We start from the raw sequence: 56,266 nt of genomic DNA, 5'->3' as shown, positions 1-56,266 counted from the left end.
GGGCGTGTGGGGGGAAGTCATGGCGCGACCGCCCTTGCAATGGCGTCGATGCGTTCGGCCATGGCGAGGTGGAGCCGCTCCACCATGCGGCCATCCACGGTAATCACGCCCTTCGCTGCGTTCTCCGGCAGGGCGAAGGCCTCCATGATCTTGCGGGCCCAGGCCGTTTCCGATTCGGCGGGCGAGAAGACGCGGTTGCTGATGTCGATCTGCGTGGGATGGATCAGCGTCTTGCCATCCATGCCGAGGCGCACGCCCTGCTCGCATTCGGCGGTGAAGCCCGTCTCGTCCTTGAAATCATTGTAGACACCGTCGATGCAGTCGAGGCCGAAGGCGCGGGCTGCAAGAACGGCCTGCGACAGGGCGGGAACGAGGGCGGCGCGGGTATCGCTGCCCTTCATGCGCGTCTCTTTCAGGAGATCGTTGGTGCCGAGCACGAGGCAGGTCAGACGTGCGGCGCGGGCGGCCTCACCGATTTCCTTCAAATTGAGGATCGCAAGCGGCGTCTCGATCATCACCCAAAGGGGGTGTCCGCCGCTCAGGGCTGCGGCGTGAATGACGTCGGTCGCGCTGGAGACCTTTGGAACCAGAATGGCATCGGGCCGTACAGCTGTTGCGGCAGCCATGTCTTGCTTGCCCCATGGCGTATCGAGACCATTCACGCGCAACACCACCTCGCGGTGACCATAGCCCCCCGCCGTTATGGCCGTGCAGGCGGTGGCGCGGGCGTCGGCCTTGGCCTCGGGTGCCACGGAATCCTCAAGGTCGAGAATCACGGCATCGGCGGCCAGCGTCTTTGCCTTTTCCAGGGCGCGGGCGTTGGCACCGGGCATGTAGAGCACGCTGCGGCGGGGGCGAAAAGTGGAGGCGGTCATGGTGGAAAGGCTAGCTTTTGCAGTGCAGCATGGAAAGCAGACTTTTGTCACAGCCCGGTTTGGGGGCTGGTCCACCGCTGCGGCGGCTCTGCCGCTTGAGTGCGGCGCGGTCGTGAGGCAATAGGAGGCCATGACCCATGTTGATGTTGCCATTGCCGGCGGCGGGATCGTCGGCAGCTCCACCGCCTATTATCTCCGCAAGAACGGATTCACCGGCTCGATCGCCATCTTCGAGCAGGACATGAGCTTCAAACATGCCTGCACGGCGCTCTCCTGGGGCGGTATCCGCCAGCAGTTCTCGACGCCGGAAAACATCCGCCTTTCGCAATTCGGATTGAAGCTCATCCGCAACCTGAAGGATGAATTCGGCAGCGATGCCGAGATCGGCTTCAAGGAGAGCGGCTATCTTGTGCTGGCCACCGAGAAGGGCGTTGACGTGCTGGAGGAAAACCAGCGCCTGCAAACGTCGATGGGTGCTGACACCATCATCTACAAGGGTGAGGAGCTTGCCCGGAAATTCCCCTGGATCAACTTCGAGGGCGTTGCCGCAGGTTCCTTCGGCCCGAAGAACGAGGGCTATTTCGATCCCTATTCGCTGATGTCGCTGGTGCGGCGGGCTGCGTTGGCCCGGGATGTCACCCTTGTGCACCAGCGGGTCACGGGCGTGCAGCAGAACGGCAAGGTGACGGGGATCACCCTGGCGAACGGCGACAGCCTGACGGTCGGTGCTCTGGTCAATGCTGCGGGTGCAGGCGCCGGTGATCTCGCCGCCATGGCGGGCGTTGATCTGCCTGTGGGGCCCGCCAAGCGCTACGTCTATGTCATCGATTGCCCAGATGCGCCGGAAGGCTTGCGCAAGGGACCGCTCACCTTCGACGTGTCGGGCGATTACTTCCGTCCCGAAGGCCGCAACTTCATCTGGAGCTTCACGCCGACGGATGAGGAAGAGCCGCAGGTGAAAGACTGGGAGATGGACGAAAGCTGGTTCGAGGCGAAAGTCTGGCCCGGCCTTGCGCACCGTGTGCCAGTATTCGAGGCGGTGAAGATGGTGGGTGGCTGGGTCGGCCATTACGACTACAACTGGTTCGACCAGAACGGCATCATCGGGCGGCATCCGGACCTGCCGAACTTCTACCTGGGCAACGGCTTCTCGGGCCACGGCATCCAGCAGGGGCCAGCCACGGGCAACGCCATTTCCGAACTCATCATCCACGGCGGCTTCAAGACCATCGATCTCACGCGCATGGGCGTCGAGCGGGTCCACCGCAAGGAACCGCTGTTCGAGAAGAACATCTTCTGATGGCCAAGGTCCTCTGCCTGTCGTCGCAGGTGGTGTGGGGGCCGGTCGGCAATACGGCGGCCGTTCCCGTGCTGCAGGCGGCGGGACACGAGGTCCTGCAAGTGCCGACCATCCTGCTCTCGCATCATCCCGGGCACGGGATGCCCGTTGTGCAGAAGACCGATGCGGCGCTCTTCGCGGGCCTCATCGAATCAGTGGAGAGCCGGGGCGGACTTGCAGACTGCGCGGCAGTGATGACCGGCTATTTCGCCTTTCCGCAACAGGTTGAAGCGGCTGCGGGCGTGATCCGCCGCCTCAAGGCGCAAAACCCGGCGCTGATGGTGCTGACGGATCCCGTGCTGGGCGACGATGGGCGGCTCTACGTGCCGGATGCGGTGGCCTTCGCCATCCGCGAACTGCTGGTGCCGCTCGCCAGTGCCGTCACGCCCAATTGTTTCGAACTGTCGTGGCTGACGGGTGTCGCCGTGACGGATCGGGCCTCGGCGGAGGCCGCTGCCCTTGCGCTGCCCTGTGGCGAGGCGGTTGTAACATCGGTTCCCGTGGATGATCAGCATCTCGGCACGCTTCTCTGCACGGCGCAGGCGAAGCACTTCATCGCGTCCGTGAAGCGGGCCCGCGTGCCCAATGGAACGGGGGACTTCCTCGCTGGCGCCTACCTCGCCGCGCGTCTCGCCCATCCACCCGTCGCGGCGCTTGACAGGGCCATGCAGCAACTTGAAACCGTGATTGCAAAAAGCGTCGCTGGCGTGCTGCAAAACACTTGATTGCGGTGGCATGGTTTGGCACGTGCACGCCACGTGCATTGGCACGCAAGGACCTTCCATGACCATTCCGCACCGTCACAATGCCCTGCTCGGCAAGCCTGTCGCCGATGAAATCATCACCAGCGTCAAATCGGGTGTCGCTGAACTTTCGGCACGGGGCTGGCCCACGAAGCTCGTGTCAATCACCATCGGCGATGTGCCCGCGATCAATCTTTATGTCCGCAACCAGGCGCGCGGTGCCGAGCGAGCGGGCATCCTGTTCGAGGAACGGAACCTACCGGAGAGTGTGTCGCGTGTGGAAATGCTGGGCATCCTGCAGGCGCTCAATACCGATCCACGTGTCACCGGCATCATCATCCAAAGGCCCGTGCCCAAGCATCTCAACATCAAGGAACTGCAGTCGGCGATCCATCCGCTGAAGGATGTGGAGGGCATGCATCCCGCCTCCATCGGCAACATCGTCTACCGCGACGTGGCGTTGGCGCCATGCACGGCGGCGGCTTCGGTGGAATTGCTGAAGCGGACAGGATTGCAGCTCGAAGGCCTCAACGCCGTGGTGATCGGGCATTCGGAAATCGTCGGCAAGCCCATCGCCTTCCTGCTGATGGCGGAGGGGGCCACGGTGACCGTGTGCCACCACATGACGCGCAACCTCGCCATTCATTCGCGCGCCGCCGATGCTGTGTTCATTGCGGTGGGCAAGCCCCGCTTCATCACGGCAGCGATGATCAAGCCCGGTGCGGCAGTGATCGACATCGGTATCAACCAGTTCGAAGAAGACGGCAAGATGATCACGGTGGGCGACGTGGACTACGAGCCCTGCGCCGACGTGGCGGGCTGGATCACGCCGGTTCCCGGCGGTGTCGGTCCCGTCACCGTTTCAATCCTGATGCGCAATGCGCTGACGGCGGCGCGGACGCAGGCGGAACATTATGCTGCCGAGTTTGGCGGCGGGGGCCGCATCGTGGGAATTGCGCCGGCGAATTGAGGCGGGACCCAGGAATGAAAAAGGCCGGCGCAAGCGCCGGCCTTTTCGTCATGGAATGGGTTGGGCCTCAGGCCTTCTTGGCCGCGGCAGCATTGTCGGCGAAAGCCTGGCGCTGGTCTTCGGCGATACGCGCCGACTTGCCGGTGCGACCCTTGAGGTAATAGAGCTTGGCGCGACGCACCTTGCCGCGGCGAACGACTTTCACCGAGTCGATCATCGGCGAATAGACCGGGAAAATACGTTCCACGCCTTCGCCGTAGGACAACTTGCGAACCGTGAAGTTCTCGTTCAGTCCGCCACCCGAACGGGCGATGACGACGCCTTCATAGGCCTGCACGCGGGTGCGGTCGCCTTCGACCACCTTCACGTTGACGATCACCGTATCGCCGGAGGAAAAATCCGGGAGCTGGCGCTTGGTGGCAACAGCGGCCATCTGCTCGGCTTCGAGCTGCGCGATAATGTTCATGTCAGAATACCTTTCCGGGCGCCCACGAGAGGTGGAAGCCGTTTCGGGGGGCTTCTAGGGCGGACTCTGTGGAAAAGTCAACCTTCCCCGTTCCGGAATTTGCGCCACAGGTCCGGCCGCCGCGCGGCGGTGAGGGCCTCGCGCTGTTCGGCCTTCCAGCGGGCGATGGCCTTGTGGTCGCCGGAGAGGAGAACGGCGGGGATTTCCGCGTCTTCCCAGCGGTTTGGCTTGGTGAAATGGGGGTGTTCGAGGAGGCCGCCGGAGAAGCTCTCCTCAGCCGCACTTTCGAGCTTGCCCATGACGCCGGGGAGGAGCCGGACGATCGCGTCCAGCAGGACCAGTGCGGCGGGCTCTCCGCCCGAAAGAATGTAGTCTCCGATGGAAATCTCCCGGAGATGGCGCCGGTCGATGACGCGCTGGTCGACGCCTTCGAATCGGCCGCAGACAATGAGGGCGCCTGGTCCGGCGGCAAGTTCCGCCACCAGGGCCTGCGTCAGCGGTTCGCCCCGTGGCGACATGAGGAGGCGCGGTCCCTCATGGGGCGTGCCGTCGATCGCTGCGGCGAGGATGTCCGGCTTCAGGATCATGCCGACGCCCCCACCTGCCGGGTGATTATCCACCGTGCGGTGGCGGTCTTTGGCGAAGCTGCGGATGTCGTGGGGGGAGAGCGACCACAGTCCTTCCTTCAGCGCCCGCCCCGCCAGGGAAAGCCCCAGCGGACCCGGAAACATCTCCGGGAAAAGGGTGAGGATGGTTGCTGCGAAGCTCACGGCCTGCCGTTCTGGCCGCGCTGGCTTTCGTCCGCGGCGTCAAGATAACCCTCCGGCAGATCTACGGTGATGACCGCATCGGTTGTGATGATGAAGGCCACCGGGATGAGTTCGCCCGAATCGAGTTCGAGGAGGTCGCCTGCGCCATAGTTCTGGATGCCGGTCACGATACCCAAGGTCCGGTCGGCGGTGGCAACAGGCTTGCCCACGAGGTCGGCGAGATAGATTTCACCGGATGGAGGAGGGGGCAGGTGGTCGCGGGCGATGAAGAGGTCCGTGCCCTTGAGGGCTTCCGCCGCGTTGCGGTCGCGCACCTCCTTCAAGTCGGCGATGAATTCGTCCCGGGCGGGCTTGAGATGGACGATCTCGAAGACGCGGCCATCGCCTGCGGTCAGCGGCTTGTAGGCTGCGATGTCGGCGGGATTGGCGGCAAAACTCTTGAGCTTCACGGCACCGCGGATGCCGTGGGCCCCGAGGATGCGGCCGATGAGGATGGAGGTGGTCATTTCTGGTTCAGCGTTCCGGATGAAAGTGCAAGGGATACCGTTGGATTTGGGGGCCCTTTCCCCATATAAGGCGCGCAATGTCCAGCGTCATGTCCAGTCCCGCCGCCACGCACGCCATTCCGTTCCGCAAGATGAACGGCCTCGGCAACGATTTTGTCGTGCTGGACGCGCGGCAACGGCCCCTTGCCATCAGCGAAGAGCAGGCCCGCGCCATCGCCGACCGGACATCCGGCGTGGGGTGTGACCAGTTGATCGTCATGGAACGTTCACCGACGGCGGATGTGCGGATGCGGATCTGGAATGCCGAGGGCGGCGAAGTGCAGTCCTGCGGCAACGCCTCGCGCTGCATTGCCGACATCGTGATGAGCGAGACGGGAAACTCCACCGCCACCATCGACACCAAGGGCGGTTTCCTGACAGCCAGGAAAGCCGGACCGCTCATGGTCACCATCGATCAGGGCCGTCCGCACTTCGACTGGAAGGACATTCCCCTGTCGGAAGCCTTTGCCGACACGCGCCACATCGAATTGCAGGTGGGCCCCATCGACAAGCCGCTGTTGCATTCGCCGTCGGTGGTCAATGTCGGCAACCCGCATTGCATCTTCTGGGTCCATGACCTCAATGTGGTCGACTTCGCCAAGGTGGGTCCGATGATCGAGCATCATCCGCTGTTTCCCGAGCGCACCAACGTGGAGCTGGCGAAGGTGGTGGCGCGTGACCATGTGGTGCTCAAGGTGTGGGAACGTGGCGCGGGATTGACGAAGGCTTGCGGCACGGCGGCCTGTGCCGTCATGGCGGCGGGCTTCCGCCTCAAGATGATCGATGCCAAGTGCAGGGTCACGCTGCCGGGTGGCGATCTCTTCATGGCTGTCAACGAAAGCAATGGCCATGTGCTGATGACCGGCCCCCTGGCCTATGAATACGAGGGCGTGCTGCCGGCGGGGTTGCTGGGATGAGCGAACTGCGCATCGAGACCTTCGGCTGCCGTCTCAACACGTTCGAATCCGAGATCATGCGCGGCCATGCCGAAAAGGCGGGGCTCGGCAACGCCATCGTCTTCAACACTTGCGCGGTGACGGCGGAAGCAACCCGCCAGGTGCGCCAGGCCATCCGCAAGGCGCACAAGGAAAACCCGGAGGCGCAGATCATCGTCACCGGCTGCGCGGCGCAGACGGAGGCCGACAGCTTCGCTGCCATGCCCGAGGTGACACGTATCCTCGGCAACGAGGAAAAGCTTCAGGCCGAAAGCTGGCGGAACGGTAGCACGGCGCCGCGTGTCACGGTTTCCGACATCATGCAGGTGAAGGAAGCGCATGTGCCGGTGATCGAGCGCCTGACCGGGCGTACACGGGCCTTTGCCCAGGTGCAGAACGGCTGCGACCATCGCTGCACCTTCTGCATCATTCCCTTTGGCCGAGGCAATTCACGCTCCGTGCCGCTCGATGCCGCCGTGGAACAGGTGCGCCGCCTCGTGGCGGAGGGGCACAATGAAGTGGTGCTGTCGGGTGTCGACCTCACGAGTTGGGGTGCCGACCTTGACGGTGCGCCGAAACTCGGGCGCCTGCTGGCGCGCATCCTGCGCGGCGTTCCCGATTTGAAGCGGCTGCGGCTTTCCTCCATTGATTCGATCGAGGCCGATCCGGAACTGATCGACCTCCTGGGCGGCGAGGAGCGGGTGATGCCGCATCTGCACCTGTCGCTGCAATCCGGCGACAACATGATCCTCAAGCGCATGAAGCGCCGCCATGCCCGCGAAGATTCAATCCGCTTCTGCGAAGACCTGCGGGCGCGGCGCAAGGACATGGTGTTCGGCGCCGACATCATCGCGGGCTTTCCCACCGAGACGGACGGGATGTTCGAAAATTCGCGCCGCATCATCGATGAGTGCGGCCTCACCTTCCTCCATGTTTTCCCGTTCTCGCCACGTCCCGGCACGCCCGCGGCGCGCATGCCGCTCCTCGACAAGGCTGTGGTGAAGGAGCGCGCGGCCCTGTTGCGGAACAAGGGTGCGGAGCGTCTGGCCGCTTTCCTCACCACGCAGGTGGGCAGCACACAGGACGTGCTGGTGGAGACACCGCAGACCGGACGCACACCGCATTTCGCACTGGCGCGGTTCAGCCAGCAGATGACACCGGGCGCCATCGTGCGCACACGCGTCACCGCAGCAAGCGGCGATGGGCTCAATGTTGTTCCCGGTCCTGCGGCCGTTGCAGGAGTTGCGGCATGAGCGGCTTCTTCAAGAAACTCTTCAACCGCATCACCGGACGTGGCGAAGATGCGCCCGCGCCTGTGGAGCAGGCCGCACTGCCGCCGCCCGAGGACACGCCCGGGGACACGCCCGTAGCCGCAGATGTCGTGGCGGAGGATGTGGCAACGCCGGCGCTTGAAGAGGTGGTGACACCGCCTCCCGTTCCGGTCATTCCCGAGGCACCGGCCGAGAAGGCACCGGCCCTGCCGAAGAGTGCACCGAAGCCCGCCGCAAAGGCGAAGGAGCCGCCGCCGCCCTTCAAGAAGCCTGCTCCCGTCAAGACGCCAGCGAAGGCTGCGACACCGCCCGCCAAGGCCAGGGCGGGCAAGGCCCCTGCTGCAAAGGCGGCACCCATTGCAAAGGCCGAACCGGAAAAGCCGGTGGCAAAGAAGCGGGTGGCAGCGCCGGCGCCTGCTGCCAAGCCGAAGGCCAGGGCCGCGCCGCCGCCCCGTGCCGAGCGCCTGTCGCCGGAGCCGCAACCGACTCCACCGCCGCCGCCCGAAATTCCGCCGCCCGCACCCGCACCCATTCCCGTGCCCTTGCCGGAACCCATCACCCCGCCGCCACCGCCGTTGCCGCCTGTGCCGGAGCCTGTTCCGTCACCGCCCTCCCCGCCCGCGCCGCCAGAACTCCGCAGCGGTTTCTTCTCGCGGCTCAAAAGCGGGTTGTCGAAATCCTCGAAGTCGCTGACGGGGTCGATCACCGCGATCTTCACCAAGCGCAAGCTCGATGCCGACACGCTGCAGGACCTGGAAGACACGCTGATCCAGGCGGACCTCGGGGTCACCGTGGCCGAGCGCATCATCAAGGCCGTTTCGCACGGGCGCTACGACAAGGAAATTGATCCCGAGGAGGTGAAGCAGATTCTCGCCTCGGAGGTGAGCAAGGTTCTGAAGCCCGTCGAGGTGCCGTTCAACTTCGGGGCGGAGAAGCCCTTCGTCATCCTCGTTGTCGGGGTGAACGGATCCGGCAAGACCACGACCATCGGCAAACTCGGCGCCATCGCGGCGCGCGAGGGTTTCAAGGTGAAGTTCGCGGCCTGCGACACGTTCCGTGCCGCGGCCATTGAACAACTCACCGTGTGGGGCAAGCGCATCGGGGCGGAGACCGTGTCACGCCCGCCCGGTTCGGATGCCGCGGGCCTCGCCTTCGATGCCATGAAGGCGGCCAGGGAGGACGGCACCGACATCGTGTTCATCGACACGGCAGGGCGCCTGCACAACAAGACCTACCTGATGGACGAACTCGACAAGGTGGTGCGCGTCATCAAGAAGTATGATGCGGCGGCGCCCCATGCCGTGCTGCTGGTGCTGGACGCGACGACGGGTCAGAATGCCCTGGCGCAGGCCGACGCCTTCACCAAGGTTGCAGGTGTCACGGGCCTGATCATGACGAAGCTCGACGGCACGGCGCGGGGCGGCATTCTTGTCGCCATTGCCGAACGCTTCCGCCTGCCCATTCATGCGATCGGCGTGGGCGAATCGATTGACGACTTGCAGCCCTTCGAGGCAGACGCCTTCTCCCGCGCCATTGCCGGGCTGAACGAGAAATAGGGACAGGAATGTCATCATGAAACAGGGCAGGAAGCAGCTGCTGGAGTTCGGCCCGCTGCTGGTGTTTTTCCTGGTCAACTGGAAAGCCGGCATCTTCTGGGCGACCGGCATCTTCATGGTCACGATTCTGGCCGTGCTGCTCTATACGTTCGTCACCACCGGCAAGGTGGCGAAGGTGCCGCTGGCGACGGCGATTCTCGTTGGCGTCTTCGGCGGACTGACGCTCTACCTTCACGATGAAACCTTCATCAAGGTGAAGCTCACGCTGGTGAATGCCATCTTCGCGGTGCTGCTGCTGGGTGGCGTGGCGTATGGCCGCTTCTTCATCAAGGACGTGATGGGCGAAGCGCTGTCGCTTCCCGATTCGGCATGGCGCACCTTGAGCTTGCGCTGGGGCATTTTCTTCGGCGCTCTTGCGCTTCTCAACGAAGCCGTGTGGCGCAATTTCACAACCGACCAGTGGGTGACATTCAAGGTTTTCGGGCAATTGGGGTTAACACTGGTGTTCGCGCTCGCCAATGCGCCGTTCATGGCGCGTCACATGCATGAAGAGCCCGCACCCGCCCCGGAGAAACCATCCGTTGACGGATGATCGGCTGCACACCTTTCCAATCAAGAGTCAAGACTTGTAATTCACGCTGCATCGGCGCGAATGTCATCGCGAGCGAAGGTACAATTTCATCTTCTTTCCGCTTGCGGGCTGACGAGCGGAAAGCTAGGAAACGCGCCGGATTGAAATTCTATTTTCTGTGACGGCTTCCGCCGCGCAGGCATGAGACAACACAGTCGGGCTGGCTGGAGGCTTCAAGACAGCAGGCTGGGGCGGGATAAAGGGTTACCGATGTCGGGCAGCAGAGACGCAAAAACATTTGCGCGATCTTTCTCTCATCTGTTGAAACGCGCCGTGCAATATTCGGTGCACTGCTACATGGACCAGGCTGGCAAGTCCGGGCTGACGCATCGTCAGTTCACGGTGCTTTCTGCAGTCGATCACCATGAAGGCAAGAGCCAGACGGAGCTTGTGAAGATCACCGGGATCGACCGGTCGACGCTTGCCGACCTCGTGGCCCGACTCATGGCGCAGGGCTATGTGCAGCGCCGCCGCACCAAGGAAGACGCGCGCACCAATTCCATCAAGCTGACGCCGCTCGGCAAGAAGTCGCTGAAGGCCGCGCAGTCGGGTGCGGAAGACGTGGACAAGAAACTCCTGTCGCTGTTCCCGGTCGCCGAACGCAAGTCGCTGATCGACAACCTGTCAATGCTGGCCATGGAAATGGACCGGCTGGATGATGCCGAAGTCGAGAAGCCCGTTCCGGCCCGCGTCAAGCTGAAGCGCCGCCCGCAGTAGGCGGCCGATCTCCTTCATTCTTTCCTGTGCTGACCGTCAGGGCGCCGGTGTCTGGGCGGCGTCAATCTTGGCGGCCTCGATCTGTGCGGCGAAGCTGCCCTTGATCTCGTCCAGCGTCAGCGGCCCCACGTGCTTGTGGCGGATGATGCCCTTGCCGTCGACCACAAAGGTCTCGGGGACGCCATAGCCGCCCCAGTCGATGGTGACGCGGCCGTCGCGGTCCGATCCCACGGCGGCGAAGGGCTGGCCCAGCGCCCCCAGGAAGCGGCGGGCGTTGGCGGGATCATCCTTGTTGTTGATGCCGACCAAGCGGATGTCCGTGCGCTTGGACAATTCCACCAGCACGGGATGCTCCTCGCGGCAGGGTACGCACCAGGAGGCCCAGATGTTGACCACGGTCACCGTGCCGGCCTTCAGTTCCGCGTCGGCAAGGCCCGGCACGCCAAGCTCCTCGACGGCTGGAAGGGTGAAGGGAGGCACGGGCTTGTTGATGAGTGCCGAGGGCAACGTCGAAGGATCTCCCGACAGTCCCCTGTAGAACAGCAGCGCCAGCGCACCGAAGAGAAGAACCGGCAGGAGGGCGATGAGTGTGCGGCGGTTCATGTCACTCTCCGCCCTTGAGGAGGCGTTTGGCTTCCGCCTCGAGTTTGCGCTTGCGCCACAGCGTCCACACCAGAAGGCCAGCCAGCACGGCGGCCGAAAGCAGATAGGACGCGAGCACGAAGCCGAAATGCGGGGAGGCGGTATCCATCAGTGGTCTCCGATGGCCCGCAGGCGCGCGGCGCGGATCTTGCGGGCGGTGATTTCATTGGCGATGGCCATGAGGTGAAGCGCGACGAAAAAGAAGGTGTAGCCCAGCGCCATGAGCAGCAGCGGCCACAGCATGGCGGGATCGATGGCGGGTCCGCCCATCTTCACCACGCTGGCGGGCTGGTGCAGCGTGTTCCACCATTCGACCGAGAACTTGACGATGGGGATGTTGATGACGCCGACCAGTGCCACCACGCGGGCAAGGCCTGCGGCGCGATGTGGGTCTTCGAAGGCGCGCCACACCGCGAGATAGCCGAGGTAGAGCAGCATGAGCACGAACATGGAGGTGAGGCGGGCATCCCAGACCCACCACGTACCCCACATGGGCTTGCCCCAGATCGAACCGGTGGCCAGCGAGAGGAAGCAGAAGGCCGCACCCAGCGGAGCGGCTGCCTTTGCGGCGGAGTCGGCGAGCGGGTGGCGGAAGATCAGGGCGATGGCGCTGGCCACGGCCATGAGCACATAGACAAAGAGCGCCATCCACGCGGCGGGCACGTGCACATACATGATGCGCACCGTCTCACCTTGCTGGTAGTCGGCGGGACTGGTGAACAGCCCGAGATAGAGACCCGCGGCAAGGCACAGGATAGCGGCACACCAGGCCCAGGGCATGATGATGCGGGCGAGGCGCATGAAGACATTGGGGTTGGCGAGAAATTCGATGGTTCGCATGGGGGCTCTTTAGCGCCTTGGGTCTAGCGAAAATAGGCCCTCAGCGCCGCAGCCGCGGCCCAGGGCTGGATGACCAGCGCCACCAGCGCAATGGCCACGAGAACGAGGAGGGACGGCGTACTGCCCGAGGGTCCGAGATCGCCCGTCGAGGCGGCAATGCCGAAAATCAGCACGGGCACGTAGAGCGGCAGCACGAGAAGGGGCACCACAAGGCCGCCACGGCGCAATCCGGCCGTCACCGCACCCGCCACGGAGGCGAGCAGCGAGAGCGCGAAGGAACCCGTCACCATGGCCAGCATGACCGGCAGGATGCGCCCCGTCTGCAAATTGAGAAGAATGCCGACGGGAGCCGCCAGCACGGCGAGCGGCAGGCTGACCGAGAGCCAGTGCGCCAAGGCCTTGGCCAGGCAGGTGAGTTCCAGCGGAAGTTCACCCGTTGCGAGAAGATCGAGCGAGCCGTCCTCATGGTCTTGCTGGAACATGCGCTCGGTCGTCAGCAGCACGGCGAGCAGCAGGGCCAGCCACATGAGGCCGGGTGCGAGACGCCCGAGCGTCACCTGGTCGGGGCCGATCGCCAGCGGGATCATCACCACGAAAGCCAGCATGAAGGACAACGCCGCGCCGAGGCTGCCGCCCTGCCTGAACATGAGCAGGAGGTCGCGGCGGAGCAGGGTGAAAAAGCCCGTCATGCGGCACCCTTCAGGGTGATGACGTGATCGGGCTTGCGCAGTCCCTCGCCGTGGATCGCCGCAAGGGCGATGCCGCCTTCCGCAAGATGCCGATCAACGATGCCTGCGAGTGTCTTCTGTGACTCGACGTCGAGTGCCGTCATCGGTTCATCCAGCAGCCAGATGGGGCGGGGAGCGGCAAGGAGGCGGGAGAGAGACAGGCGGCGGCGCTGGCCTGCAGAGAGGAGTTGTACCGGATCATCCGCGAGGCGCTGCATCTTGAAAGCCGCAAGGCAGTCGCCATCGCCCTTGCCGCCGAGCATGCAGGACCAGAAGGCGATGTTCTCGCGCACCGTCATGGCATTCTTCAGGGCATCGTGGTGACCGACGTAGTGGCAGAACTGCGGCAGGGTCTTCCCGTCTGCGGGTTCGGCGGCAACCGCTCCCGCAGCAGCCGGCACCAGCCCTGCGAGGAGGCGCAGCAGCGATGACTTGCCGGAGCCGTTGGGGCCGCGCAGTTCGGCATATTGTCCCGCAGCCACCGCGAAGGACAGGCCGGAAAAGACAACGCGCCCGTTCCGTTCGCAGGCGAGCGCGTTGGCAACGAGTTTCATGGCCGCGCTTTAGCGCCTCACGTCATGTATTGTCCACCGTTCACCGACAGCGTGGCGCCTGTGATGAAGCCAGCATCATCGGCGGCAAGGAAGGCGACGGCGCGGGCGATCTCCTCCGGTTCGCCGACGCGGCCCACGGGGATAAAAGGCAGGATGCGCTCGTTCATCACCTTCTCCGGCACGGCCTTCACCATGTCGGTGCCGATGTAGCCGGGGCAGATGGCGTTCACGGTGATGTTCTTTGCCGCACCTTCCTGGGCCAGTGCCTTGACGAAGCCGATTTCACCGGCCTTGGCGGCGGAATAGTTCGTCTGCCCCATTTGGCCCTTCTGGCCGTTGATTGAGGAGATGCAGATGATGCGGCCAAAGCCCCGGTCGCGCATGCCGCCCCACACAGGGTGCGTCATGTTGAAGAGGGAATTCAGGTTGGTATTGATCACTGCCTGCCACTGCTCCAGCGTCATCTTGTGGAACATGGCGTCCTTGGTGATGCCGGCGTTGTTGACGAGGATGTCGATGGGGCCAAGCTCTGCTTCCACCTGCTTGATGCCGGCGGCGCAGGCTTCGGCGCTGGAGACGTCCCACTTGAAGACGGGAATGCCGGTTTGCGCCTTGAAGGCCTGGGCGGCTTCATCGTTGCCGGCATAGCTTGCCGCGACCTTGCAGCCCGTCGCCTTCAACGCCTTGGAGACGGCGGCCCCGATGCCGCGCGATCCGCCTGTAACAAGTGCCACTCGTGCCATGTCGTTCCTCCTGTTGTGGCGAAAGACTAGCCACGGAACGGGTGGCAGACAATCCCACTTAGGGAGCGGGACGCGGCCTCAGGCTCCGCAGGCCGGAGGGAAGGGCGCTGTCGAACCAGGCTTTCAGGCGCGGGCGATTCTTGTGGGTGAAAAGCCCCACCGCAATCACTGCAATGCCGATGGCCGAGAGGGCAAAGGAAAAGATGATCGTGTCCTGGAACACATCAGATGCGAGGTAGCCCAGATAACCGGCGATGCCGAGCGCGCCAAACACGGCGTAGATGCGCCGGTCGATGAAGAGGCTGTAGGCGAGGAGTGCAACATTGACGAGGCAGTAGAGGAATTTGTCGAGTTGCGTGCCGCCGTCATGAAGACTCAGTCCGCCCCAGAAGGCCGCAGCGGCGGCGATGTGAATCCAGAAGGTCATGTCCGGGCCGTCCTTGCGGCGGAGATCGGCGATCCAGGCGGCCAGCATCAGGGCGAGGCCGAACCACATCGAGACCGCGCGGCGCGTGTCGAAATCGCCATAGGCGAGCGGTGAACGGGTGAACCACAGGGCGAGGTCCATGGACATGAACCACAGCGCCACGGCAGCCATCATCAGGATGAAGGGAAAGCGGTAGCGGGCCACGGCCATGATGCCCACGAGCACCGTCGCCAGTTCCATGTAGAGCCAGCTGCCGTTCACATAGGGATAGAAGTCGTTGTAGTCTCCCGGATTGCCCTGGGCGTAGTCCCAGAGCTGCAGCCAGTCCTGCAGGCCGTAGACGATGAGCGGCACCATGGCCACGGCGACGGCGATCAGCAGGCCGCCGGGCGTGCGCAGCCCCGGCCTGTTCCACAGGACATGTCCCGCGATGGCGAAGGCGAGGGCATAAGCGATGCCGCAGAGCATGAGGGCCATGCCGCCCATGCGGTTGAAGGCCTCATTGGTGAAGATGCCCATCGCCGCGATGACGATCAAGGCACCGGCATACCAGAGGAGATGGGTGAGATCGAAACGCGGTGCTTGCACCGCAGCAGGCTGATGGTGCAAAAATGCCGCGATGGCGTCGAACTGTTTCTGGTCGATCAACCCGGCCTGGCGAATGGCGACGAGATCGCGGTCGTTCATGTATGATGTCTCCCCGGCTGCATTCTAGACAGCTGTGCTGCCATCGCAAGTCCGGGTGCAGGCGTGACGGGGCGCATGTGCTGCGCCCCGGCCCGTTTCAACAGGTCCCGCGCCTCAGCGCTCGACGCACATGGCGATTCCCATACCACCGCCGATGCAGAGCGTGGTCAGGCCCTTCTTGGCGTTGCGGCGCTTCATCTCGTGGAGAAGGGTGATGAGGACACGCGCGCCAGAGGCACCGATCGGATGACCGAGCGCGATGGCGCCGCCGTTGACGTTCACCTTGGCGGTGTCCCAGCCCATCTCCTTGTTCACGGCGCAGGCCTGGGCGGCGAAGGCTTCGTTGGCTTCCACGAGATCGAGATCGGCAGCCTTCCAGCCCGCCCTCTGCAGGGCGAGCTTCGAAGCAGGAATGGGACCCGATCCCATGAGGGCAGGATCGACGCCCGCGGTGGCAGACGAGGCGATGCGGGCGAGGGGGGTCAGACCGCGCTTGGCCGCCTCCGCCGCCGACATGAGCATGAGCACTGCCGCACCATCATTGATGCCGGAGGCATTGGCGGCCGTCACCGTGCCATCCTTGGCGAAGGCGGGGCGGAGCTTCGTCACCGAATCCAGCGTCACGCCCTTCTTGATGTATTCGTCGGCATCCACCACCACGTCGCCCTTGCGGCCCGAGATGGTGACAGGCGTGATCTCGTCCTTGAACTTGCCTGCGGCCTGCGCTGCTTCCGCCTTGTTCTGCGAGGCGACGGCGAAGGCGTCCTGGTCCTCGCGGGTGATCTGCCATTGCCGGGCCACGTTCTCGGCGGTCGTCCCCATGTGGTAGCCGTTGAAGGCATCCCACAGGCCGTCCCTGATCATGGTGTCGACGAGGTTCCAGTCGCCCATCTTCACGCCATCGCGGAGATGCGCGGCGTGAGCGGACTTCGACATGCTCTCCTGGCCACCTGCCGCGACGATTTTGGCGGAACCATCGGCGATCTGCTGGGCGGCCAGGGCCACAGCCCGGAGGCCCGAGCCGCACACCTGGTTCAGGCCCCAGGCGGTGGCACTGTTGGGAATGCCCGCGTGGATGGCGGCCTGGCGGGCGGGGTTCTGGCCCTGCGCGGCGGTGAGGACCTGACCCAGGATCACCTCGTTCACGTCGTCAGGGGCAATGCTGGCGCGCTCCATGGCGGACTTGAGGGCGATGGTGCCCAATTGTGCGCCGGTGAGCGAGGCAAGCGCCCCGTTGAAGGAGCCGATGGGCGTGCGGGCGGCGGAGACGATGACGACGTCAGACATGGAAAACTCCTGGGGATAGACCGGTTAGGCACATGACCACGGCAAGGGAATTGCCGCAATGCGACATAGGACTTGTATACGTAAGCCGAAGTTTTTTGCACTTGCAAATGTGCGGTGCAAAGAGCAGATTTTTCGCAGTGCACGGCCCTTCCGGGCCGGGAAATTGCGTTCTGGAGACGAGCCCCCGTGACCGACGAAAACCCGACCTCCGCCAACCAGTCCAAGTCCGAACAGCCCCGCAACGCCACCGTCATCAAGAAATACGCCAACCGCCGCCTCTACAACACGGCGACGTCGACCTACGTGACTCTGGAGGACCTGGCGCGGATGGTGAAGGACGGTTCGGACTTCATCGTCTATGATGCAAAGTCCGGCGAGGACATCACCCGCACCGTGCTCACCCAGATCATCTTCGAGGAAGAGAACAAGGGCGATAACAATCTGCTTCCCATCAACTTCCTGCGCCAGCTCATCCGCTTCTACGGCGATTCCATGCAGGGCATGGTGCCCGGCTACCTCGAATTCTCGCTCGGCAACCTGATGAAGGAACAGGACAAGGTCCGCAAGCAGATGATGGACAGCTTTGGCGGTGACACCTTCAAGACGATGGAAGACGCGGCCAAGCGCAACATGCAGCTGTTCCAGGACTCGCTCAAGATGTTCACGCCGTTCGGCGCCGCGATGCCGGGAATGGGGACGGGGTTCCAGAATCCCTTCACGCCACCGTCACGCCCGGCGGAAAAGCCGGCGGCCAGCAGCGGCCCGAGCAAGGACGAGTTGCAGTCATTGAAAGACCAGCTCGCCGCCATGCAGCAGAAGATCGACCAGCTGAACCGCTAGACCGGCTCGCGTTCTCTCAGCCGGCGAGACGCACGTCCGCGCCGCCGTCGGCTTGCGGTTCCACGTCAGACGACAATTCACGGGTGAGCAGGTCCAGCGCATCGCGCAGGCGTGCGAGGCTCTGATCCACTTCGTCGTTCAGGGACACGGTGGCCGTCTCGTCGACATCGCCAGAAACAGCGTGTGTCTCTTCGCTGGCGGTTTCGGGGAACGGAAGCTGCGGCTCTTCGTCAGCAACGATTACTTCCATCAGAGCAGGTTCCGCCATGGCGGGCGCAGCGGCTTCCTCGTGCGTTTCGAACTCAGGCGTCAGGAAATCGTTCGCGACATCATCTGCCAGGGGGTCGTCGGCGACGGTTTCGGCGCCGTCGTCCATCAGGGCAGCGCTCATGTCTGTTTCCACGCCGGCCGGTGACGCCTCGGAGGCCGGTTCGGCGACAATGGCAACATCAACTTCAAGAGCGGCCGCGGCGTCCGGCGCTTCATTCTCGAAGGTGAAGACGGATGGCGCGGTGACGGCCCAGGGCGCCTGCATGTCGGGTATGCCCATGTGGTTGCCTTGCAGGAAGTCAACGCCGAGGCTGCGCAGGATTTGCGCATCCGCCTCGGTCTCCACCCATTCGGCGACCGTGCGGATGCCGAAATGGTGCGCCATCTCGATGAGGGTGCGCGCGAAGTAGAGGTTCTCTGTGTCCTTGGCGAGGTTGCGGCAATAACTGCCATCGAGCTTGATGATGTCGACGGGCAGGTCACGCAGGTTGCGGAAGGATGTGAAGCCTGCGCCGAAGTCATCAATCGCGACACAGCAGCCGGTGCCGCGCAGCTTCTCCAGGAAGGTGAGCGCGGCGGTGAGGTCGGTCAGAGCGGTCGTCTCGGTGATTTCGACGGTGAGGCGCGATGCGACATCGCCCGCCATCTGGATCATGTCGATGATCTGCGCGTTCCAGCGCGGGTCATTGGACGTCGTGGCGGAGAGGTTGATGGAGAGGAAGGCATCACTGTGACGGTGCAGCGTCTCCAGAGCAAGCTGCACGACGGCGCGGTCGACAAGGCGGATGAGGCCCAGGCGTTCCGCCACGGGCACAAGATGTCCGGCCGTCACCACTTCGCCTGACGCGTCGCGCATGCGCAGGAGGGCCTCATGGCATGCGACCTCGCCCGTCTTGGCGTTGACAAGGGGCTGGAAAGCGAGCTGGAAGCGGTGGGTCTTTAGGCACTCGACGATCTCGGCGGCACAGCGCGTGTTCAACATGCGCGCCGCGTTGACGGTTTCCGACGGCATGTGCACGACGAAGCTGTCGCTCGACAGGCGCAGGGCGGCAGAGAGGGCCTCCTCCGCCAGGGCACGCGCGGACACGCTCGTGTCGGCATGGATGGGCAGAAGAACCGCACCCACGGAGAGAAGCGCCCAGACGGGCCCGTGCGACGTCTCGATCACGCTGTCACGGGCGACGTTGAGGAAACGCTCAATCGCCACCGGCAACTCGGCGCCCGAACAGTTGTTGAGGATGAAGCCGAACTTGCTGCCGGAATAGCGGGCGATGCCATCGCCGGTCCGCATCACGGCGCGCAGGCGTTCGGCGAGTGCCGCGATCACTTCGTCGGCGACCTCGAAACCATAGGCCTCGTTTACCACCGAGAGGTTGCGGATGGTGGCGACAGCAAAGGCGCAGGTGACTTCGTTGCTGCGAGCTTCGCCGATCGCTTCTTCCAGCGCCTCGTCGAGGCGGGCGCGGTTCATCATGCCTGTGAGGGGATCGGTGTGTGACAGTTCGCTCAGTTTCTGGTCACGGGTATGACGGTCCGTCACCGGGCGCAGGACGCCCACGGCGCGGCAGGGCCGGCCGTTACGGTCGGCAAACCACCGGCCACGGTCTTCGATCCACATGGGCGGAAGGTTCGCCGCCGGGTCGCCCTTCAACTGATATTCGATGTGAAAGGGAACGCCATCGCCGTGGTCTTCGCCGGTGCTGTTGATCACTGCGTCGTATCGGCTGATGAGATTTTCGGAATGGAGAAGCCCGGCAAACTGCTTGCCCGTGCTCAAGGTTTGTGCCGGGCGGTGGAGGATGGCAGGAGCCGATACACCCCACGACAGGGCATCGCTGTGGATGTCCCAAGCATAAGTGGTTTCGCCGGCGGCAACAACAGCCTCGCCGATGCTCAACGCATCTTGCAGGGAAAGACCACTCGCCGGACCGCCGTCCGCATTTGCCAAGACGCTCGCCGTTCCTGTTGCCTCAGTCATGTGTCCGTATCGCCGTTCGTTGTGCGCGCCCGATGAAGCGGCGCGCCTGTGAGGAGGCGGCTTTGCGTGCAGCCTCCAATTGCGCGTTGACGCTAGATGTGTCGCGTAAATATTTGCAGAAGGATCATGGCTAACAGGCGTTAAGGAATGGCGCGCGCGGGGGTTCAAAGGCCCAGCGCGAAGCCGTCCTTGCGGGGGTCGGAGCCGCCGATGAGGAGGCCGCGGCCGTGGTCGATGGCGATGATCTGCCCGCCGCCCAGTGGCTCTTCCGTGGTCACAACGCGGTGGCCCATGGCGGTGAGGTCATTCTGCACGGTAACGGGCATTGCCGTCTCCACCTCGACGAGGCCATCGGTGGGAACGCAGCGCGGCAGGTCCAGTGCGGCTTGCGGGTCCATGCCGTAGGTGTAGCGGTTCACCACCATGTTGACGTGGCCCATGGGCTGGAAGTCGCCGCCCATGACGCCAAACACCATGTCGGGCCGGCCGTCGCGGGTGGCCAGTGCGGGAATGATGGTGTGGAGCGGACGCTTGGCGGGGGCAATGACATTGGGATGGCCGGGATCGCAGGAGAATCCGGCGCCGCGGTTCTGCAAGGTGATGCCCGTCCTCTCCGTGATGATCCCGGAGCCGAAGCCCCAATAGATCGAGTTGATGAAGGAGACGCAGAGGCGTTTCTTGTCCACGACCGAGAGGTAGACAGTATCGGAGGGAGGCAGCGTGACCCGGATGTCACTCGCCTTGTTCTGATCAATGGTGGCCGCGAGGCGCCGTGCGGTGGCGGCACTCAAAAGGTCTTCGACGGGGACGTGCGCCTGGGCGGGGTCCGCGATGTAGCGGTTGCGCAGCACCCAGGCGCGCTTCAGGGCCTCGATCTCGAGATGGCGGCGCTGCGGGCCTGCGGGATCGAGATGCTTCAGGCCGAAGCACGAGAGGATGTTGAGAGCGATCAGCACGGTCAGGCCCTGTCCTGACGGCGGGATTTCGTGGATGCGCTGGCCGTCGTAAGTGGTCGAGACCGGCTTTACCCAATCGCTCTGGGCGGCGGCAAAATCCTCGCGGGTGAGCAGGCTGCCGCGGGCTTGCAAAGTCTCCACCATGTCAGCGGCGATGGCACCCGTGTAGAAAGCATCGCGCCCGCCTGCGGCAATGGCGCGCAAGGTTCCGGCGAGCGCCGGATAGGCCATGGCGTCGCCTTCCGCGGGGCAGTGTCCATTGCGCAGATAGTGACGCCGCCCACCTTCGCTGGCCGTGAGCAGGGCGTGATGACCGGGCCAGTCGCGGGCGACGCGTGGCAGTGTCGGCACGCCCCGTTCCGCCAAGGCAATGGCGGGGGCGAGGCACCGCGCAAGCGACCACGTGCCATGGGCGCGGAGGAGTTCGTCCCAGGCATCGACGGCTCCGGGAACCGTCACGGCGTGGGGCGAGTGGGGGTCGATGCGGGTCAGTCCTTCGCCCCGCAGCCACTCCGGCGTTGCGGCAAAGGCGCTTCGGCCTGATCCGTTCAGGCCCAGCACCTTGCCTTCGGGCGTGGCCAGGATGGCAAAGCAATCGCCCCCGATCCCGGTCATGTGCGGTTCGGTGATGCAAAGCACGGCGGAGGCCGTGATGGCGGCATCAACGGCATTGCCGCCCGCCCGCAAGACGTCGATCGCCGCCAGGGTGGCCTGGGGCGACGAGGTCGCAGCCATGGCTTCGGTGGAATAGGCCGTGGAGCGGCCCGGCGCAGAAAAATCCCGGTACATGGGCGGCACTGTGGCCGCAGACGGGGGCGACGTCCATGGTCCGGGACTGTGACCCGTCTCTCCGCATGGTGCGACGCAGCAAGACTGATGAGAAGGCAGGCATGTCGCCACTTTGTCATGCAAATGACGTATATCTCAGCAGCGCACGATGTGCATTTTCGCTCAATTTCGCTCTATAAACCGATAGAATTCATCCAGACTGGCTCTTGGAATGGATTTCTTTATCGGAAACCGGTCCTTAAAATTGTTACTGCTTTGTGAACAAAGCGAATTCCTGATTCATGCGAGCTATGCGTAATTTGCATTTCATATTTTGCTGCATCGCACATATCTTCCGACCGTCAAAGAAAACAGAGACCCAGTACCGGAACCGTTCCGGTAAAAGCATTCGAAGGAGATACCCATGTTTGAAGTCCTCAAGAGCCGCATTACCGCCTGGAAGCGTTACAGCCGCACCGTCAGCGAACTCAATGCGCTGACCAACCGCGAACTGTCCGACCTCGGCATTTCCCGCTCCGACATCCAGCGCGTCGCCCGCGAAGCCGCCCGCTAAACAGAATCACAGGAGGCGCGCCATGGCCCGCTTTTCCTTCTTCAACAGGCTGCTGGACCGCCGCGCCCGCCTCAAGGGCTATCAGACGATCCGCACCGAACTTGAGCATCTCTCCGAAGCCGATCTGGCTGACATGGGTGCCAAGCGCTATCAACTGGGCCATGCGGCCCGCGTGAAGGCCTTCAAGTAAGGCCCAGCGTCCAACAGTTCCTCCCGGGGCTCGTTGCCGTGCAAACGGTGGCGGGCCCCTCCCTTTTTGCGGCGGACGCATCCACAGTGCCGCTCCCCGCCACGAACGCGCAAAATGTCGCGTTCGAATCGCTGTTGCGAGTCTCTGCCTCATATGTTAGCTCCCGCCCGCGGCGGGAACCTCCCGCACCGCAGCGTTTTGCCTTGTGCAAAGTGCTTCCCATCATATCAATGACTTAGGCCACCCGCTCCGGTGTCCGCCGTCACACGTGAAAGATCGATCGTGGCAACGACAGATCAGTCCCAGTCCGGTGTTGCAGGCCGCTATGCCCGTGCGCTGTTTGACCTCGCTACCGAAAACAAGGCCGTGGCCGATGTCGCCAAGGCACTCGCCAGCTTCCAGGGCCTCGTGGACGAGTCCACCGACCTGCAGCGCCTGATGCGTTCGCCGGTGTTCAAGACGGAAGACCAGACGGCCGCCGTCGAAGCGCTGGCCAAGAAGGCGGGCATCAATGGCCTCGCCCTCAACTTCCTCAAGGTGATGGGCGGCAACCGCCGCCTCGCTGCCGTGCCCGGCGCCATCTCCGCCTTCAACGCCCTCGTCGCCCAGTCGCGGGGCGAGAAGACGGCCGAAGTCACGTCGGCAGAAAAGCTATCGGCCAAGCAGCTTGCGGACCTCAAGGTCGCGCTCAAGGCCTCCACCGGATCGGACGTCGCCATCGACGCCAAGGTCGATCCGGCCATCCTCGGCGGCCTTATCGTGAAGGTGGGCAGCCGGATGATGGACAACTCGCTTCGCACCAAACTCAATTCACTCAAAGCCGCCATGAAGGGGACCCAGTAATGGATATCCGCGCCGCCGAAATTTCTTCCATCCTCAAGAAGCAGATCAAGGATTTCGGCAAGGAAGCCGAAGTGGCCGAGATCGGCCAGGTTCTCTCGGTCGGTGACGGCATCGCCCGCGTCTACGGCCTCGACAACGTGCAGGCCGGCGAAATGGTCGAGTTCGGAAACGGCATCAAGGGCATGGCCCTCAACCTCGAAACCGACAACGTCGGCGTCGTGGTATTCGGCTCGGACCGCGAGATCAAGGAAGGCGACACCGTCAAGCGCACCGGCGCCATCGTGGAAATTCCGGTCGGCAAGGAACTGCTCGGCCGCGTCGTTGATCCGCTCGGCAATCCCATCGACGGCAAGGGCCCGCTCAAGGCCAAGCAGAAGAGCCGCGTGGACGTGAAGGCTCCCGGCATCATTCCGCGCAAGTCGGTGCATGAGCCGATGGCCACGGGCCTCAAGGCCGTGGACGCCCTCATCCCCGTTGGCCGCGGCCAGCGCGAACTGGTGATCGGCGACCGCCAGACCGGCAAGACCGCCATCATCCTCGACACCATCCTGAACCAGAAGCCCATCCATCTCGCGGGCCCGGAGAAGGACAAGCTCTACTGCGTCTACGTCGCCTGCGGCCAGAAGCGCTCCACCGTTGCCCAGTTCGTGAAGGTGCTGGAAGACAACGGCGCTCTCGAATATTCGGTCATCGTTGCCGCCACCGCCTCTGATCCGGCGCCGCTGCAGTATCTGGCTCCCTTCGCCGGCTGCGCCATCGGCGAATACTTCCGTGACAACGGCATGCACGCGCTGATCGGCTATGACGATCTCTCCAAGCAGGCCGTGGCCTACCGCCAGATGTCGCTGCTGCTGCGCCGCCCGCCGGGCCGCGAAGCCTATCCCGGCGACGTGTTCTATCTCCACTCCCGCCTGCTGGAGCGCGCTGCCAAGCTGAACGACGCCAACGGCGCCGGTTCGCTCACGGCCCTGCCGGTCATCGAAACCCAGGCCAACGACGTGTCGGCCTACATTCCGACCAACGTCATCTCGATCACCGACGGCCAGATCTTCCTTGAAACGGACCTGTTCTACCAGGGCATCCGCCCCGCCGTGAACGTCGGCCTCTCGGTGTCGCGCGTCGGCTCCGCCGCGCAGACGAAGGCGATGAAGCAGGTTGCCGGCAAGATCAAGGGCGAGCTCGCCCAGTACCGCGAAATGGCTGCCTTCGCGCAGTTCGGCTCGGACCTCGACGCCGCCACGCAGAAGCTCCTCAACCGCGGCGCCCGCCTCACCGAACTTCTCAAGCAGGCGCAGTTCTCGCCGCTCAAGATGGAAGAGCAGGTGGTGTCGATCTATGCTGGCGTGAACGGCTACCTCGATGCGCTGCCGGTCGCCAAGGTGAAGGCCTTCGAAGATGGTCTGCTGCGCACGGTGCGTGACAAGCACGCCGACGTGCTGGAAGCGATCCGCTCCGAAAAGGCGATCTCGGACGCCACCATGCCGAAGCTCAAGGCCGCGGTTGACGCCTACGCCAAGTCCTTCGCTTAAGGGGTAGGCCGGGATGCCAAGTCTCAAAGACCTCCGAAACCGCATCGCCTCGGTGAAGGCGACGCGGAAGATCACCAAGGCGATGCAGATGGTGGCCGCGGCCAAACTGCGCCGCGCCCAGGAAGCAGCCGTTGCGGCGCGCCCCTACGCCGAACGCATGGCGGTGGTGCTCTCCAACCTTGCGTCCGCCATGGAAGGCCAGGCGGGTGCGCCAGCCCTTCTCTCCGGCACGGGCAAGGATGACGTCCATCTGCTCATCATCGCCACCGCCGAGCGCGGGCTGTGCGGCGGTTTCAACTCGTCGATCGTCAAGCTGGCGCGCGAACACGCCGACCGCCTCGTCCGCGAGGGCAAGACCGTCAAGATGATGACGGTGGGCAAGAAGGGCAATGACGCGCTCAAGCGTCTCTACGGCAAGTACATCGTCGATGCGGTGGACTTCCGTGGCTCCAAGGCGGTGGAATTCGACCATGCCGCCGGTGTGGCCGACAAGGTGCTCGCCATGTACGAAGCGGGCGAGTTCGACGTCGCCACGCTGTTCTTCTCGGAATTCAAGTCGGTGATCCAGCAGAAGCCCACGGCGCTGCGTCTCATCCCGGCGCAGATCGACACCAGCAAGACGCCGGATCTCGGCGGTGCGGTGTACGAGGCGGAGCCGGAAGAAAGCGTGATCCTCGACGACCTCCTGCCGCGCAACATCGCGGTGCAGGTCTTCCGCGGCCTTCTGGAAAACGCGGCCTCCGAGCAGGGTGCCCGCATGTCCGCCATGGACAATGCCACGCGCAACGCCGGTGACATGATCAACAAGCTGTCGATCAAGTACAACCGCCAGCGCCAGGCGCAGATCACCAAGGAACTCATCGAAATCATTTCGGGCGCGGAAGCGCTCTAACGCAATACAGGACAAGGACAGACAGTCATGGCCAAGAAAGCAGCATCCACCGCCGGCGCCACGGGGCGCATCGCGCAGGTCACCGGCGCCGTCGTCGACGTGGCATTTGACGGCGAACTGCCACAAATTCTGAACGCCCTCGAAACAATGAACGGCGACAACCGCCTCGTTCTCGAAGTGGCCCAGCACCTTGGTGAAAACACCGTGCGCTGCATCGCCATGGACTCCTCCGAAGGCCTCGTGCGCGGCCAGCCGGTAAAAGACCTCGGTGCTCCGATCTCGGTGCCGGTGGGCGACGAAACGCTGGGCCGCATCATCAACGTGATCGGCAACCCGGTCGATGAAGCGGGCCCGGTCAAGACCAAGACGCTCCGCGCCATCCACCAGCCGGCTCCGGAGTATGTCGAGCAGTCGACGGAAGCCGAAATTCTCGTGACGGGCATCAAGGTCGTCGACCTCCTCGCTCCTTACGCCAAGGGCGGCAAGATCGGCCTGTTCGGCGGCGCCGGCGTGGGCAAGACCGTGCTCATCATGGAACTCATCAACAACATCGCCAAGACGCACGGCGGCTACTCGGTGTTCGCCGGCGTGGGTGAACGCACCCGCGAAGGCAACGACCTCTATCACGAGATGATCGAATCGGGTGTCAACAAGAACCCCAAGGACGGCTCCGTTGCCGGTTCGAAGTGCGCACTGGTGTACGGCCAGATGAACGAGCCGCCGGGTGCGCGCGCCCGCGTTGCCCTCACGGGTCTCACGGTTGCCGAACACTTCCGCGACCAGGGCCAGGACGTGCTCTTCTTCGTGGACAACATCTTCCGCTTCACGCAGGCCGGTTCCGAAGTGTCGGCCCTTCTGGGCCGCATCCCGTCCGCCGTGGGTTACCAGCCGACGCTGGCGACCGACATGGGCGCGCTGCAGGAACGCATCACCACCACCACCAAGGGTTCGATCACCTCGGTGCAAGCGATTTACGTGCCCGCCGACGACTTGACCGACCCGGCGCCTGCCACCTCCTTCGCCCACTTGGACGCCACGACGGTGTTGTCGCGTGCCATCGCCGAAAAGGGCATTTACCCCGCCGTCGATCCGCTCGACTCGACCTCGCGCATGCTGACGCCCACCGTTGTGGGTGAAGAGCACTACGCGGTGGCCCGTCAGGTGCAGTCGATCCTGCAGCGCTACAAGGCGCTCCAGGACATCATCGCCATTCTCGGCATGGACGAACTCTCGGAAGAGGACAAGCTCTCGGTGGCGCGCGCCCGCAAGATCGAGCGCTTCATGTCGCAGCCCTTCGACGTGGCCCAGGTGTTCACCGGCTCGCCCGGCGTGCAGGTGCCGCTTGCCGAAACGATCAAGGCCTTCAAGGGCATTGCCAACGGCGACTATGACCACCTGCCGGAACCGGCCTTCTACATGGTCGGCACCATCGACGAAGCCATCGCCAAGGCCAAGAAGCTCGCCGCCGACGCGGCCTGATGACGGCACACCCCTCGCGGCCCGGTGCCCTGCGCCGGGTCTCTTGGGGTGAGGAATACAAGAGTCCCTCATGCCGAGGTGCGAGCGCAAGCGCGCCCCGAGGCATGGATCAAGGAAAAGACCATGGCACTGCATTTCGAACTCGTCTCTCCCGCCCGTCTCCTGTTCTCAGGAGACGTGGTGTCCGTGCAGATTCCGGGCGCGGAAGGTGAAATGACCATCCTGCCGGGACATGCGCCCGTGCTCTCCACGCTGAAGCCCGGCGTGGTGACGATCCAGAAGGACACCGGCACGGACAAGATCTTCGTGCGCGGCGGCTTTGCCGAAGTGAATGCCCAGGGGCTCACGCTGCTGGCCGAATCGGCAATCCCCTACGCAGATCTTGACGGTGCGGCGATCGCCCGCCAGATCAAGGACGCGGAAGAAGACGTCGCCGACGCCAAGACCGATACCGCCCGCGCCAAGGCCGCCGAGGCGCTTGATCACCTGAAGGCGCTGCAGGCTGCGCTGTGACGGCAACAGCCAAAGTCGAGATAATCAATCTCATCTAAGTGGACTCTTCATTGAAGCGAGTTCCTTGGGCCTGAGCCCAAGTCGGGAGCTTCGAGATACAATATCTCGGGCAGTTGCTTGCCTTCTAGCAGTCTTCCGATTTCGAATCGTCCTTGATAGAACAGTTCCGAGGTCTCGTCACACCCGCCGCCCGCGCCAAGGCCGCTGAAAGGCTCGATCACCTTAAGGCACTTCAGGCGGCGCGTTGCATTCTCCGTACCAATCGCGCTGCGGCTGTGGAACAGCAGGAGTTTGAGGGTGAGCGGCCGTGAGACACGGAGAGTGTCCCTTCTTGAATCCTTAACGCCTCAGCCTCTAGCGTCCGCGCTCCATGTTTTCGCTCTTTACATCGGTCGGCCCGGAGATTCCCTTCACCTTGCTGTTGCTGGCATTGCTGGGGTTTCGCCACCGCGTGACGCCGAAGGCCAACCTCTTCATCAAGGCGCCGCCGGCACGCGTCTTCGAAATCGTTGACCTCACCGACGGCAAGACCGACAACTGGGGATCAACCCAGGTGAAAGCGGTGCTCGTCGATGCGGGCACGCGCACCTACCGCAAGACCTACACGACCACGCTTTCGACCGGCGTGCAGAAATCCTCGCAGGCCCTGTTCTCGATCGACGAGCGCGTGGCGCCGCACAAGCTGGTGCTGCGCCGCGAGGGACTTGAGGGCCACGGCACTGCGAATGAACTGCTGGCACAGATTTACCAGCTTGAAGAGGAAGAGGGCGGCACACGCCTGTCCATGACCTATGCGTGGGGACCGCGGCCGCTGCTGGCGCAGATGCTGGCGCGCGCCGATTTGTGGGGTGGCATCTTCCGTCTCAAGGGCCTCGCGGAAACAGGGAAGCCCAACGAGCGTCCCTACTTCTGGATCTCGGCCCTCGTGGCACTTGTCACCGGTCTTGTCTCGCTGGTCGCCTTCGGCGTGCTGCTGGGCTGGAAGGCCGCGGTGATGCTGGTCTTCGCGTTGTTCGTGCACGAGTTCGGCCATCTCTTCGCCTACCGCCTGATGGGACAGCCGTGGGGGCGGATGGTGTTCCTGCCGTTCCTCGGAGCCATCGCCCTGCCGCGCCTTCCGTTCGACAGTCAGGGGCAGGCGGTGTTCGCTGCTCTCATGGGGCCGGGATTTTCGACGCTGCTGGCGTTGCTCTGTCTCGTGCCTGCCATGCTGGGTGATGCCCCCAACCCCTATGTGGCGCTGTTCGGACTCATCGTGGTGGGACTCAACATCTTCAACCTGCTGCCGGTGGAACCACTGGATGGGGGCGTTGCCTTGCGGTCGGTGCTGACGCGGCTCATGGGTCCGGCGGCGCGCTTCGGCCTCATGGCGATCGGACTCCTGATCGGCGGCATCGGCCTTCTCATGCAGCAGTTCGTGCTGGTCATGTTCGGCGGTATCGCCATTCTTGCCAATATCCGCGACCGGCGCATCGATGCTGGCCTGGTGCCGTTGAGCCGCCTGCAGATCGTCATCACGATCTTCGCCTATATTGCAATGACAGCGGCCTATATGACGCTCTTCAAGTATTTCATGAACTACGCCAGCCTCTTGAAATCAGGGGCCTGAGGGGTTAGCGCGGGTACCCCATGGCGCTGGCACGGCACTACCGCGAACAATTGAAAGACGGCACGCTCAAATCCGACGCGGCGCAGGCCGCGGTGGTGGAAAAGCTGTCCGCACTCGCCGCCCAACTGAACCGCATGCCGCCACAGAAATCCACATTGCTCGGCAAGCTGTTCGGCAAGGCGAGCCTTCCCGCACCGCGCGGCCTCTACATCCATGGCGAAGTGGGGCGCGGCAAAACCATGCTCATGGACCTGTTCTGTGACAGCGTGCAGGGCTGGCCCAAGCGGCGCATCCACTTCCACGCCTTCATGCAGGACGTGCATGCCCGGCGGCAGCGGCTGGGCGGCGAGGATGTGATCAACCGCATCGCGGATGAGTGGGCGCTGAGCGCGAAATTGCTGTGCCTGGATGAAATGCAGATCGCCGACATCGCCGATGCGATGATCATCGGCCGCCTCTACGAGGCACTGCTGGCACGGGGCGTGGTGCTGGTGACAACCTCCAACCTGCCGCCCGAGGCACTGTACCGGGATGGCCTCAACCGCCAGCTCTTCATGCCCTTCATCGCGAAACTTCGTGACACGCTGGATGTGATCTCCCTCGATTCCGTCACGGATTACCGGCTGGGCCGGGTGCGGGCGCGCGAGACGTTTCTGCATCCCGCGACAGCGGAGAATCGCGTCGCCTTCAATGCGCTATGGAAAGACCTCACCGATGGAGCGGCGGGGGATGCGGAAACGCTGGAGGTTCTCGGGCGCACGCTGACGGTGCCCAAGGCCGCCCATTCCTGCGCCGCCTTCACCTTCGCGGAACTCTGCGGAGCGGCCCTGGGGCCTCCTGATTATCTTGCAATATCCAAGGCCTATCGCACCGTCTTCGTCTCCGGAATTCCTCGCCTCAAGGCCCAGCAGCGCAACGAGACGAAGCGCTTCATCCTAATGATCGATACCTTCTACGACGCCCGCACCCGCCTTGTGGCACTGGCCGATGCACCGCCCGAGGATCTCTTTCCCAAAAACCAACATGCCTTTGAAAGCCGGCGCACGGTGTCGCGCCTCAAGGAAATGCAGGCGGCATCGTGGTGGGGTGTCACGCCGGTTGAAACCTGAGGTGACTTTTGCGGCGGCACCGCCCAAAGTCGGATTCCCGGCCCTTGCCCCTCGGGCCTAAGGGGACTACAGAGTTGCCGATTTCGCAGGCGCGCGTCCTGCCCATTGCTTGCAACGGGCAATCGGGACCCGCGCCATTTCACTGAGATGGGGCTTGCCCCGATCGCAAAAGTCTCCAACTTTTGCGGGGCAAGCCCTGAATATGCCGCGAATGGGCGGCGGAGAGGGGTTTCCATGGCGCGCAAGAAAATCGCATTGATCGGTGGTGGCATGATCGGGGGGACGCTGGCGCATCTCGCTGCGCTCCGCGAACTGGGCGACATCGTGATCTTCGACATCGCCGAGGGCCTGCCGCAGGGCAAGGCGCTGGACCTTTCGCAGTCCGGTCCGGTGGAAGGCTTCGATGCCAGGCTCTCCGGTACAAATGGCTACGAGGCGATTGCCGGTGCCGATGTGTGCATCGTCACGGCCGGTGTGCCGCGCAAGCCCGGCATGAGCCGCGATGACCTCGTCGGCATCAACCTCAAGGTCATGAAGGCGGTGGGCGAGGGCATCAAGGCACATGCGCCGGATGCCTTCGTGATCTGCATCACCAACCCGCTCGACGTGATGGTGTGGGCGCTGCAGAAGTTCTCCGGCCTGCCGAAGCACAAGGTCATCGGCATGGCGGGCGTGCTCGACTCGGCCCGCTTCCGCCACTTCCTCGCGGATGAATTCAACGTCTCGGTGAAGGACGTGACCGCCTTCGTGCTGGGTGGCCATGGCGACACCATGGTGCCGCTCGTTCGCTATTCCACCGTTGCCGGCATTCCGGTGCCGGATCTCATCAAGATGGGCTGGAGCACCGAAGAGAAGATCGCCAAGATCGTGCAGCGCACGCGCGATGGCGGTGCGGAAGTCGTGAACCTGCTCAAGACGGGTTCGGCCTATTACGCACCCGCCTCCTCCGCCATCGCCATGGCCGAGAGCTACCTCAAGGATTACAAGCGCGTGGTTCCGTGCGCGGCCTATCTCGATGGACAGTATGGCGTGAAGGGCACCTATGTGGGTGTGCCCGTCGTCATCGGCGAGAAAGGCGTGGAACGGATCGTCGAAGTCACGCTCATGGATGAAGAGAAGGCCGGCTTCCAGAAGTCCGTATCCGCCGTGCACGGCCTTATGGACGCCGCCAAGGCCCTGGCGCCGGAACTGGCGTGAAGAATGCTTCGAGGCATTGCTTCGCAATGCACCTCAGCATGAGGACCACTTAACTCCCACATCCTGAGGTGCTGCCGAAGGCGGCCTCGCAGGATGCGCAATACGCGGGAACGAGGACACGAGATGAATATCCACGAATACCAAGCCAAGGAACTCCTGCGCCAGTTCGGCGTGACGACGGGCAAGGGTGCGCCTGCCTTCACGGTCGATGAGGCGGTGAAGGCTGCGCAAGGCCAGCCCGGTCCGGTCTGGGTCGTCAAGGCGCAGATCCATGCCGGCGGCCGCGGCAAGGGCGGTGGCGTGAAGGTGGTGAAGTCGATCGATGACGTGCGCAAGGAAGCCGAGCGCATGCTGGGCATGACGCTGGTCACGCACCAGACGGGCCCGCAAGGCAAGCTGGTGCAGCGCCTCTACATCGAGGAAGGCACGGCCATCGCCAAGGAACTCTATCTCTCGATCCTCGTCGACCGCGCCACCTCGCAGGTGGCTTTTATCGTCTCCACCGAAGGCGGCATGAACATCGAGGAAGTGGCGCACGACACGCCGGAGAAGATCACGACGGTGCATGTCGATCCCGCCACGGGCCTCATGCCGCACCACACGCGGCGCATGGCCAAGGCGCTGAAGCTCGATGCGGCCCAGGCCAAGCAGTTGGCCAAGATGGCGGCGGGCCTCTACACGGCCTTCGTCGAGAAGGACATGAGCCTCCTTGAAATCAATCCGCTGGTCATCACCAATGACGGCAACTTGGTTTGCCTCGATGCCAAGGTGAACTTCGATTCCAACGCGCTCTACCGCCATCCCGAAATTGTCGAACTGCGTGACCTGACGGAAGAAGACCCGAAGGAAATCGAAGCCTCCAAGTACGACCTCTCCTATGTGGCGCTGGATGGTTCCATCGGCTGCATGGTGAATGGCGCCGGCCTTGCCATGGCCACCATGGACATCATCAAGCTCTATGGCGCCGAACCCGCCAACTTCCTCGACGTGGGCGGCGGCGCCTCAAAGGAAAAGGTTGCGGCGGCCTTCAAGATCATCACAGCCGACCCGCGGGTCAAAGGAATCCTCGTCAACATCTTCGGCGGCATCATGAAGTGTGATGTCATCGCCGAGGGCGTGATCGCGGCGGTGAAGGAGGTGGGCCTTCAGGTGCCGCTGGTGGTGCGCCTCGAAGGCACCAACGTCGATCTGGGCAAGGCCATCATCGCCAAGTCGGGCCTCAACGTCATCCCCGCCGATGACCTCAACGACGCCGCCAAGAAGATCGTGAAAGCCGTGAAGGAAGCTGCCTGATGTCCATTCTCGTTACAAAGAAAACCAAGGTCATCTGCCAGGGCATCACCGGCAACAACGGCACCTTCCACACCGAGCAGGCCATGGCCTATGGCACGCAGATGGTGGCAGGTGTGACACCTGGCAAGGGCGGCATGAAGCATCTGGGCCTTCCGGTGTTCGACACCGTTGCGGAAGCGCGCGACGCGACGGGGGCGGATGCGTCCGTCATCTACGTGCCGCCGCCCTTCGCCGCCGATTCCATCCTCGAAGCGATCTCGGCTGAAATTCCCCTCATCGTCTGCATCACCGAGGGCATTCCGGTTGCAGACATGGTGAAGGTGAAGCGGGCGCTGTCGGGCTCCAGGTCGCGCCTGCTCGGCCCCAACTGCCCTGGCGTGCTGACGCCCAATGAATGCAAGATCGGCATCATGCCGGGCAACATCTTCAAGAAGGGCAAGGTCGGCATCGTCTCGCGCTCCGGCACGCTGACCTATGAAGCGGTGTTCCAGACCACCCAGCAGGGCCTTGGCCAGACGACGGCGGTGGGCATCGGCGGTGATCCCGTGAAGGGCATGGAATTCATCGACGTGCTGGAGATGTTCCTTGCCGACCCCAAGACCGAGTCGATCATCATGATCGGCGAGATCGGAGGTTCGGCCGAGGAAGAAGCCGCGGAATTCCTGCGCAAGAACAAGGTGAAGAAACCGATGGCCGGCTTCATCGCGGGGCGCACCGCCCCTCCCGGACGGCGCATGGGCCATGCCGGCGCCATCATCTCCGGCGGCAAGGGCGACGCCGGCTCCAAGGTCGATGCCATGAAGCGGGCCGGCATTGCCGTGTCGGATTCACCCGCCCTCCTGGGCGAGACCCTGATGAAGAAGCTCAAGCGGAAGTAATTTCGACTTATTTGCAATGGAAATGTAACCGGCGGGGCGCTAAGACTCCGCCGGTACCATTTTGGTGCGGCAGTACACATATTCAGTTCAACACTTCGGTTCAGGGCGATTGCGCCCCTCCGGCATGCTGGCAATGAAGCCAGTCCCCGGCGAAACCAGACGGGACGGACGACCATGAACAAGACGGAAGCCACCGCGGCTTTTGAGGAAACCTCGTTCCTCTATGGCGGAAACGCCCAGTTCATCGAGGAACTCTACGCCAAATTCCTGCAGAATCCCGCCGCCGTGGACGCCCACTGGCGGTCTTTCTTTGAGGGGATGGCGGATACCCAGGCGAAGCCGCACGCCCCCTCCTGGGCCCGCGCCGACTGGCCGCTGAAGCCCGCCGACGAACTGACAGCTGCCCTCGACGGCAACTGGGCTGCATTGGAAAAGCTGCTCGCTCCCAAGATCGAAGCCAAGATGAAGGGCGAGGCAAGGCCCGCGCCCGCTGCCCCCGCCGCACCGGCCCCCTCTGCCGGTCCCTCCGCCGACGACATCAAGCGCGCCACCAATGACAGCGTGAAGGCGCTGATGATGATCCGCGCCTACCGCATCCGCGGCCATTTCGCTGCCGATCTCGATCCGCTCAAGCTCAAGGACCCGGAACAGCATCCGGAACTCGATCCCGCCACCTATGGCTTCGGCCCCGCCGATCTCGACCGCCCGATCTTCCTCGACATGGTGCTGGGGCTGGAAAGCGCCACCATGCGCCAGATCGTCGACCTGCTGAAGCGCACCTATTGCGGCACGCTGGGCGTCGAGTTCATGCACATCACGGATGCGGAACAGAAGAGCTGGCTGCAGCAGCGCATCGAAGGCGTGCACAAGGAAATCACCTTCACCGCCAACGGCAAGAAGGCGATCCTCAACAAGCTCATTGAATCGGAAGGGTTCGAGCAGTTCCTCAACGTCAAGTACACCGGCACAAAGCGCTTCGGCCTCGATGGCGGTGAAAGCATGATTCCGGCGCTTGAACAGATCATCAAGCGCGGCGGCGTGCTGGGTGTGAAGGAAATCGTGATGGGGATGGCGCACCGTGGCCGTCTCAACGTGCTCGCCAACGTGATGGCAAAACCTTACTCCGCCATCTTCCACGAGTTCCAGGGCGGGTCTTCCACGCCCGACGAAGTGGAAGGCTCGGGCGACGTCAAGTATCATCTCGGTTCCTCGTCGGACCGCGCCTTCGATGGCAATTCGGTCCACCTTTCGCTCACCGCCAATCCGTCGCATCTGGAGATCGTCGATCCGGTGGTGCTGGGCAAGGCGCGCGCCAAGCAGGACCAGCGTGGCGACAAGACCCGCACAACCGTGATGCCGCTCCTCATCCATGGCGATGCCGCCTTTGCCGGCCAGGGCGTGGTGGCGGAATGCTTCGGGCTTTCGGGCCTCAAGGGACACCGCTCCGGCGGTTCGCTGCACTTCATCGTCAACAACCAGATCGGTTTCACCACCTCGCCGCTGTGGTCGCGCTCGTCGCCCTATCCTTCCGACATCGCCAAGATGATCGATGCGCCGATCTTCCACGCCAATGGCGATGACCCGGAATCGGTCGTGTTCGCAGCCAAGGTGGCGACGGAATTCCGGCAGAAGTTCAAGAAGCCGGTCGTCATCGACATGTTCTGCTACCGCCGCTTCGGACACAACGAAACGGATGAACCGGCGTTCACGCAGCCGCTCATGTACAAGCGCATCAGCGCCCACAAGACGGTCGTTGCCCTCTATGGCGAGCGGCTGATTGCCGAGGGTGTGATCACCGCCGACGAGTTCGACGGCATGAAGGCCGATTACCGCAAGCGGCTGGAAGAGGCGATGAGCGTCGCCACCGCCTACAAGTCCAACAAGGCGGACTGGCTGGATGGCCGCTGGGCCGGACTCAAGTCGGCGTCCGCCGCCGATGATGAGCGCCGGGGCACGACGGGCGTTCCGGCGGAGCGCCTGAAGGAAATCGGCCTCAAGCTCACCAAGGTTCCGAAGTCCTTCACCGTGCACAAGACAATGCAGCGCGTGCTCGACGCGCGCCGCAAGATGATCGAGGACGGCAACGGCCTGGATTGGGCCATGGCCGAGCACCTCGCGTTTGGCACGCTGCTGGACGATGGCTTCAAGATCAGGCTTTCCGGCCAGGACGTGCAGCGCGGCACCTTCTCGCAGCGCCATGCCGTGCTGGTCGACCAGGTGACGGAGAAGCGCTACACGCCGCTCAATCACCTGAAGAAGGACCAGGAGATCAAGATCGAGGCGATCAACTCCATGCTCTCGGAAGAGGCCGTGCTGGGCTTCGAATATGGCTACTCGCTCGCCGAGCCCAACACGCTCACCATCTGGGAAGCGCAGTTCGGCGACTTCGCCAATGGTGCGCAGGTGGTGTTCGACCAGTTCCTGTCGTCGGGCGAACGCAAGTGGCTGCGCATGTCGGGCCTCGTCTGCCTGCTGCCCCATGGCTACGAAGGCCAGGGGCCGGAGCATTCCTCCGCGCGGCTTGAGCGCTTCCTGCAGATGTGCGCCGAAGACAACATGCAGGTTGCCAACTGCACCACGCCCGCCAACTACTTCCACATCCTGCGCCGGCAATTGAAGCGAGACTTCCGCAAGCCGCTCATCATCATGACGCCGAAGTCGATCCTGCGCCACAAGCGGGCGACATCGTCGCTGGCGGAAATGGGCGACGGCACGACATTCCACCGCATCCTGTGGGATGATGCGGAGTCGCTTCCCAACGAGAAGATCAAGCTCGCCAAGGACGACAAGATCCGCCGCGTCGTGCTGTGCAGCGGCAAGGTCTATTACGATCTCTATGAGGAGCGCGAGAAGCGCGGGCTGGATGACATCTATCTCCTGCGTGTGGAACAGCTCTATCCCTGGCCGCACAAGGCGCTGGCCCAGGAACTGGCCCGCTTCAAGAAGGCGGAATTCGTCTGGTGCCAGGAAGAGCCGCAGAACATGGGCTCATGGAGTTTCGTGCAGCCCGGCATCGAGCGCGTGCTGGAGTTCATCAAGGCCAAGAACACGCGGCCCCGCTACGTGGGACGTGCCGCCTCCGCCGCCACCGCGACCGGCCTCATGAGCCGGCACCTCAAGGAACTGAAGATGTTCCTTGATGAAGCCCTGTCCTGATTTTCAAGTTTCCGATCGAAAGCAACGTCCATGAGCACTGACATCAAGGTCCCCACCCTCGGCGAAAGCGTCGTCGAGGCCACCATCGCCAAATGGCTGAAGAACGAAGGCGACGCCGTGAAGGCGGATGAGCCGCTGGTTGAACTGGAAACCGACAAGGTGGCGGTGGAAGTGCCGGCGCCCGTGTCCGGCAAGCTGGAGAAAATTCTCGTGCAGGCCGGTGCCACCGTGAATGTCGGTGCGCTCCTGGGCTCGATTGCCGAAGGCGCTGCCGGTTCCGCGTCCGCCGCCCCGAAGCCTGCCGCTGCACCCGCACCCATCCTCACGCCGGCGCCTGCCGCCAAGGCTGCGGAGCAGCCGCTGTCTCCGGCGGTGCGCAAGGCCGTGGCGGAATCGGGTGCCAACCCTGCCGATATTGCCGGCACGGGCAAGGATGGCCGCCTCACCAAGGCGGATGTGGCGGCCCATGTGGCCAAGCCCGCTGCACCTGCACCGACACCTGCGCCCGTGGCGGTTTCAGTGCCGGCCGTTCCCGCCGCTCCGGCGGGCGCGGAGGAGCGCGTGCGCATGACCCGGCTTCGCGCCACCATCGCGCGCCGCCTGAAGGAAGCGCAGAACACGGCCGCCATGCTGACCACCTTCAACGAGGTGGACATGACGGCGGTCATGGCGCTCCGCAACCAGTACAAGGATGTGTTCGAGAAGAAGCACGGTGTGAAGCTGGGCTTCATGAGCTTCTTCGTGAAGGCGGCGGTGCAGGCGCTCAAGGACATTCCCGCCGTCAATGCCGAGATCGACGGCGAGGATATCGTCTACAAGAATTACTACCACGTGGGCGTGGCGGTCGGCACGGACAAGGGCCTTGTGGTTCCCGTCGTCCGCAATGCCGACATGCTCTCCTTCGCCGGGATCGAGAAGACCATCGCCGACTACGGCAAGAAGGCGCGGGACGGACAACTCACCATCGCCGACATGCAGGGCGGCACCTTCACGATCTCCAACGGCGGCATTTATGGGTCACTCATGTCGACGCCGATCCTCAATGCGCCCCAGTCCGGTATCCTCGGCATGCACAAGATCCAGGAGCGGCCGATCGCCGTCAACGGACAGGTCGTCATCCGCCCGATGATGTATCTGGCGCTGTCCTACGACCACCGCATCGTGGACGGCAAGGAAGCCGTCACCTTCCTCGTGCGCCTGAAGGACGGCCTCGAGGATCCGCAGCGCGCGCTGCTGGATCTGTGAGGCCGCTGTTCATGTCCCACGATCTCATCATCATCGGCACGGGTCCCGGCGGGTATGTGTGCGCCATTCGTGCGGCGCAGCTCGGCATGAAGGTGGCCGTGATCGAAAAGCGCGCCAGCCATGGCGGCACCTGTCTCAATGTGGGCTGCATTCCCTCCAAGGCTCTGCTGCACGCCACGGAACTTCTGGCGGAATCGAAGCATGCCTTCGCCAGGATGGGCCTCATCAGCGAGACGACGGTCGACTTCGCGCAGATGATGACGTTCAAGCAGGAGGCGATTGACGGCAACACCAAGGGCATCGACTTCCTGCTCAAGAAGAACAAGGTCGACGTGATCCGCGGCACGGCGAAAATCCTCGGGCCGGGCAAGGTCGAGGCCAACGGCACGGTGCACGAGGCGAAGACCATCGTCATCGCCACGGGTTCGCATGTGGCGGAACTGAAGGGCGTTGCGATCGACGAGCAGGCCATCGTCTCCTCCACGGGTGCGCTCGCCCTGAAGGAGATCCCGAAGAGCCTCACCATCATCGGTGCCGGCGTCATCGGCCTCGAACTCGGGTCCGTCTATGCGCGGCTCGGTGCGACGGTGACGGTGATCGAATATCTCGACCGCATCCTGCCCGGAATGGACGCGGAAGCGGCCAAGGCCTTGCAGCGGCTTCTCACCAAGCAGGGTCTGACCTTCAGGCTCTCCACGAAGGTCACGAGCGCCAGCCGTATTGCTCAGGGTGTGATGTTCACAACAGAGCCCGCCGCAGGTGGCGCCGAGGAACGCATGAGTTCCGACGTGCTGCTCGTGGCCATCGGGCGCAACCCCTATACCGAGGGGCTGGGCTGCGATGAGGCGGGCATCCGCCGCGACAAGCGGGGCCGTATCGAAGTGGGCGATCATTTCAACACCAGCGTTCCCGGCATCTATGCCATTGGTGACGTGATCCGCGGACCCATGCTCGCCCACAAGGCGGAAGACGAGGGCATCGCGGTTGCCGAAATCATCGCGGGCCAGGCGGGGCATGTGAATTATGATGTCATTCCCGGTGTCGTCTACACCTCGCCAGAAGTCGCCAGCGTGGGCAAGACCGAGGAAGAGTTGAAGGCTTCCGGTGTCGCCTACAAGGCGGGCAAGTTCCTTTTTCTCGCCAACGGCCGCGCCAAGGCCAACCAGACCACCGACGGTTTCGTCAAGGTGCTGGCCGATGTGGCGACCGACCGTGTGCTGGGCTGTCACATCGTGGGCCCGCAGGCGGGCGAACTGATCCACGAAGTTGCCGTGCTCATGGAGTTCGGCGGCTCGGCGGAAGACCTTGCGCGCACCTGCCATGCCCATCCGACGCTCGCCGAAGCGGTGAAGGAAGCCGCATTGGCCGTTGCGGGACGCGCCATTCACAGTTGAGAAACCATGCATCCTGCATCCGTTCAAATTTGAACGGTTTGATTCAGGGCCTCGCAAGCGGATTTGCCTAAAACTCGTCCTAACAAGAAACGAGGGATGGCCATGTCTGGTGACGTTAAGAATGTCGATGTGATGGTTCTGGATGACGACGTTGATCTTTTGACCAGCGTCGCCGAACTGCTGGCGGATGTGGGCTACCGGGTGAAAGGCTTTGCCGATCCGGAAAGTGCCGTTGAATTTGCGGTGGATCAGAAATTCGCCGTGGGTGTGTTTGATTTCCGCCTCGGCAGCGTGAAGAACGGCCTCGATGTTGTGGAGACCCTGCAGGCCATGGGCTCCAACGCGGCGATCGTGATGGTGACGGCGGATGTGGAACGCTCGACCCAGCTTCGCGCGCTCGGCCTCAAGGTGTTCGAGTTCATGCGCAAGCCCGTGCAGCCGCAGGAATTGCTCAACACCGTTGAGCGTGCCTTGCAGCACTCGGCCAAGGCGGCCTGATCCCTCTTCCTAAAGTCCCGTCGTCGGTGCCGGTCTGGAGAACCAGCCGAAACGTCCATGCCTGAACGGCGTGGGATCGACGCAGGGCTTCTCGCCCGTGATGATCTCCGCCATCAGCTGGCCCGCACCTGGTCCAAGGCCGAATCCGTGGCCCGAGAGTCCCGACGCCACAAACAATCCCGGAACCTTGGAAATGGCATCGAAAACCGGAACCGCGTCCGGCGTTGCATCGATCATGCCGGCCCAGCGCTCCACCACTTCAATGCCCTGGAAGGCGGGAAAATCCGCCTGCAACGCCGAGAGCGCTTCCCGCAGGATGCCGTTGTAGGGCTTGGGATCGAGAATGCGCCAACGCTCGAAGGGAGAAATCTGGTCGAGCGCCCAACGCTTGCGCATGATGAGTTCGCGCACATAGCGGCTGCCCATCCTGATCTTCACGCCCCCGAAGTCGAGGCGGAGCAGCGGCAGGAATTTCATGAACTGGCGGAAATGTCCGGGAGTGAGTTCCGCGACGGAGAGATGGTTGTGGGTGATCGTGTAACCGCCGTCGAGGCGGCGGCGCGCGGTATATTTGCCACCGGAAATGGTGTGCTTCAGGCCGGCATCACGCGGCGCCGTGCGCAGCACCGAACAGACGACACCGAGCTGGGGGAATTTGACCCCGGCATTGCGCAGGAAGGCGCGTGACCAATAGCCGCCAGCGACGACAACCGTATCGGTGCGGATCGTTCCCTTCTCGGTGACAAGCGCCGAGACCTTGCCGGCGGATGTTTCAATGCCGCGGGCGGCGCAGTGGGTGAAGATCAGTCCGCCGCGCTTCTGCAAGGCCCGCGCCATGGCGGACACGGCGATCGAGGGTTCCGCCCGGCCATCCTCGGCGGTGAAGAGTCCGCCCCGCCAGGCCTTGAGCGAACCGGGCGCGAGAGCCGCCACTTCCTTTGCATTCACCAGACGGGTGTTGAGTTTGTTCGGCACGGCATTGTCGCGGTGCCAGGCTTCCTTCTGCGCGAACTGTTCGTCGGTTTCGCTCATGTAGAGGATGCCGCTCTGGCGGAAGCCCGTTTCCGCGCCAACACGCTCGTTCATCTTGCGCCACTTTTCCAGCGCCACGAGGATCAGTGGAAGTTCACGGGGGTCGCGGCCCATCTGGCGCACCCAGCCCCAGTTGCGGCTGGACTGCTCGCAGGCGATCTCGCCCTTTTCCACCACCACCACGAACAATCCGCGTTCCGACAGTTCCAGCGCCGTCATGACGCCGATGATGCCGCCGCCGACGATGACGGCATCGGCCTTTTCGGGAAAATTGTCGTTGGGGGTTACGATGTCGAGTGAGGGAAGGGCGCCGCGCATGAGGCTTGGTAGAGCAGGACGCTGATCCGGGCAAGATCAAGCGCCGGGAAAAGCCTTGCGATATTGCTGCAGCAGATGGGCGCGGTTGACCTCGGTATAGACTTGCGTCGTGGAAAGCGAGGCGTGTCCCATCAATTCCTGGATGACGCGGAGGTCGGCACCGTTGCCGAGGAGATGCGAGGCAAAGGAATGGCGGAGCGCGTGCGGTGTTGCCGTATCGGGGAGCGACAAGGCGCCGCGCAGCTTTTCCATGAGCAGCTGCACGATGCGGGGTGACAGAGGTCCACCCTTTTCGCCCCGGAACAGGGGCTGGTCGCGGGCAAGGTCAAAGGGACACGCCGCCTGGTATGCCGCAACGGCGGCCCTGGCGCTCTCCAGCACGGGGACGAGGCGGTCCTTGCCGCCTTTGCCGCGCACCCGCATGGGCGAGGCTGCAAGGGAATCCGGTGTCAGGCCGAGGCATTCTGAAATGCGGAGCCCGCAGGCATAGAGCAGCGTCAGCACGGCACGGTCGCGCAATCCCACCCAACCCGGCTCAAAGGCGGCCGACAGGTCGGCGGTGTTGCGGGCGGCGTCTTCGGCGAGGGGTCGGGGAATCGCATGGGGCAGCTTCGGTGTGCGCAACGCCCCGTAGGCTGGATTGACGAAATGGCCGTTGCGTTCGGCGAAGCGGAAGAAGGAGCGCAAGGCCGACACCTGGCGGGCGACGGAGCGGCTGGCGATGCCCTCACCCTTGCGGCGGGCCAGGAAGGCGCGGAAATCACCCAGCGCCAGCGCGGCGAGATCGGCCTTGCTGGCGGGCCGGTCCTGATGTTCAGCGAGGAAGGCCGCGAACTGCATGAGATCGCGCGCATAGGCCTCGCGCGACTTCACCGCCAGGCGGCGCTCGGAGGCCAGCGACTGCAGCCACTTGCCGGCAATTCCGGCGGCATCGGGAGCGAGGTGGAATTGGGTGAGGTCCATGGGCCAGCGAGGCTACCCTCAACTCCTTGCCGGGGCGTTACCCGCCGCTGGTCACGGAAGGCGCGTAATGTTCCACCACCGGAAAGGGATCATAGAAATGATGGAGCAGCGCCTTCCATGCGGCATAGCGTGGCGACTGGCGGAATCCCGTTTCGTGGGCCTCCACGGTTTCCCAGCGGACCAGCAGCAGAAAGCGGTCCGGCGTCTCGACGCAGGGAAGCACCTCCATGCCAACGAAACCCGGCGTGGCGGCAATCAGCGGCTCCGCCTGGCGGAGCGCCGCCGTGAAGGCGTGGGCTTGCCCCGCCTTCACCTGCAGGACTGCATGCTCGGTGATCAAATGCTCTGCCCTGATTTTTTCCAGTCGGCGAGGAATGCTTCCAGGCCCTTGTCGGTGAGCGGATGGGCATAGAGCGCCTTCAGCGTGGCGGGCGGGGCCGTGACATAATCGGCACCCAGCAATGCGGCTTCCTTGATGTGGTTCACGGTCCGCATGGAGGCCGAGAGAATGTTCGTATCGAAACCGTAGTTGTCATAGATGGTGCGGATCTCGCTGATGAGGTCCATGCCGGGCAGTCCGATGTCGTCGAGGCGGCCGACGAAGGGCGAGATGAAGGTGGCGCCGGACTTTGCGGCAAGCAGGGCCTGGTTGGCCGAGAAGCAGAGCGTCACGTTCACCATGGTATCTTTCTCGCGGAAGGCGCGGCAGGCCTTGAGACCAGCGGGCGTCAGCGGCACCTTGACGGCGATGTTCTTGGCGATGGCGCGCAGCTCGTTGCCTTCGCGGATCATGCCGTCATAATCGAGTGCCGTCACTTCTGCGGAGACGGGGCCTTCCACGAAGGAACAGATTTCCGCGATCACCTCTTTGATCTTGCGGCCCGACTTGGCGATGATGGAAGGATTGGTGGTGACGCCATCCACGAGGCCCATATCGTGACAGGCCTTGATCTCGGCGATATCAGCGGTGTCGACAAAGAATTTCATGACTTACTCCTCAGGTTTGATGCGGGGGTCCATGCCGCAGGCGGCTTTCGCCTGCGCGCACAGCAGTTCGATGATGGGTGCGAAGTCCTTCCGCCCATGGCGGGGCGAAGGACAGAGAAAGCGGAGGCTGTTGGTGAGGAAGACGCCATCTGCTTTCTCGAGTTCGGGCACTTCGACGGGACGCTCCGCGATGGAGAATCCGGCGCGGGCTGCAACGCCTATCACGTTTTTGCGCATGATGCCGGGGAGGATGCCCTGGTCCAGCGATGGCGTGACCAGTGTCGTGCCGAAGGTGAGAAAGACATTGCCGATGGTGGATGACGCGACGCGGCCCCTGGTGTTCAACATCAGTGGCTCGGCGGCCGACTCGGCCTGTGCCTCCCGCGCGGCGAGAATCTGGTCCATGTAGGATGTGGTCTTCATGCGCGAGGCATCGGAGGTGTCGTTGCGGCACACCGAGACGAGGCGGAGCTCCGTCGGCCGGAACATCAGCGCGGCGTTGAAGGGTTGCAATGTCGCGATGTAGGTGAAGTCATCCGTATCGGTCGCCAGTCCCCGTCCGGCGGAGCCTCGCGTCAAAGTGAGGCGCAGGACGTGATGGGCCGCCACGCCCTTGCACAGCACGGCAACGGAATGGGCTATTTCATCACGTGGACAGGCTATGCCGAGTTCCGCCGCGCTGGCCGCGAGGCGGGCGAGATGATCCTGCAGATCAAGAGCCACGCCATTCAGCACGAGCATGGTCTCGAACAGGCCATCGCCCAGGGTAAGGCCCCGGTCAAAAGGCGAGAGCGCAATGTCACCGTCGTACAAACCGCCCTTGAACCAGACACGCTTCATGCCGTCACCTTGAGGAAATTGCGAAGCATCTCGTAGCCATGTTCCGTAAGAATGGATTCGGGGTGGAACTGCACGCCGTAGGTGGGATGATCCCTGTGGCGGAGGCCCATGACTTCGCCTTCCTCGCTCCGCGCGGTGATGGTGAGCGGCGAGCCGTCGCGCGGTTCGACGATCAGGGAATGATAGCGTCCGGCACTGAAGCGCTGCGGCAGGCCTTCGAAGACACCGGAGCCGTCATGGGTGATTTCGGAACTGTCGCCGTGCATGGCCTTCTTCGCCCGGGTCACCACATCGCCGAAGACTTCGCCAATCACCTGATGCCCGAGGCAAATGCCGAGAATGGGGACCTGCCCGGAGAGTTCGCGCACGATGTCGAGGGATTGTCCGGCCTGGCGTGGGGCGCAGGGGCCCGGCGAGACGACGATGGCCTTGGCCTTGAGATCGCCGCGGCTCACCTCGTCATTGCGGCGGAGCAATACGCGTTCGCCCAGTTCCTCGAAGTAGCGGGCGACGTTGTGGACGAAGCTGTCGTAGTTGTCGACGATGAGGATCATGGCGCATCCTCCAGCGCGGCGCGGATGCGGGCGATCTTGGTGAGGCTCTCGTCATATTCGGCGGCGGGTTGCGAGCGCGCGGTGATGCCGCCTCCGCCCTGCACGCGCACCATGCCGCCCGCCACCTGCACTGTGCGGATGGCGATGTTGAAGTCACAATGGCCGCTGAAGCTGATGTAGCCGATGGAGCCGCAATAGACGCCGCGCGGCGCTGCCTCCAGTTCGGCGATCACCTCCATGGCCCTGATCTTCGGTGCACCGGTGATCGAGCCGCCGGGGAAGACCGCGGCGAGAAGATCGACAACCGTCTTGCCCGGCCTGAGGCCGCCCTGCACCACGGACACGAGATGGTGCACGTTGGCGTAGGATTCGAGCCCGCACAGCACCGGCACCTTGACCGTGCCCGGCAGCGCCACGCGGGAGAGATCGTTGCGCAGGAGGTCGACGATCATCACGTTCTCGGCGCGGTCCTTGCGGGAGGCCTGCAACTCCATCGCCAGCGCCTCATCGCGCATGGGGTCGGCATCGCGGCGGCGCGTGCCCTTGATGGGACGCGCCTCTGCCGTTTCGCCGTCGAAGCGGACAAGACGTTCGGGCGAGGACGAGATGATCTTGATGTCATCATAGTCAAGCAGCGCCGCAAAGGTCGCGGGGTTGCGCTGGCGCAAGCGCTCATAGAGGGCGAAGCTGTCGAAGCCCGCGGGCTCAGGTGCGGCGAAGGTCTGCGTGATGTTGGCCTGGAAGATGTCGCCGTCGAGGATGTAGTCGACCGTGCGCGCCACGTTGCGTTCATGCGTGTCGCGCGTCACCTGCGCGGAAAGGTCCGGCACCGTGCCATTCCCCAGCGCTTGCTGGCGCGGACGCAGGCGTTGCTCCAGCGCATCCGCATCGGCTGAGGTGCCTGCGAAAATCCAGGCGCGTTCCTGCAGATGGTCGATGGCGATCACCGTGTCGAAGCGGTGCATCACCATGTCGGGGCAGAGGGGCTGGAAGGCCGGAATGCGCGCCTTGGGTTCGAGATGGCGGCCGTAATCATACGAAATGTATCCGGCCCAGCCGCCCTGAAACGGCGGGAGTCCTGCCACATGGGCGCGGGGCTGTGCGGCCAGCAGGTCTTGCAGCACGGCGAAAGGCTCATGGTCCTGCGGCGTGCCATCGAGCAGCGCCTTGCCGTCCTGCACGACCAGCGTTTGCGCGGGATCGCACGCGAGGAAGGAATAGCGGCCAAGATGCTCGTGGCGCTGCACGCTTTCGAGCAGCGTGAGGGCGCGTGCCCCCTTCAGCCGCCGCGCCATGGCAAAGGGTTCCGCGTAGATGATCTCGCGGACGAAGGGTGGCGCCGGACGCGGGCGGGCTTCGGTCATGACCGGCTGATATAAGGCTGGAAGCAATGGCCTGCCATGTCTATTCCTGACGGTATGCCGTCTCCTTCCGCCATGGTCGCCGAGGTCCTGCTGCCGCTCGCGCTGGCGCAGGCCTACAGCTATGGCGTGCCCGCGGGACTTGCCCTTGCGGCCGGTGACTATGTCGAGGTGCCGCTCGGACCGCGCAGCTACATCGGCGTCGTCTGGGAGGTGCGGCCCGCGGTTCCCACCAACATGCGTCTGCGCGATGTCGTGCAGCGTTTCGATGCGCCGCCGATGCCCGACACGCACCGCAAGTTCATCGAGTGGCTGGCGGCCTACTATCTCGAACCGGTCGGCAATGTGCTGCGCATGGCGCTTCGTGTGCCGGCCGCGCTGGAGCCGCCGCGGGCCCAGGTGGCCTACAGGCTGGGAGCGGCGCTGCCCAAGCGCATGACGCCGCAGCGCCAGCGCGTGCTGGAAATCCTGCGCGACGGCTTCCCGCTGCCCGCGAGCGCGCTGGCACAGGCGGCGGGTGTGGGAACTTCCGTGGTCAAGGCCATGGCCCGCGACGGGGCGCTGGAAGAGGTGGCTCTCCCTGCCTTGCGTCCCTTCCCGGAACCCGATCCTGATGAGGCACCCTATGCGCTCTCGGCGGACCAGACGGCAGCCGCAGACCACCTGCGCGAGGCGGTGCAGGCGGCAAGGCACAGCGTCACGCTGCTGGACGGCGTCACGGGGTCGGGCAAGACCGAGGTCTATTTCGAGGCCATTGCCGAAGCCTTGCGGCAGGGCAGGCAGGTGCTGTTGTTACTGCCCGAAATTGCCCTCACCGCGTCCTTCCTGGCGCGCGTCGAACGGCGTTTCGGGGTGGAGCCGGCGGGATGGCATTCCGATTTGCGTCCACGCGAGCGCGAGCGCACCTGGCGGGGCGTGGCGGATGGTTCGGCGAAGATCGTGGTCGGTGCGCGCTCGGCCCTGTTCCTGCCCTGGTGCAACCTCGGCCTTGTCGTTGTCGATGAGGAACATGAAGGTGCCTACAAGCAGGATGAAGGTGTGACCTACCACGCGCGCGACATGGCGGTGCTCTACGGCGCGCTGGCCCGCTTCCCGGTCATCCTGTCGTCGGCCACGCCGTCGCTCGAAAGCCTCGTCAACGTGGACCGGGGGCGCTACGCGACGGTGAAGCTCTCGGACCGTCACGGCCGCCCCGAGTTGCCGGAGATCAATCTGATCGACATGCGCACAGCGCAGGTGCCGGGCGGTTCGTGGCTGTCGGAACCGTTGCTGCTTGAGGTGAAGAAGGCGCTCGATGCGGGCGAACAGGCGCTGCTCTTTCTCAACCGCCGGGGCTATGCGCCGCTCACGCTCTGCCGCGCCTGCGGGCATCATCTCGATTGCCCCAACTGCGCGGCCTCCATGGTGGAGCATCGCTTTCGCCGCCTCATGCAGTGCCATCACTGCGGCCATCAGGAGCCCGTTCCCAACGCCTGTCCGAAGTGTGGCACGGAGGGGAAACTAGTGCCCGTGGGACCGGGCGTGGAGCGGCTGGCCGAAGAGGCGATCAAGCATTTCCCCGAGGCGCGCATGGCGATCCTCTCCAGCGACATCACGCGGGGCGTGTTGCTGCGCGATGTGCTGCGCGACGTGGCGGATGGCCTGCACAATCTCGTCATCGGCACGCAGCTGGTGGCCAAGGGCCATCACTTCCCGCACCTCACCTGTGTGGGCGTGGTGGACGCCGACCTCGCCCTGGAATCCTCCGATCCGCGCGCCGGCGAACGCACCTGGGCCTTGCTGACGCAGGTCGCAGGCCGTGCGGGACGCGGCGAGCGTCCGGGCCGGGCCTTCGTGCAGACCTATTCGCCTGAGCATGCCCTGATGCGGGCCTTGGCCAGCGGTGACCGCGATGCTTATTACGCCCAGGAGAAACTGATCCGGCAGGGCGCGGGGCTGCCGCCCTATGGGCGGCTCGCCGCGATCATCGTGTCGGATACGGACGCACCATCAGCCGAACGTTTTGCCAAGGCACTGGCGCGGAATATTCCGCCAACGGATGATGTGCAGGTGCTGGGCCCGGCGGTGGCACCCATATCGGTCATCCGCGGCCGTCACCGCTGGCGGCTGCTGGTAAAGGCCGGACGCGACGTGGATATCCAGGCCTTCCTGCGGCTGTGGCTCAAGGACACGAAGGTGAAAGGCTCTCTGGCCCTGCATGTTGCTGCCGCCCCATCATGCCAGGGACAGTGGATCATTGCTGGTTGGCATTTTCAGCCGAACCGCCACTCCATGTGATTGCGATAGACTTCGCCGGGGCGGAGGATGGAGGAGGGGAAGGCCGGATTGTTGGGCGCATCCGCCACGTTCTGCGGTTCGATGGCGAGCGCGTGGGCGGGTTGCAGCGGGCCTGTATGCCCCAGCATCTGCGGCTGCCAATGGATCGCCGTATAGGTCTGCATGCAGCCTTCCGTCGTCCACACCTCCATGCGGCGGCCGGAGCTGGGATCGCGCAAGGTGAGGCCGTGCTTCATGTGGCCGCGCACGCCTGAAAGTTTTGTGCAGAAATCATGATCCTCGCGGATGGCGCGGGCCTTGCGGAAATCGAAGGGCGTGCCGGCGGTCGGCTCGATCCGGCCCAGCGGCAAGAGCAGATCACCAAGCGGAAAATAATTCTCGCCCATCACATGCAATTCATGGTCCAGCACGGAGCCCCCGCCTGCCAGATTCCAATAGGCATGGTTGGTGAGATTGCACACCGTGGCCCGTGTCGTGCGGGCTTCGAGTGTCAGCGCCAGGCGGTTGCCGGACAACGCGTAAACCGCCTTCACATCGAGATTGCCGGGATAGCCTTCCTCGCCGTCGGCGGAATTGAGATAGAAGGTCACGCGGTTGCCGTCGCGCAGCCAGTCCCAGCGGCGGGCGTGGAATCCCGTATCGCCGCCGTGCAATTGATGCGGCCCGCTATTGGCCGTGAGGTGCACGGTTCTGCCGTCCAGCGCAACGGTGGCATTGCTGATCCGCCCCGCGTGACGGCCGCAGATGGCGCCCGCATAGATGTCACCGCTCATGATCCAGCTCTCAGGCCCGGAGCCGAAGGCCGTCTCCATGCCATCGACCACGCAGGAAGCGATGCGTGCGCCCATGGGGTGCAGCGCCACCGTGATGCCGGGCGAGGACAGCGTGATCATCACCCGGCCTTCTGAAGTTCCTTGAGAATGGCCTCGCCCATCTGCGTTGTCGTGGCATTGGCGGGGCTTGCGTCGCTGGCAATGTCCTTGGTGCGCAGGCCCTGCGCCAGAACGGCAGATATCGCGGCGTCCAGCTTGTCGGCCCAGTCGCCCATGTTGAGCGAATAGCGGAGCGCCATGCCGAAGCTCGCGATCATGGCAATGGGATTGGCCGCACCCGTGCCTGCAATGTCGGGGGCCGAACCATGCACCGGTTCGTAGAGCGACTTTCTCCGCTTGGTCTTGGCATCGGGTGCGCCGAGCGAAGCGGACGGCAGCATGCCGAGCGAGCCCGTGAGCATGGCAGCCACGTCAGAGAGAACGTCGCCGAAGAGATTGTCGGTGACGATCACGTCATACTGTTTCGGCCAGCGCACCAATTGCATGGCGCAGTTGTCGGCGAGCACGTGCTCAAGCTGGGCCGTGGGATATTCATCCTTGTGGATGCGCGTCACCACTTCGTTCCACAGAACGCCCGTCTTCATGACGTTGCGCTTCTCGGCAGACGAGACCTTGTTCTTGCGCGTCTTGGCGAGGTCGAAGGCGACTCGGGCGATGCGTTCGATTTCAAACGTGTCGTAGACCTGCGTGTCGATGCCGCGCTTCTGGCCGTTGCCGAGATCGGTGATGGTCTTGGGTTCGCCGAAATAGACGCCGCCCGTCAGTTCGCGGACGATGAGGATGTCGAGGCCTTCGACCACATTTTTCTTCAGTGAAGAGGCATCGGCAAGTGCGGGATAGCAGATGGCGGGGCGCAGGTTGGCGAAAAGCCCAAGATCCTTGCGCAGGCGCAGCAGGCCCGCTTCGGGGCGCACATCGTAGGGCACCTTGTCCCACTTCGGCCCGCCCACCGCGCCGAAGAGCACGGCGTCGGCGGCTTGCGCCTTGGCCATGTCGGCATCCGATACGGCCTGTCCGTGGGCGTCATAGGCGGACCCGCCGACGAGGCCCTGGTCGGTCTCGAACCTGGCAATGCCCTGCGCATTCATCCACGCCACGATCTTCTTCACTTCGGCCATGACTTCAGGGCCGATGCCGTCACCGGGGAGATAGAGGAGATTGTAGGAAGCCATGGCAGCGCTCGCGAAAAGGTTGATTTCGCGGGCTGAGGTAGCGGGTTCAAGGCGTCAAGACAAGCGCAGCTTGCGGCGGAGAGCCCCGTCACGCACCCTGCCGTCACGCCACCGGCGTCACCCGCACCACCTTGTAAGGCATCAGCTCGTCATCCTCGCGTACCGACACGTATTCGCCGAGGCGGAAGGCATGATCGCCGAAGCGGTAGCCGGCCTCGTCCTCTTCCTCATCCGAATGAATGTCGTAGTGGAAGGCCCAGGAGCCGCCGCGCTTGTGCAGGAGGTGACCGATGTCATCCTCCTCGCCGGGGCGGAAACGGCGCACGCGGCAGTGGTCGCGATTCTTGCCCCAGGATTCGGCATCGATGCGGCCGTCCTCCTTCAGAGGTGCTGCAAATTCGTAACCGATGTCGTGGGCGCCGTCGGGGTGTTCCTTGCAGCGGGCCAGTTCCAGCCGGATCTTGGAGAGCGACATGGTGGCCTCCTCAGTGCGACATCAGGACCGGGCGGTCGAGATGCTGGATGACGTGGCGGGTGGCGCCGCCGAAAACGAATTCGGCGAAGCGGCTGTGGCCATAGGCGCCCATGACGAGCAGGCCCACGCCCTGGTCGTTGGCGGAACGCAGCAGCGTGGCACCCGCACTCATGCCATCGGACGAAATGCTGAGGATTTCGACCTTGATCTTGTGGCGGGCGAGGCCTTCGGCAATGTCGGCACCGCCCATCTGGCCGCGGGCGGGCTCATCGACGCGGGCCAGTTGAACGCGTTTCGCTTTCTTCAGCAGCGGCACGGCATCGAAGGCGGCGCGGGCGGCTTCGCGGCCACCATCCCAGCCGACAATCGCTTCGGTGTAGTTCAGTTCGGCCGTTCCGGTGCGCGGCAGGATCAGCACCGGGCGGCCGGCGGCGATCACCACGCGCTGCACGAAATCATATTCGGCGCCGAGCGATTCATCCGGGTTGACGGCGGAGACGACGACGATGTCGGCGCTGCGGCATTGTTCCACCACGGCGGAAGAGAGAAGCGGCGTCGTGGCATCCACTTCCTGGAAGGAGAAGGACAGGCCCTCGGCCTTCATGGTGTCCTCGAACTTGGCCTTCACTTCGGCCTTGTTGGCGATGAAGTGCTTGCGGTTGCCGTCATAGACGTCCGGCACCGCGGCGAGGCCCGCATTGGGATAAACCTGGATGCCGGGGATGATGTAGAGGCCGGTGACATGGGCGTCATGGTCGGCAGCGAGCTTGCGGCCGGCGGCCACCAGTTGCGGCACGCGGTCAATCTCGGTGAGGCAAAGCAGAATCGTTTTATAGGCCATGACAGTCCTCCTTCAGGCACGGGGAATTCTCCCCCGTCAAACATGAGGCCGCCTTGATCTGGAGCAAGCCCTGCGGCGCATTTGCCGCAGACGTCCGGTTGAGACGGCCCTCCCATTCCAAATTGATGGAACGGGCAAAGGTTTCACTGCATTCACCATACCATGCAAATGCCGGAAGACACTCTCGCGGCAGACTTGAGCTGGCAGAGATGGCGCAACCCCCGGATGAAGTGCGATCTCCCAATGACCGCTTGCGCGGAGCACCGGATGGAGGCCTCAAAGCGTCTCACTCGGCCGCCTTGCGGCTCATGGGATTGTTGGGGTGGGTTGTCCAGTTGGCGTAGTCGGGTGAGATCGGCTTGTTGGTGCGGGGGTCGACGCCGCCCGTCTGCCGCACCATGGTGATGCAGTTTTCGACTGGACAGACTTCCACACAGAGGTTGCAGGCCACGCACTCGTCGTCCATGACCTCGAAGTGGCGGTTGCCGTCCTTCTCCTTCATGATCGCCTGGTGCGAAGTGTCCTCGCAGGCGGCAAAGCAGCGCCCGCACTTGATGCAGAGGTCCTGGTCGATCTTCGCCTTCGAAATGGCGTTGAGGTTGAGGTACTGCCAGTCGGTGACGTTGGGCACGGCGCGGCCGCGGAAATCGTCGATGGTGCGGTAGCCCTTCTCGTCCATCCAGCGCGCGAGGCCCGCTTTCATTTCCTCGACGATGCGGAAGCCGTAGGTCATGGCCGCCGTGCAAACCTGCACGTTGCCCGCCGACATGGAGATGAATTCGGCCGCATCGCGCCAGGTGGTGACGCCGCCGATGGCCGAAATGGGAAGCCCGCGGGTTTCCTTGTCGCGGGCGATCTCGGCCACCATGTTGAGGGCGATGGGCTTCACCGCGGGGCCGCAATAGCCGCCGTGCGAACCCTTGCCGTCGATGGTGGGCACCGGTGCAAAGTTGTCGAGGTCCACCGACACGATGGAGGATATCGTGTTGATGAGAGAGACAGCGTCAGCACCCCCGCGCAGGGCTGCGCGCGCGGGATAGCGGATGTCGGTGATATTGGGCGTGAGCTTCACGATCACCGGCATGCGCGAGTGCTGCTTGCACCAGCGCGCCACCATTTCGATGTATTCGGGAACCTGGCCCACCGCGGCGCCCATGCCGCGTTCGCTCATGCCATGGGGACAGCCGAAGTTGAGTTCAACGGCGTCGGCGTCGGTTTCCTCGACGCGCTTCAGGATCTTCTTCCACGGCTCTTCCTCGCAGGGCACCATGAGGGAGACAATCATGGCGCGGTCGGGCCATTCGCGCTTCACTTTCTTGATCTCGCGGAGGTTCACCTCCAGCGGCCGGTCGGTGATCAGTTCGATGTTGTTCAAGCCGAGCAGGCGGCGGTCCGGGCCGTGGATGGCGCCGTAGCGGGGACCGTTGACGTTGACGACCGGCGGGCCTTCCTCGCCCAGCGTCTTCCACACGACGCCGCCCCAGCCCGCCTTGAAGGCACGGACGACGTTGTATTCCTTGTCGGTGGGCGGGGCCGAGGCCAGCCAGAAGGGATTGGGCGACTTGACGCCGATGAAGGTGCTGCGGAGGTCTGCCATGGGGTTTCTCCTCAGGCGTTCAGGAAGGCGTGAATGGATTCAGCGGCACGGCGGCCATCATCGACGGCGGCGACGGTGAGGTCGTTTCCGCCAGCGGCACAATCGCCACCTGCCCAGATGCCGCGCACCGTGGTGCGGCGGTCGGCGTCGACACGGATGCGTCCGCCATCGAGGCCGAGGCTGCCGCCGTTCACATCGATGAAGGTTTGGCCGATGGCCTTGAAGATCATGTCTGCCTCGAGGGTGAAGGTCTCGCCGGTGCCGATGAGCTTGCCCTTCTGGTCCTTCATGTATTCGCACACGAGTCCGCGGGCGCGGCCTTCCACAACGACAACCTTCCGTGGCGCCACCCAATGCCTGATCTTGACACCACGGGTCTGGGCGAGCTCCTGCTCGAAACGGCTTGCCTTCATCTGCTCCTGGCCGCGGCGATAGAGGACTGTCACCTCTTCGGCGCCGAGGAGCTTCGATTGCACGGCAACATCGATCGCCGTCATGCCGCCGCCGATCACCAGCACCTTGCGGCCGACGGGCAGCTTCGCAAGGTCTTTCGACTGGCGCAGTTCGGCGATGTAGCCGACGGCGTCCTCGATGCCCTTGCTGTTCTCGTCCCTGGTACCCAACGCATTGACGCCTTGCAGGCCGAGGCCGAGGAAGACGGCACCGAAGCGCGATTGCAGGTCGGCGAGTTTCAGGTCCTTGCCCAGCGCCTTGCCATGCTCGACGGTGATGCCGCCGATCGACAGGATGAAGTCCACTTCCTTCTGGGCGAAATCGTCCACCGCCTTGTAGGAGGCGATGCCGTATTCGTTGAGGCCGCCCGCCTTGGGCCGCGCATCGAACACGGTCACATCGTGGCCACGCATGGCGAGGCGGTGGGCGCAGGCGAGGCCGGCGGGACCGGCCCCCACCACGGCCACCGTCTTGCCCGTGGATTTCGCGCGGGAATAGGGGTGCTTCCGTTCGGCCATGGCGGCGTCGGTGGCATAGCGCTGCAGCATGCCGATCTTGACGGGCTTGCCCTCCGAGGTGTTGCGCACGCAGACCTGCTCGCAGAGCGTTTCCACCGGGCAGACGCGGGCGCACATGCCGCCGAAGATGTTCTGGTCGAAGATCGTCTTCGCGGCCGACTTGGGATGGCCGCCCTGGATTTCCCGGATGAACATGGGAATGTCGATCGACGTGGGGCAGGCCGTCTGGCACGGCGCGTCGTGGCAGAAGAAGCAGCGGTCTGCTTCCACCAGGGCCTCGTGATCGGTGAGGCGCGGGTGCAGATCGGAAAAATTGATGGCGTAATCCTGCTTCTGCAGACGCGCGGGATGAATGTCGGGAGGCCGTACGGCCTTGCGCGGGGCCGGTGGGGCCGCAGCCTTGGACTGGATCTTTGATTGGGCCTTTGTGACCGTCTTCACGGCCTTGGCCACGGCCTTGCGCACTGCGCGGCGGGCAACGGCCTTGCTGACAGCTTTCTTCTTGGCAGCCATCGGGTCTCCTCCATGAGACTGTTTTTATATTTTCGCGAAGGTTGGCAGATTTTGTTCAAATGGTCAAATTTCTGAATCGGGTGGACGCGAGGCCCTGCCTCCGCTTATGTTTTGTATGACAATTCACCGCTCCGAGGCCCCTCATGTCCAAATCCCCCGCCAAACCCCTCAAGTTCCGCTCGCAGGCCTGGTTCGACAATCCTGCCAATGCCGACATGACGGCGCTCTACATCGAGCGCTATCTCAACTACGGCTTCACGCAAGGCGAGTTGCAGGGCGGCAAGCCGATCATCGGCATCGCGCAGACGGGTTCCGACCTCAGCCCGTGCAACCGCGCCCATGTGGACTGGGTGCGCCGCGTGCGCGACGGCATCACGGCGGCGGGCGGCATTCCGCTGGAATTTCCGATCCATCCGATCCAGGAAACGGGCAAGCGCCCCACCGCCTCGATTGACCGCAACCTCGCCTATCTGTCGCTCGTCGAAGTGCTGCACGGCTATCCCATCGATGGCGTGGTGCTCACCATCGGCTGCGACAAGACCACGCCGGCCTGCCTGATGGCGGCGGCAACGGTTGATATTCCGGCCATCGCACTCTCGTCCGGTCCGATGCTGAACGGCGACTACAAGGGCCAGCGCACGGGTTCCGGAACGATCGTCTGGCTGGCGCGCGAAAAACTCGCCACCGGCGAAATCGACTACAACGGCTTCGTTGATCTCGTGGCCTCGTCGGCACCCTCCACCGGTTACTGCAATACGATGGGCACGGCCTCGACCATGAACTCGCTGGCGGAGGCGCTGGGCATGTGTCTTCCCGGAAATGCGGTTATCCCCGCGCCTTATCGCGAGCGTGGGCAAATGGCATTCGAGACGGGCAAGCGCATCGTCGAGATGGTGCATGAGGACCTGACGCCCTCCAAGATCATGACGCGCAAGGCCTTCGAGAATGCCATCCGCGTCAACACCGCGATTGGCGGTTCGACCAATGCGCCAAATCACCTCAATGCCATTGCACGCCATCTCGGCCTTCAGCTCGATGTGATCGACTGGGAAACGCAGGGCCATGATCTTCCGCTGCTGGTCAACATGCAGCCCGCAGGCGAATACCTGGGCGAGGACTTCCATCGCGCCGGTGGCGTTCCTGCCGTGATCGCGGAGCTGATTGCCGCCGGAAAGATCCACGAAGACTGCATCACCGCCAACGGCAAGACGCTGGGTGAAAACTGCAAGGGCAAGTTCTCCTGGAACCGCAAGGTGATACGCGAATTCAATGACCCGCTGAAGAAGCGCGCCGGATTCAAGATGCTGAAGGGCAACCTGTTCGATTCCGCCATCATGAAGACGAGCGTGATCTCGGAGGAATTCCAGCAGCGCTATCTCTCCAACCCGAAGGACCCCAATGCCTTCGAGGCCAAGGCCATCGTCTTCGACGGGCCGGAAGACTATCATGCCAACATCGACAACAAGACGCTCAACGTGGATGAGAATACCATTCTCTTCATCCGCGGGGTGGGCCCGCTTGGTTATCCCGGTGCGGCGGAAGTGGTGAACATGCGCGCGCCGAGCTATCTCCTCGAAAAGGGCGTGCGGTCGCTG

Annotated in this window: 55 protein-coding genes (2 of these 55 running past the window's edge); 27 read left to right on the top strand and 28 right to left on the bottom strand. The window is 63.8% G+C overall.

The window, feature by feature from the left end; translation table 11 throughout:
- Together IPM06_05730 and IPM06_05725 are read right to left on the bottom strand one after the other, a co-directional pair.
- A protein-coding gene (locus tag IPM06_05730; protein MBK8769914.1) for a MaoC family dehydratase crosses the window boundary here: on the bottom strand, window positions 1–21 show its 5' portion. Its footprint begins 1,044 nt before the window's first position; only the first 21 of its 1,065 coding nucleotides appear in the window; its start codon is at window positions 19–21; its stop codon lies off the left edge, out of view.
- Entirely contained in the window at window positions 18–875 is an 858-nt protein-coding gene (locus IPM06_05725; GenBank protein MBK8769913.1) for a CoA ester lyase, read from the bottom strand. The genes IPM06_05730 and IPM06_05725 overlap by 4 nt, the downstream gene beginning before the upstream one ends.
- Before the next feature lie 130 nt (window positions 876–1,005).
- Between IPM06_05725 and IPM06_05720 the strand changes: the two genes are divergently transcribed.
- From IPM06_05720 to IPM06_05710, 3 genes are read left to right on the top strand one after another with little or no spacing between them, the layout of a single operon-like run.
- Window positions 1,006–2,175, top strand: a complete 1,170-nt coding sequence (locus tag IPM06_05720; protein ID MBK8769912.1) for an FAD-binding oxidoreductase — start codon at window positions 1,006–1,008, stop codon at window positions 2,173–2,175.
- Entirely contained in the window at window positions 2,175–2,939 is a 765-nt protein-coding gene (locus IPM06_05715) for a bifunctional hydroxymethylpyrimidine kinase/phosphomethylpyrimidine kinase (protein MBK8769911.1), read from the top strand. Before IPM06_05720 ends, IPM06_05715 begins: the two co-directional genes overlap by 1 nt.
- A 58-nt stretch (window positions 2,940–2,997) precedes the next feature.
- Window positions 2,998–3,927, top strand: coding sequence for a bifunctional 5,10-methylenetetrahydrofolate dehydrogenase/5,10-methenyltetrahydrofolate cyclohydrolase (locus IPM06_05710; GenBank protein ID MBK8769910.1), 930 nt, complete (start codon window positions 2,998–3,000; stop codon window positions 3,925–3,927).
- A gap of 67 nt (window positions 3,928–3,994) precedes the next feature.
- Here IPM06_05710 and rplS read toward each other — a convergent pair whose 3' ends face one another.
- The 3 genes from rplS to rimM form a co-directional block, all read right to left on the bottom strand.
- A complete protein-coding gene (gene rplS / locus IPM06_05705; GenBank protein ID MBK8769909.1) occupies window positions 3,995–4,393 on the bottom strand; it encodes a 50S ribosomal protein L19 in 399 nt (132 codons plus the stop codon).
- Between the two features lie 77 nt (window positions 4,394–4,470).
- Window positions 4,471–5,163: a tRNA (guanosine(37)-N1)-methyltransferase TrmD gene (trmD, locus tag IPM06_05700; GenBank protein MBK8769908.1), complete on the bottom strand. Its 693-nt coding sequence runs from the start codon at window positions 5,161–5,163 to the stop codon at window positions 4,471–4,473.
- The gene (gene rimM / locus IPM06_05695; GenBank protein MBK8769907.1) at window positions 5,160–5,669 is read right to left on the bottom strand and encodes a 16S rRNA processing protein RimM; all 510 of its coding nucleotides are present in this window, start codon (window positions 5,667–5,669) and stop codon (window positions 5,160–5,162) included. The genes trmD and rimM overlap by 4 nt, the downstream gene beginning before the upstream one ends.
- 89 nt (window positions 5,670–5,758) lie before the next feature.
- Between rimM and IPM06_05690 the strand changes: the two genes are divergently transcribed.
- From IPM06_05690 to IPM06_05670, 5 genes are all read left to right on the top strand, one after another.
- Window positions 5,759–6,625, top strand: coding sequence for a diaminopimelate epimerase (locus IPM06_05690; protein ID MBK8769906.1), 867 nt, complete (start codon window positions 5,759–5,761; stop codon window positions 6,623–6,625).
- On the top strand, window positions 6,622–7,896 hold the full coding sequence (mtaB, locus tag IPM06_05685; protein MBK8769905.1) for a tRNA (N(6)-L-threonylcarbamoyladenosine(37)-C(2))-methylthiotransferase MtaB: 1,275 nt from the start codon (window positions 6,622–6,624) through the stop codon (window positions 7,894–7,896). The genes IPM06_05690 and mtaB overlap by 4 nt, the downstream gene beginning before the upstream one ends.
- Window positions 7,893–9,470, top strand: a complete 1,578-nt coding sequence (gene ftsY, locus IPM06_05680) for a signal recognition particle-docking protein FtsY (protein MBK8769904.1) — start codon at window positions 7,893–7,895, stop codon at window positions 9,468–9,470. Before mtaB ends, ftsY begins: the two co-directional genes overlap by 4 nt.
- A gap of 16 nt (window positions 9,471–9,486) precedes the next feature.
- Window positions 9,487–10,062, top strand: coding sequence for a septation protein A (locus IPM06_05675; protein ID MBK8769903.1), 576 nt, complete (start codon window positions 9,487–9,489; stop codon window positions 10,060–10,062).
- Between the two features lie 312 nt (window positions 10,063–10,374).
- Window positions 10,375–10,818: a winged helix-turn-helix transcriptional regulator gene (locus tag IPM06_05670; GenBank protein ID MBK8769902.1), complete on the top strand. Its 444-nt coding sequence runs from the start codon at window positions 10,375–10,377 to the stop codon at window positions 10,816–10,818.
- Window positions 10,819–10,854: 36 nt separating this feature from the next.
- On the opposite strand, the gene IPM06_05665 is transcribed toward IPM06_05670, so the two are convergent.
- The 8 genes from IPM06_05665 to IPM06_05630 form a co-directional block, all read right to left on the bottom strand.
- On the bottom strand, window positions 10,855–11,421 hold the full coding sequence (locus tag IPM06_05665) for a DsbE family thiol:disulfide interchange protein (GenBank protein MBK8769901.1): 567 nt from the start codon (window positions 11,419–11,421) through the stop codon (window positions 10,855–10,857).
- A gap of 1 nt (window position 11,422) precedes the next feature.
- Window positions 11,423–11,569, bottom strand: a complete 147-nt coding sequence (gene ccmD, locus IPM06_05660; GenBank protein MBK8769900.1) for a heme exporter protein CcmD — start codon at window positions 11,567–11,569, stop codon at window positions 11,423–11,425.
- Window positions 11,569–12,300 carry a heme ABC transporter permease gene (locus IPM06_05655; GenBank protein ID MBK8769899.1) on the bottom strand — a complete coding sequence of 244 codons (732 nt, stop codon included), beginning with the start codon at window positions 12,298–12,300 and terminating at the stop codon, window positions 11,569–11,571. The genes ccmD and IPM06_05655 overlap by 1 nt, the downstream gene beginning before the upstream one ends.
- Window positions 12,301–12,323: 23 nt before the next feature.
- Complete coding sequence (gene ccmB / locus IPM06_05650; GenBank protein MBK8769898.1) at window positions 12,324–12,989, bottom strand: heme exporter protein CcmB; 666 nt, start codon at window positions 12,987–12,989, stop codon at window positions 12,324–12,326.
- On the bottom strand, window positions 12,986–13,582 hold the full coding sequence (gene ccmA / locus IPM06_05645; protein ID MBK8769897.1) for a heme ABC exporter ATP-binding protein CcmA: 597 nt from the start codon (window positions 13,580–13,582) through the stop codon (window positions 12,986–12,988). The genes ccmB and ccmA overlap by 4 nt, the downstream gene beginning before the upstream one ends.
- Before the next feature lie 17 nt (window positions 13,583–13,599).
- Window positions 13,600–14,325, bottom strand: a complete 726-nt coding sequence (phbB, locus tag IPM06_05640) for an acetoacetyl-CoA reductase (protein MBK8769896.1) — start codon at window positions 14,323–14,325, stop codon at window positions 13,600–13,602.
- Between the two features lie 58 nt (window positions 14,326–14,383).
- On the bottom strand, window positions 14,384–15,439 hold the full coding sequence (locus IPM06_05635) for a hypothetical protein (GenBank protein ID MBK8769895.1): 1,056 nt from the start codon (window positions 15,437–15,439) through the stop codon (window positions 14,384–14,386).
- Window positions 15,440–15,553: 114 nt separating this feature from the next.
- Entirely contained in the window at window positions 15,554–16,726 is a 1,173-nt protein-coding gene (locus IPM06_05630; GenBank protein MBK8769894.1) for an acetyl-CoA C-acetyltransferase, read from the bottom strand.
- Window positions 16,727–16,912: 186 nt separating this feature from the next.
- Between IPM06_05630 and phaR the strand changes: the two genes are divergently transcribed.
- Complete coding sequence (gene phaR, locus IPM06_05625; protein ID MBK8769893.1) at window positions 16,913–17,566, top strand: polyhydroxyalkanoate synthesis repressor PhaR; 654 nt, start codon at window positions 16,913–16,915, stop codon at window positions 17,564–17,566.
- A 16-nt stretch (window positions 17,567–17,582) separates the two neighbouring features.
- Here phaR and IPM06_05620 read toward each other — a convergent pair whose 3' ends face one another.
- Together IPM06_05620 and IPM06_05615 are read right to left on the bottom strand one after the other, a co-directional pair.
- Window positions 17,583–19,814, bottom strand: coding sequence for an EAL domain-containing protein (locus IPM06_05620; protein MBK8769892.1), 2,232 nt, complete (start codon window positions 19,812–19,814; stop codon window positions 17,583–17,585).
- 164 nt (window positions 19,815–19,978) lie between these two features.
- Window positions 19,979–21,559, bottom strand: coding sequence for a gamma-glutamyltransferase family protein (locus tag IPM06_05615; GenBank protein MBK8769891.1), 1,581 nt, complete (start codon window positions 21,557–21,559; stop codon window positions 19,979–19,981).
- Window positions 21,560–21,962: 403 nt separating this feature from the next.
- On the opposite strand from IPM06_05615, the gene IPM06_05610 reads away from it, so the two are divergent.
- The 16 genes from IPM06_05610 to IPM06_05535 all read left to right on the top strand — a co-directional run bounded on the left by IPM06_05610 (window position 21,963) and on the right by IPM06_05535 (window position 39,937).
- Window positions 21,963–22,112 (top strand): DUF1127 domain-containing protein, encoded by a 150-nt coding sequence (locus IPM06_05610; GenBank protein ID MBK8769890.1) that lies wholly within the window; start codon window positions 21,963–21,965, stop codon window positions 22,110–22,112.
- A 22-nt stretch (window positions 22,113–22,134) separates the two neighbouring features.
- Window positions 22,135–22,302 (top strand): hypothetical protein, encoded by a 168-nt coding sequence (locus tag IPM06_05605; GenBank protein ID MBK8769889.1) that lies wholly within the window; start codon window positions 22,135–22,137, stop codon window positions 22,300–22,302.
- 282 nt (window positions 22,303–22,584) lie between these two features.
- On the top strand, window positions 22,585–23,145 hold the full coding sequence (locus IPM06_05600) for a F0F1 ATP synthase subunit delta (protein ID MBK8769888.1): 561 nt from the start codon (window positions 22,585–22,587) through the stop codon (window positions 23,143–23,145).
- Window positions 23,145–24,674 carry a F0F1 ATP synthase subunit alpha gene (locus tag IPM06_05595; protein ID MBK8769887.1) on the top strand — a complete coding sequence of 510 codons (1,530 nt, stop codon included), beginning with the start codon at window positions 23,145–23,147 and terminating at the stop codon, window positions 24,672–24,674. Before IPM06_05600 ends, IPM06_05595 begins: the two co-directional genes overlap by 1 nt.
- Before the next feature lie 13 nt (window positions 24,675–24,687).
- Window positions 24,688–25,566: a F0F1 ATP synthase subunit gamma gene (locus IPM06_05590; GenBank protein ID MBK8769886.1), complete on the top strand. Its 879-nt coding sequence runs from the start codon at window positions 24,688–24,690 to the stop codon at window positions 25,564–25,566.
- Between the two features lie 27 nt (window positions 25,567–25,593).
- Window positions 25,594–27,045, top strand: coding sequence for a F0F1 ATP synthase subunit beta (gene atpD, locus IPM06_05585; protein ID MBK8769885.1), 1,452 nt, complete (start codon window positions 25,594–25,596; stop codon window positions 27,043–27,045).
- 123 nt (window positions 27,046–27,168) lie between these two features.
- Window positions 27,169–27,558 carry a F0F1 ATP synthase subunit epsilon gene (locus IPM06_05580; GenBank protein ID MBK8769884.1) on the top strand — a complete coding sequence of 130 codons (390 nt, stop codon included), beginning with the start codon at window positions 27,169–27,171 and terminating at the stop codon, window positions 27,556–27,558.
- 370 nt (window positions 27,559–27,928) lie between these two features.
- Window positions 27,929–29,167, top strand: coding sequence for a hypothetical protein (locus tag IPM06_05575; GenBank protein ID MBK8769883.1), 1,239 nt, complete (start codon window positions 27,929–27,931; stop codon window positions 29,165–29,167).
- 20 nt (window positions 29,168–29,187) lie between these two features.
- A complete protein-coding gene (locus tag IPM06_05570) occupies window positions 29,188–30,276 on the top strand; it encodes an AFG1 family ATPase (GenBank protein ID MBK8769882.1) in 1,089 nt (362 codons plus the stop codon).
- A gap of 234 nt (window positions 30,277–30,510) precedes the next feature.
- Entirely contained in the window at window positions 30,511–31,473 is a 963-nt protein-coding gene (gene mdh / locus IPM06_05565) for a malate dehydrogenase (GenBank protein ID MBK8769881.1), read from the top strand.
- A 123-nt stretch (window positions 31,474–31,596) separates the two neighbouring features.
- Window positions 31,597–32,766, top strand: coding sequence for an ADP-forming succinate--CoA ligase subunit beta (gene sucC, locus IPM06_05560; protein MBK8769880.1), 1,170 nt, complete (start codon window positions 31,597–31,599; stop codon window positions 32,764–32,766).
- Window positions 32,766–33,644: a succinate--CoA ligase subunit alpha gene (sucD, locus tag IPM06_05555; GenBank protein ID MBK8769879.1), complete on the top strand. Its 879-nt coding sequence runs from the start codon at window positions 32,766–32,768 to the stop codon at window positions 33,642–33,644. Before sucC ends, sucD begins: the two co-directional genes overlap by 1 nt.
- 174 nt (window positions 33,645–33,818) lie before the next feature.
- Complete coding sequence (locus IPM06_05550) at window positions 33,819–36,800, top strand: 2-oxoglutarate dehydrogenase E1 component (protein ID MBK8769878.1); 2,982 nt, start codon at window positions 33,819–33,821, stop codon at window positions 36,798–36,800.
- Between the two features lie 30 nt (window positions 36,801–36,830).
- Entirely contained in the window at window positions 36,831–38,045 is a 1,215-nt protein-coding gene (gene odhB / locus IPM06_05545; protein ID MBK8769877.1) for a 2-oxoglutarate dehydrogenase complex dihydrolipoyllysine-residue succinyltransferase, read from the top strand.
- 11 nt (window positions 38,046–38,056) lie between these two features.
- Entirely contained in the window at window positions 38,057–39,439 is a 1,383-nt protein-coding gene (locus IPM06_05540) for a dihydrolipoyl dehydrogenase (GenBank protein MBK8769876.1), read from the top strand.
- 102 nt (window positions 39,440–39,541) lie between these two features.
- Window positions 39,542–39,937 (top strand): response regulator, encoded by a 396-nt coding sequence (locus IPM06_05535; protein ID MBK8769875.1) that lies wholly within the window; start codon window positions 39,542–39,544, stop codon window positions 39,935–39,937.
- 9 nt (window positions 39,938–39,946) lie between these two features.
- On the opposite strand, the gene IPM06_05530 is transcribed toward IPM06_05535, so the two are convergent.
- From IPM06_05530 to pabB, 7 genes are read right to left on the bottom strand one after another with little or no spacing between them, the layout of a single operon-like run.
- Window positions 39,947–41,287, bottom strand: a complete 1,341-nt coding sequence (locus IPM06_05530) for an FAD-binding oxidoreductase (GenBank protein MBK8769874.1) — start codon at window positions 41,285–41,287, stop codon at window positions 39,947–39,949.
- A gap of 36 nt (window positions 41,288–41,323) precedes the next feature.
- On the bottom strand, window positions 41,324–42,250 hold the full coding sequence (locus IPM06_05525) for a tyrosine recombinase XerC (protein ID MBK8769873.1): 927 nt from the start codon (window positions 42,248–42,250) through the stop codon (window positions 41,324–41,326).
- Window positions 42,251–42,287: 37 nt separating this feature from the next.
- Window positions 42,288–42,590 carry an antibiotic biosynthesis monooxygenase gene (locus tag IPM06_05520; protein MBK8769872.1) on the bottom strand — a complete coding sequence of 101 codons (303 nt, stop codon included), beginning with the start codon at window positions 42,588–42,590 and terminating at the stop codon, window positions 42,288–42,290.
- Complete coding sequence (fsa, locus tag IPM06_05515) at window positions 42,587–43,237, bottom strand: fructose-6-phosphate aldolase (protein MBK8769871.1); 651 nt, start codon at window positions 43,235–43,237, stop codon at window positions 42,587–42,589. Before fsa ends, IPM06_05520 begins: the two co-directional genes overlap by 4 nt.
- A 3-nt stretch (window positions 43,238–43,240) precedes the next feature.
- Window positions 43,241–44,077, bottom strand: coding sequence for an aminotransferase class IV (locus IPM06_05510; protein MBK8769870.1), 837 nt, complete (start codon window positions 44,075–44,077; stop codon window positions 43,241–43,243).
- On the bottom strand, window positions 44,074–44,631 hold the full coding sequence (locus IPM06_05505) for an aminodeoxychorismate/anthranilate synthase component II (protein MBK8769869.1): 558 nt from the start codon (window positions 44,629–44,631) through the stop codon (window positions 44,074–44,076). The genes IPM06_05510 and IPM06_05505 overlap by 4 nt, the downstream gene beginning before the upstream one ends.
- Complete coding sequence (gene pabB / locus IPM06_05500; protein ID MBK8769868.1) at window positions 44,628–45,995, bottom strand: aminodeoxychorismate synthase component I; 1,368 nt, start codon at window positions 45,993–45,995, stop codon at window positions 44,628–44,630. The genes IPM06_05505 and pabB overlap by 4 nt, the downstream gene beginning before the upstream one ends.
- Window positions 45,996–46,049: 54 nt before the next feature.
- Here pabB and IPM06_05495 point away from each other — a divergent pair, with 54 nt between their 5' ends.
- On the top strand, window positions 46,050–48,269 hold the full coding sequence (locus tag IPM06_05495; protein ID MBK8769867.1) for a primosomal protein N': 2,220 nt from the start codon (window positions 46,050–46,052) through the stop codon (window positions 48,267–48,269).
- Here the strand turns inward: IPM06_05495 and IPM06_05490 are convergent.
- The 6 genes from IPM06_05490 to IPM06_05465 form a co-directional block, all read right to left on the bottom strand.
- Complete coding sequence (locus IPM06_05490; GenBank protein ID MBK8769866.1) at window positions 48,245–49,162, bottom strand: galactose mutarotase; 918 nt, start codon at window positions 49,160–49,162, stop codon at window positions 48,245–48,247. The genes IPM06_05495 and IPM06_05490 overlap by 25 nt on opposite strands.
- Complete coding sequence (leuB, locus tag IPM06_05485; GenBank protein MBK8769865.1) at window positions 49,162–50,274, bottom strand: 3-isopropylmalate dehydrogenase; 1,113 nt, start codon at window positions 50,272–50,274, stop codon at window positions 49,162–49,164. The genes IPM06_05490 and leuB overlap by 1 nt, the downstream gene beginning before the upstream one ends.
- Before the next feature lie 103 nt (window positions 50,275–50,377).
- Entirely contained in the window at window positions 50,378–50,749 is a 372-nt protein-coding gene (locus IPM06_05480) for a hypothetical protein (protein ID MBK8769864.1), read from the bottom strand.
- Window positions 50,750–50,759: 10 nt separating this feature from the next.
- The gene (locus IPM06_05475; protein MBK8769863.1) at window positions 50,760–51,590 is read right to left on the bottom strand and encodes a universal stress protein; all 831 of its coding nucleotides are present in this window, start codon (window positions 51,588–51,590) and stop codon (window positions 50,760–50,762) included.
- Window positions 51,591–51,876: 286 nt separating this feature from the next.
- Window positions 51,877–53,187: an NAD-dependent dihydropyrimidine dehydrogenase subunit PreA gene (preA, locus tag IPM06_05470; protein ID MBK8769862.1), complete on the bottom strand. Its 1,311-nt coding sequence runs from the start codon at window positions 53,185–53,187 to the stop codon at window positions 51,877–51,879.
- Between the two features lie 11 nt (window positions 53,188–53,198).
- Complete coding sequence (locus IPM06_05465; GenBank protein ID MBK8769861.1) at window positions 53,199–54,671, bottom strand: NAD(P)-dependent oxidoreductase; 1,473 nt, start codon at window positions 54,669–54,671, stop codon at window positions 53,199–53,201.
- Window positions 54,672–54,814: 143 nt separating this feature from the next.
- Between IPM06_05465 and IPM06_05460 the strand changes: the two genes are divergently transcribed.
- Window positions 54,815–56,266, top strand: partial view of a dihydroxy-acid dehydratase family protein gene (locus IPM06_05460; GenBank protein MBK8769860.1) — the 5' portion only. It continues 351 nt past the right edge of the window; only the first 1,452 of its 1,803 coding nucleotides appear in the window; the start codon lies at window positions 54,815–54,817; its stop codon lies beyond the right edge, outside the window.

It is taken from the genome of Hyphomicrobiales bacterium (genome assembly GCA_016710435.1).
Taxonomy (GTDB): Bacteria; Pseudomonadota; Alphaproteobacteria; order Rhizobiales; family Aestuariivirgaceae; genus Aestuariivirga.
Note: the sequence above shows the minus strand (reverse complement) of the source record. Positions and strands in the feature narration are given on the sequence as shown.

What these genes read in the sequence shown, in the direction of transcription:
- IPM06_05725 (MBK8769913.1), bottom strand. Translation starts at nt 875, where the DNA reads ATGACCGCCTCCACTTTTCGCCCCCGCCGCAGCGTGCTCTACATGCCC.
- IPM06_05720 (MBK8769912.1), top strand. Translation starts at nt 1,006, where the DNA reads ATGACCCATGTTGATGTTGCCATTGCCGGCGGCGGGATCGTCGGCAGC.
- IPM06_05715 (MBK8769911.1), top strand. Translation starts at nt 2,175, where the DNA reads ATGGCCAAGGTCCTCTGCCTGTCGTCGCAGGTGGTGTGGGGGCCGGTC.
- IPM06_05710 (MBK8769910.1), top strand. Translation starts at nt 2,998, where the DNA reads ATGACCATTCCGCACCGTCACAATGCCCTGCTCGGCAAGCCTGTCGCC.
- rplS (MBK8769909.1), bottom strand. Translation starts at nt 4,393, where the DNA reads ATGAACATTATCGCGCAGCTCGAAGCCGAGCAGATGGCCGCTGTTGCC.
- rimM (MBK8769907.1), bottom strand. Translation starts at nt 5,669, where the DNA reads ATGACCACCTCCATCCTCATCGGCCGCATCCTCGGGGCCCACGGCATC.
- IPM06_05690 (MBK8769906.1), top strand. Translation starts at nt 5,759, where the DNA reads ATGTCCAGTCCCGCCGCCACGCACGCCATTCCGTTCCGCAAGATGAAC.
- mtaB (MBK8769905.1), top strand. Translation starts at nt 6,622, where the DNA reads ATGAGCGAACTGCGCATCGAGACCTTCGGCTGCCGTCTCAACACGTTC.
- ftsY (MBK8769904.1), top strand. Translation starts at nt 7,893, where the DNA reads ATGAGCGGCTTCTTCAAGAAACTCTTCAACCGCATCACCGGACGTGGC.
- IPM06_05675 (MBK8769903.1), top strand. Translation starts at nt 9,487, where the DNA reads ATGAAACAGGGCAGGAAGCAGCTGCTGGAGTTCGGCCCGCTGCTGGTG.
- IPM06_05665 (MBK8769901.1), bottom strand. Translation starts at nt 11,421, where the DNA reads ATGAACCGCCGCACACTCATCGCCCTCCTGCCGGTTCTTCTCTTCGGT.
- ccmD (MBK8769900.1), bottom strand. Translation starts at nt 11,569, where the DNA reads ATGGATACCGCCTCCCCGCATTTCGGCTTCGTGCTCGCGTCCTATCTG.
- IPM06_05655 (MBK8769899.1), bottom strand. Translation starts at nt 12,300, where the DNA reads ATGCGAACCATCGAATTTCTCGCCAACCCCAATGTCTTCATGCGCCTC.
- ccmB (MBK8769898.1), bottom strand. Translation starts at nt 12,989, where the DNA reads ATGACGGGCTTTTTCACCCTGCTCCGCCGCGACCTCCTGCTCATGTTC.
- ccmA (MBK8769897.1), bottom strand. Translation starts at nt 13,582, where the DNA reads ATGAAACTCGTTGCCAACGCGCTCGCCTGCGAACGGAACGGGCGCGTT.
- phbB (MBK8769896.1), bottom strand. Translation starts at nt 14,325, where the DNA reads ATGGCACGAGTGGCACTTGTTACAGGCGGATCGCGCGGCATCGGGGCC.
- IPM06_05635 (MBK8769895.1), bottom strand. Translation starts at nt 15,439, where the DNA reads ATGAACGACCGCGATCTCGTCGCCATTCGCCAGGCCGGGTTGATCGAC.
- IPM06_05630 (MBK8769894.1), bottom strand. Translation starts at nt 16,726, where the DNA reads ATGTCTGACGTCGTCATCGTCTCCGCCGCCCGCACGCCCATCGGCTCC.
- IPM06_05620 (MBK8769892.1), bottom strand. Translation starts at nt 19,814, where the DNA reads ATGACTGAGGCAACAGGAACGGCGAGCGTCTTGGCAAATGCGGACGGC.
- IPM06_05615 (MBK8769891.1), bottom strand. Translation starts at nt 21,559, where the DNA reads ATGTACCGGGATTTTTCTGCGCCGGGCCGCTCCACGGCCTATTCCACC.
- IPM06_05610 (MBK8769890.1), top strand. Translation starts at nt 21,963, where the DNA reads ATGTTTGAAGTCCTCAAGAGCCGCATTACCGCCTGGAAGCGTTACAGC.
- IPM06_05605 (MBK8769889.1), top strand. Translation starts at nt 22,135, where the DNA reads ATGGCCCGCTTTTCCTTCTTCAACAGGCTGCTGGACCGCCGCGCCCGC.
- IPM06_05595 (MBK8769887.1), top strand. Translation starts at nt 23,145, where the DNA reads ATGGATATCCGCGCCGCCGAAATTTCTTCCATCCTCAAGAAGCAGATC.
- IPM06_05590 (MBK8769886.1), top strand. Translation starts at nt 24,688, where the DNA reads ATGCCAAGTCTCAAAGACCTCCGAAACCGCATCGCCTCGGTGAAGGCG.
- atpD (MBK8769885.1), top strand. Translation starts at nt 25,594, where the DNA reads ATGGCCAAGAAAGCAGCATCCACCGCCGGCGCCACGGGGCGCATCGCG.
- IPM06_05580 (MBK8769884.1), top strand. Translation starts at nt 27,169, where the DNA reads ATGGCACTGCATTTCGAACTCGTCTCTCCCGCCCGTCTCCTGTTCTCA.
- IPM06_05575 (MBK8769883.1), top strand. Translation starts at nt 27,929, where the DNA reads ATGTTTTCGCTCTTTACATCGGTCGGCCCGGAGATTCCCTTCACCTTG.
- IPM06_05570 (MBK8769882.1), top strand. Translation starts at nt 29,188, where the DNA reads ATGGCGCTGGCACGGCACTACCGCGAACAATTGAAAGACGGCACGCTC.
- mdh (MBK8769881.1), top strand. Translation starts at nt 30,511, where the DNA reads ATGGCGCGCAAGAAAATCGCATTGATCGGTGGTGGCATGATCGGGGGG.
- sucC (MBK8769880.1), top strand. Translation starts at nt 31,597, where the DNA reads ATGAATATCCACGAATACCAAGCCAAGGAACTCCTGCGCCAGTTCGGC.
- sucD (MBK8769879.1), top strand. Translation starts at nt 32,766, where the DNA reads ATGTCCATTCTCGTTACAAAGAAAACCAAGGTCATCTGCCAGGGCATC.
- IPM06_05550 (MBK8769878.1), top strand. Translation starts at nt 33,819, where the DNA reads ATGAACAAGACGGAAGCCACCGCGGCTTTTGAGGAAACCTCGTTCCTC.
- odhB (MBK8769877.1), top strand. Translation starts at nt 36,831, where the DNA reads ATGAGCACTGACATCAAGGTCCCCACCCTCGGCGAAAGCGTCGTCGAG.
- IPM06_05540 (MBK8769876.1), top strand. Translation starts at nt 38,057, where the DNA reads ATGTCCCACGATCTCATCATCATCGGCACGGGTCCCGGCGGGTATGTG.
- IPM06_05535 (MBK8769875.1), top strand. Translation starts at nt 39,542, where the DNA reads ATGTCTGGTGACGTTAAGAATGTCGATGTGATGGTTCTGGATGACGAC.
- IPM06_05530 (MBK8769874.1), bottom strand. Translation starts at nt 41,287, where the DNA reads ATGCGCGGCGCCCTTCCCTCACTCGACATCGTAACCCCCAACGACAAT.
- IPM06_05525 (MBK8769873.1), bottom strand. Translation starts at nt 42,250, where the DNA reads ATGGACCTCACCCAATTCCACCTCGCTCCCGATGCCGCCGGAATTGCC.
- fsa (MBK8769871.1), bottom strand. Translation starts at nt 43,237, where the DNA reads ATGAAATTCTTTGTCGACACCGCTGATATCGCCGAGATCAAGGCCTGT.
- IPM06_05510 (MBK8769870.1), bottom strand. Translation starts at nt 44,077, where the DNA reads ATGAAGCGTGTCTGGTTCAAGGGCGGTTTGTACGACGGTGACATTGCG.
- IPM06_05505 (MBK8769869.1), bottom strand. Translation starts at nt 44,631, where the DNA reads ATGATCCTCATCGTCGACAACTACGACAGCTTCGTCCACAACGTCGCC.
- pabB (MBK8769868.1), bottom strand. Translation starts at nt 45,995, where the DNA reads ATGACCGAAGCCCGCCCGCGTCCGGCGCCACCCTTCGTCCGCGAGATC.
- IPM06_05495 (MBK8769867.1), top strand. Translation starts at nt 46,050, where the DNA reads ATGCCGTCTCCTTCCGCCATGGTCGCCGAGGTCCTGCTGCCGCTCGCG.
- IPM06_05490 (MBK8769866.1), bottom strand. Translation starts at nt 49,162, where the DNA reads ATGATCACGCTGTCCTCGCCCGGCATCACGGTGGCGCTGCACCCCATG.
- leuB (MBK8769865.1), bottom strand. Translation starts at nt 50,274, where the DNA reads ATGGCTTCCTACAATCTCCTCTATCTCCCCGGTGACGGCATCGGCCCT.
- IPM06_05480 (MBK8769864.1), bottom strand. Translation starts at nt 50,749, where the DNA reads ATGTCGCTCTCCAAGATCCGGCTGGAACTGGCCCGCTGCAAGGAACAC.
- IPM06_05475 (MBK8769863.1), bottom strand. Translation starts at nt 51,590, where the DNA reads ATGGCCTATAAAACGATTCTGCTTTGCCTCACCGAGATTGACCGCGTG.
- preA (MBK8769862.1), bottom strand. Translation starts at nt 53,187, where the DNA reads ATGGCAGACCTCCGCAGCACCTTCATCGGCGTCAAGTCGCCCAATCCC.
- IPM06_05465 (MBK8769861.1), bottom strand. Translation starts at nt 54,671, where the DNA reads ATGGCTGCCAAGAAGAAAGCTGTCAGCAAGGCCGTTGCCCGCCGCGCA.